This window comes from Arenimonas oryziterrae DSM 21050 = YC6267 (genome assembly GCF_000420545.1).
Classification (GTDB): Bacteria; Pseudomonadota; Gammaproteobacteria; order Xanthomonadales; family Xanthomonadaceae; genus Arenimonas; species Arenimonas oryziterrae.
In genome coordinates, this window is record NZ_ATVD01000005.1 from 53,745 (window position 1) to 111,415 (window position 57,671).

53 protein-coding genes and 1 tRNA gene (2 of these 54 cut by a window edge) are annotated in these 57,671 nt (G+C 65.8%); 21 read left to right on the top strand and 33 right to left on the bottom strand.

Going from position 1 to position 57,671, the window contains the following annotated elements:
* Window positions 1-1,623: the beginning of an ATP-dependent RNA helicase HrpA gene (gene hrpA, locus G467_RS16715; protein WP_022970041.1), read on the bottom strand. It extends 2,295 nt beyond the left edge of the window; 1,623 of the gene's 3,918 nt are visible here — the first part of the coding sequence; it begins with the start codon at window positions 1,621-1,623; the stop codon falls past the left edge of the window.
* Window positions 1,624-1,723: 100 nt separating this feature from the next.
* On the opposite strand from hrpA, the gene G467_RS0112305 reads away from it, so the two are divergent.
* The 3 genes from G467_RS0112305 (at window position 1,724) to G467_RS0112315 (ending at window position 5,263) form a co-directional block, all read left to right on the top strand.
* The gene (locus G467_RS0112305) at window positions 1,724-2,191 is read left to right on the top strand and encodes a Dps family protein (RefSeq protein WP_022970042.1); all 468 of its coding nucleotides are present in this window, start codon (window positions 1,724-1,726) and stop codon (window positions 2,189-2,191) included.
* An 80-nt stretch (window positions 2,192-2,271) separates the two neighbouring features.
* Entirely contained in the window at window positions 2,272-4,092 is a 1,821-nt protein-coding gene (gene recQ / locus G467_RS0112310; RefSeq protein ID WP_022970043.1) for a DNA helicase RecQ, read from the top strand.
* A 64-nt stretch (window positions 4,093-4,156) separates the two neighbouring features.
* Window positions 4,157-5,263 (top strand): acyltransferase family protein, encoded by a 1,107-nt coding sequence (locus G467_RS0112315; protein WP_022970044.1) that lies wholly within the window; start codon window positions 4,157-4,159, stop codon window positions 5,261-5,263.
* Between the two features lie 19 nt (window positions 5,264-5,282).
* On the opposite strand, the gene G467_RS17615 is transcribed toward G467_RS0112315, so the two are convergent.
* From G467_RS17615 to G467_RS0112415, 20 genes are all read right to left on the bottom strand, one after another.
* On the bottom strand, window positions 5,283-6,203 hold the full coding sequence (locus G467_RS17615) for a sterol desaturase family protein (protein ID WP_022970045.1): 921 nt from the start codon (window positions 6,201-6,203) through the stop codon (window positions 5,283-5,285).
* 37 nt (window positions 6,204-6,240) lie between these two features.
* Window positions 6,241-6,316 (bottom strand) — tRNA-Lys (locus tag G467_RS0112325).
* 60 nt (window positions 6,317-6,376) lie between these two features.
* On the bottom strand, window positions 6,377-7,072 hold the full coding sequence (queC, locus tag G467_RS0112330) for a 7-cyano-7-deazaguanine synthase QueC (protein WP_022970046.1): 696 nt from the start codon (window positions 7,070-7,072) through the stop codon (window positions 6,377-6,379).
* A gap of 17 nt (window positions 7,073-7,089) precedes the next feature.
* On the bottom strand, window positions 7,090-7,746 hold the full coding sequence (gene queE / locus G467_RS0112335; RefSeq protein WP_022970047.1) for a 7-carboxy-7-deazaguanine synthase QueE: 657 nt from the start codon (window positions 7,744-7,746) through the stop codon (window positions 7,090-7,092).
* A gap of 15 nt (window positions 7,747-7,761) precedes the next feature.
* The gene (ybgF, locus tag G467_RS0112340) at window positions 7,762-8,568 is read right to left on the bottom strand and encodes a tol-pal system protein YbgF (protein WP_022970048.1); all 807 of its coding nucleotides are present in this window, start codon (window positions 8,566-8,568) and stop codon (window positions 7,762-7,764) included.
* A gap of 6 nt (window positions 8,569-8,574) precedes the next feature.
* Window positions 8,575-9,087 (bottom strand): peptidoglycan-associated lipoprotein Pal, encoded by a 513-nt coding sequence (gene pal, locus G467_RS0112345; protein WP_022970049.1) that lies wholly within the window; start codon window positions 9,085-9,087, stop codon window positions 8,575-8,577.
* A 61-nt stretch (window positions 9,088-9,148) separates the two neighbouring features.
* Window positions 9,149-10,453, bottom strand: a complete 1,305-nt coding sequence (tolB, locus tag G467_RS0112350) for a Tol-Pal system beta propeller repeat protein TolB (protein WP_022970050.1) — start codon at window positions 10,451-10,453, stop codon at window positions 9,149-9,151.
* Window positions 10,450-11,370, bottom strand: a complete 921-nt coding sequence (locus G467_RS16725; RefSeq protein WP_022970051.1) for a membrane protein TolA — start codon at window positions 11,368-11,370, stop codon at window positions 10,450-10,452. The genes tolB and G467_RS16725 overlap by 4 nt, the downstream gene beginning before the upstream one ends.
* A gap of 8 nt (window positions 11,371-11,378) precedes the next feature.
* Window positions 11,379-11,813: a protein TolR gene (gene tolR / locus G467_RS0112360; RefSeq protein WP_022970052.1), complete on the bottom strand. Its 435-nt coding sequence runs from the start codon at window positions 11,811-11,813 to the stop codon at window positions 11,379-11,381.
* A 45-nt stretch (window positions 11,814-11,858) separates the two neighbouring features.
* The gene (gene tolQ / locus G467_RS0112365) at window positions 11,859-12,623 is read right to left on the bottom strand and encodes a protein TolQ (RefSeq protein WP_022970053.1); all 765 of its coding nucleotides are present in this window, start codon (window positions 12,621-12,623) and stop codon (window positions 11,859-11,861) included.
* The gene (gene ybgC, locus G467_RS0112370) at window positions 12,620-13,051 is read right to left on the bottom strand and encodes a tol-pal system-associated acyl-CoA thioesterase (protein WP_026802647.1); all 432 of its coding nucleotides are present in this window, start codon (window positions 13,049-13,051) and stop codon (window positions 12,620-12,622) included. Before ybgC ends, tolQ begins: the two co-directional genes overlap by 4 nt.
* On the bottom strand, window positions 13,029-14,060 hold the full coding sequence (gene ruvB, locus G467_RS0112375; RefSeq protein ID WP_022970055.1) for a Holliday junction branch migration DNA helicase RuvB: 1,032 nt from the start codon (window positions 14,058-14,060) through the stop codon (window positions 13,029-13,031). The genes ybgC and ruvB overlap by 23 nt, the downstream gene beginning before the upstream one ends.
* A 66-nt stretch (window positions 14,061-14,126) precedes the next feature.
* Window positions 14,127-16,013, bottom strand: coding sequence for a potassium transporter Kup (locus tag G467_RS0112380; RefSeq protein ID WP_155844899.1), 1,887 nt, complete (start codon window positions 16,011-16,013; stop codon window positions 14,127-14,129).
* A 23-nt stretch (window positions 16,014-16,036) separates the two neighbouring features.
* Window positions 16,037-16,630, bottom strand: a complete 594-nt coding sequence (ruvA, locus tag G467_RS0112385; protein ID WP_022970057.1) for a Holliday junction branch migration protein RuvA — start codon at window positions 16,628-16,630, stop codon at window positions 16,037-16,039.
* The gene (ruvC, locus tag G467_RS0112390; protein WP_022970058.1) at window positions 16,627-17,148 is read right to left on the bottom strand and encodes a crossover junction endodeoxyribonuclease RuvC; all 522 of its coding nucleotides are present in this window, start codon (window positions 17,146-17,148) and stop codon (window positions 16,627-16,629) included. The genes ruvA and ruvC overlap by 4 nt, the downstream gene beginning before the upstream one ends.
* Window positions 17,145-17,876: a YebC/PmpR family DNA-binding transcriptional regulator gene (locus G467_RS0112395; protein WP_022970059.1), complete on the bottom strand. Its 732-nt coding sequence runs from the start codon at window positions 17,874-17,876 to the stop codon at window positions 17,145-17,147. Before G467_RS0112395 ends, ruvC begins: the two co-directional genes overlap by 4 nt.
* 50 nt (window positions 17,877-17,926) lie before the next feature.
* Window positions 17,927-18,544, bottom strand: a complete 618-nt coding sequence (locus tag G467_RS0112400) for an alpha/beta fold hydrolase (protein ID WP_022970060.1) — start codon at window positions 18,542-18,544, stop codon at window positions 17,927-17,929.
* 87 nt (window positions 18,545-18,631) lie between these two features.
* Window positions 18,632-20,386, bottom strand: coding sequence for an aspartate--tRNA ligase (gene aspS, locus G467_RS0112405; protein ID WP_022970061.1), 1,755 nt, complete (start codon window positions 20,384-20,386; stop codon window positions 18,632-18,634).
* 248 nt (window positions 20,387-20,634) lie between these two features.
* A complete protein-coding gene (locus tag G467_RS0112410; RefSeq protein ID WP_022970062.1) occupies window positions 20,635-20,949 on the bottom strand; it encodes an FmdB family zinc ribbon protein in 315 nt (104 codons plus the stop codon).
* A 105-nt stretch (window positions 20,950-21,054) separates the two neighbouring features.
* Window positions 21,055-22,935, bottom strand: a complete 1,881-nt coding sequence (locus G467_RS0112415) for an ABC-F family ATP-binding cassette domain-containing protein (RefSeq protein ID WP_022970063.1) — start codon at window positions 22,933-22,935, stop codon at window positions 21,055-21,057.
* A gap of 100 nt (window positions 22,936-23,035) precedes the next feature.
* Here G467_RS0112415 and ybaL point away from each other — a divergent pair, with 100 nt between their 5' ends.
* A complete protein-coding gene (ybaL, locus tag G467_RS0112420) occupies window positions 23,036-24,727 on the top strand; it encodes a YbaL family putative K(+) efflux transporter (RefSeq protein ID WP_022970064.1) in 1,692 nt (563 codons plus the stop codon).
* Between the two features lie 7 nt (window positions 24,728-24,734).
* On the opposite strand, the gene clpB is transcribed toward ybaL, so the two are convergent.
* Complete coding sequence (gene clpB, locus G467_RS0112425; RefSeq protein ID WP_022970065.1) at window positions 24,735-27,341, bottom strand: ATP-dependent chaperone ClpB; 2,607 nt, start codon at window positions 27,339-27,341, stop codon at window positions 24,735-24,737.
* A gap of 196 nt (window positions 27,342-27,537) precedes the next feature.
* Between clpB and G467_RS16730 the strand changes: the two genes are divergently transcribed.
* A complete protein-coding gene (locus tag G467_RS16730) occupies window positions 27,538-29,187 on the top strand; it encodes a serine/threonine-protein kinase (RefSeq protein ID WP_022970066.1) in 1,650 nt (549 codons plus the stop codon).
* 18 nt (window positions 29,188-29,205) lie between these two features.
* Here the strand turns inward: G467_RS16730 and pgeF are convergent, their stop codons facing one another.
* Together pgeF and rluD are read right to left on the bottom strand one after the other, a co-directional pair.
* Window positions 29,206-29,988: a peptidoglycan editing factor PgeF gene (gene pgeF / locus G467_RS0112435; protein ID WP_211214069.1), complete on the bottom strand. Its 783-nt coding sequence runs from the start codon at window positions 29,986-29,988 to the stop codon at window positions 29,206-29,208.
* A complete protein-coding gene (gene rluD / locus G467_RS0112440; protein ID WP_022970068.1) occupies window positions 29,985-30,980 on the bottom strand; it encodes a 23S rRNA pseudouridine(1911/1915/1917) synthase RluD in 996 nt (331 codons plus the stop codon). Before rluD ends, pgeF begins: the two co-directional genes overlap by 4 nt.
* Window positions 30,981-31,105: 125 nt before the next feature.
* Here rluD and G467_RS16735 point away from each other — a divergent pair, with 125 nt between their 5' ends.
* Complete coding sequence (locus G467_RS16735; protein WP_022970069.1) at window positions 31,106-31,948, top strand: outer membrane protein assembly factor BamD; 843 nt, start codon at window positions 31,106-31,108, stop codon at window positions 31,946-31,948.
* A 44-nt stretch (window positions 31,949-31,992) separates the two neighbouring features.
* Here the strand turns inward: G467_RS16735 and G467_RS0112450 are convergent, their stop codons facing one another.
* The 3 genes from G467_RS0112450 to sucC all read right to left on the bottom strand — a co-directional run bounded on the left by G467_RS0112450 (window position 31,993) and on the right by sucC (window position 35,814).
* Entirely contained in the window at window positions 31,993-33,630 is a 1,638-nt protein-coding gene (locus G467_RS0112450; protein WP_022970070.1) for an NAD+ synthase, read from the bottom strand.
* A gap of 86 nt (window positions 33,631-33,716) precedes the next feature.
* On the bottom strand, window positions 33,717-34,592 hold the full coding sequence (sucD, locus tag G467_RS0112455; RefSeq protein ID WP_022970071.1) for a succinate--CoA ligase subunit alpha: 876 nt from the start codon (window positions 34,590-34,592) through the stop codon (window positions 33,717-33,719).
* Window positions 34,593-34,650: 58 nt separating this feature from the next.
* Complete coding sequence (gene sucC, locus G467_RS0112460; protein ID WP_022970072.1) at window positions 34,651-35,814, bottom strand: ADP-forming succinate--CoA ligase subunit beta; 1,164 nt, start codon at window positions 35,812-35,814, stop codon at window positions 34,651-34,653.
* 179 nt (window positions 35,815-35,993) lie between these two features.
* Between sucC and G467_RS0112465 the strand changes: the two genes are divergently transcribed.
* The 15 genes from G467_RS0112465 to G467_RS0112535 all read left to right on the top strand — a co-directional run bounded on the left by G467_RS0112465 (window position 35,994) and on the right by G467_RS0112535 (window position 52,142).
* Window positions 35,994-37,619 (top strand): sensor histidine kinase, encoded by a 1,626-nt coding sequence (locus G467_RS0112465; protein WP_022970073.1) that lies wholly within the window; start codon window positions 35,994-35,996, stop codon window positions 37,617-37,619.
* 67 nt (window positions 37,620-37,686) lie between these two features.
* The gene (locus G467_RS0112470; RefSeq protein ID WP_022970074.1) at window positions 37,687-39,063 is read left to right on the top strand and encodes a sigma-54-dependent transcriptional regulator; all 1,377 of its coding nucleotides are present in this window, start codon (window positions 37,687-37,689) and stop codon (window positions 39,061-39,063) included.
* A gap of 361 nt (window positions 39,064-39,424) precedes the next feature.
* Window positions 39,425-39,859: a pilin gene (locus G467_RS0112475; protein WP_022970075.1), complete on the top strand. Its 435-nt coding sequence runs from the start codon at window positions 39,425-39,427 to the stop codon at window positions 39,857-39,859.
* 148 nt (window positions 39,860-40,007) lie between these two features.
* Window positions 40,008-40,454: a pilin gene (locus G467_RS0112480; RefSeq protein ID WP_022970076.1), complete on the top strand. Its 447-nt coding sequence runs from the start codon at window positions 40,008-40,010 to the stop codon at window positions 40,452-40,454.
* Between the two features lie 54 nt (window positions 40,455-40,508).
* Window positions 40,509-42,443 (top strand): hypothetical protein, encoded by a 1,935-nt coding sequence (locus G467_RS17620; protein WP_022970077.1) that lies wholly within the window; start codon window positions 40,509-40,511, stop codon window positions 42,441-42,443.
* A gap of 82 nt (window positions 42,444-42,525) precedes the next feature.
* Entirely contained in the window at window positions 42,526-43,296 is a 771-nt protein-coding gene (gene rfbF / locus G467_RS0112490; protein WP_022970078.1) for a glucose-1-phosphate cytidylyltransferase, read from the top strand.
* A complete protein-coding gene (gene rfbG, locus G467_RS0112495; protein ID WP_022970079.1) occupies window positions 43,287-44,378 on the top strand; it encodes a CDP-glucose 4,6-dehydratase in 1,092 nt (363 codons plus the stop codon). Before rfbF ends, rfbG begins: the two co-directional genes overlap by 10 nt.
* On the top strand, window positions 44,375-44,926 hold the full coding sequence (rfbC, locus tag G467_RS0112500; protein ID WP_022970080.1) for a dTDP-4-dehydrorhamnose 3,5-epimerase: 552 nt from the start codon (window positions 44,375-44,377) through the stop codon (window positions 44,924-44,926). The genes rfbG and rfbC overlap by 4 nt, the downstream gene beginning before the upstream one ends.
* Complete coding sequence (locus G467_RS0112505; protein WP_022970081.1) at window positions 44,923-46,146, top strand: class I SAM-dependent methyltransferase; 1,224 nt, start codon at window positions 44,923-44,925, stop codon at window positions 46,144-46,146. Before rfbC ends, G467_RS0112505 begins: the two co-directional genes overlap by 4 nt.
* 2 nt (window positions 46,147-46,148) lie before the next feature.
* Window positions 46,149-46,991: an NAD-dependent epimerase/dehydratase family protein gene (locus tag G467_RS0112510; RefSeq protein ID WP_022970082.1), complete on the top strand. Its 843-nt coding sequence runs from the start codon at window positions 46,149-46,151 to the stop codon at window positions 46,989-46,991.
* Window positions 46,988-48,049, top strand: a complete 1,062-nt coding sequence (locus tag G467_RS0112515) for a class I SAM-dependent methyltransferase (RefSeq protein WP_022970083.1) — start codon at window positions 46,988-46,990, stop codon at window positions 48,047-48,049. Before G467_RS0112510 ends, G467_RS0112515 begins: the two co-directional genes overlap by 4 nt.
* Complete coding sequence (locus tag G467_RS0112520; RefSeq protein WP_022970084.1) at window positions 48,046-48,849, top strand: cephalosporin hydroxylase family protein; 804 nt, start codon at window positions 48,046-48,048, stop codon at window positions 48,847-48,849. The genes G467_RS0112515 and G467_RS0112520 overlap by 4 nt, the downstream gene beginning before the upstream one ends.
* 18 nt (window positions 48,850-48,867) lie before the next feature.
* Window positions 48,868-50,382, top strand: a complete 1,515-nt coding sequence (locus G467_RS16745; protein ID WP_022970085.1) for an oligosaccharide flippase family protein — start codon at window positions 48,868-48,870, stop codon at window positions 50,380-50,382.
* Between the two features lie 33 nt (window positions 50,383-50,415).
* Window positions 50,416-51,309: a hypothetical protein gene (locus G467_RS17190; protein WP_022970086.1), complete on the top strand. Its 894-nt coding sequence runs from the start codon at window positions 50,416-50,418 to the stop codon at window positions 51,307-51,309.
* Entirely contained in the window at window positions 51,306-52,142 is an 837-nt protein-coding gene (locus tag G467_RS0112535) for a TylF/MycF/NovP-related O-methyltransferase (protein WP_211214067.1), read from the top strand. The genes G467_RS17190 and G467_RS0112535 overlap by 4 nt, the downstream gene beginning before the upstream one ends.
* 22 nt (window positions 52,143-52,164) lie before the next feature.
* Here G467_RS0112535 and G467_RS0112540 read toward each other — a convergent pair whose 3' ends face one another.
* The 6 genes from G467_RS0112540 to G467_RS0112565 form a co-directional block, all read right to left on the bottom strand.
* A complete protein-coding gene (locus G467_RS0112540) occupies window positions 52,165-53,241 on the bottom strand; it encodes a glycosyltransferase family 2 protein (RefSeq protein WP_026802653.1) in 1,077 nt (358 codons plus the stop codon).
* Between the two features lie 32 nt (window positions 53,242-53,273).
* Window positions 53,274-54,029: a class I SAM-dependent methyltransferase gene (locus G467_RS16755; RefSeq protein ID WP_051130476.1), complete on the bottom strand. Its 756-nt coding sequence runs from the start codon at window positions 54,027-54,029 to the stop codon at window positions 53,274-53,276.
* 75 nt (window positions 54,030-54,104) lie between these two features.
* A complete protein-coding gene (gene wecB / locus G467_RS0112550; protein ID WP_026802654.1) occupies window positions 54,105-55,205 on the bottom strand; it encodes a non-hydrolyzing UDP-N-acetylglucosamine 2-epimerase in 1,101 nt (366 codons plus the stop codon).
* Between the two features lie 42 nt (window positions 55,206-55,247).
* Window positions 55,248-56,387, bottom strand: a complete 1,140-nt coding sequence (locus tag G467_RS0112555; protein WP_022970091.1) for a glycosyltransferase — start codon at window positions 56,385-56,387, stop codon at window positions 55,248-55,250.
* Entirely contained in the window at window positions 56,384-57,574 is a 1,191-nt protein-coding gene (locus tag G467_RS0112560) for a glycosyltransferase (RefSeq protein WP_022970092.1), read from the bottom strand. Before G467_RS0112560 ends, G467_RS0112555 begins: the two co-directional genes overlap by 4 nt.
* Before the next feature lie 7 nt (window positions 57,575-57,581).
* A protein-coding gene (locus tag G467_RS0112565; RefSeq protein ID WP_033397852.1) for a glycosyltransferase family 2 protein crosses the window boundary here: on the bottom strand, window positions 57,582-57,671 show its 3' portion. Its footprint extends 792 nt past the window's final position; the window shows 90 of its 882 coding nt (coding positions 793-882); the start codon falls outside the window, past its right edge; the stop codon is at window positions 57,582-57,584.

The window sequence follows — 57,671 nt, forward strand, 5'->3', positions numbered from 1 at the left end:
GTCGGCGGCCTCGCGCGCATCGGCGGGACGCTCGCGCGGATCCTGGATGCCCAGGAAGGCCGCGATCACGGTCATTTCGCGCAGACAGGCATGCGTCTTCGCCGCGATGAGCATGCGCGCCAGCTTTACGTCGACCGGCAGGCGCGCCATCTGGCGGCCGATATCGGTCAGGCGGCGCTCGTTCCCGCCCTCGCCGGCGCTGACGGCGCCCAGTTCGGTCAGCGTCTGCCAGCCGTCGGCCACCGCGCGCGGATCCGGAGCATCGATGAACGGAAAATCCTCGACGCGCCCCAGGCCCAGCGACAGCATGCGCAGGATCACGCCGGCGAGCGAGGCGCGCAGGATTTCCGGATCGGTGTAGCGCGGGCGCGACTGGAAATCGGCTTCCGAATACAAGCGATAGCAGATGCCGGCGGCGATGCGACCGCAGCGGCCCTTGCGCTGGTCGGCGCTGGCCTGGGCGATCGGCTCGATGTGCAGGCGGTCGAGTTTCTGGCGCGGCGAATAGCGCTTCACACGCGCCGCGCCGGGATCGATCACGTAGCGGATGCGCGGCACCGTCAGCGAAGTTTCGGCGACGTTCGTGGTCAGCACGATGCGCCGCTGCGGGCCGGGCTGGAACACGCGGTCCTGTTCCTTCGTCGACAGGCGCGCATACAGCGCCAGCAGTTCGGTCGAGCGGTATTTGCGCCGCGCGAGCGCGAGGTGGGCATCGCGGATCTCGCGCTCGCCGGGCAGGAAGACCAGGATGTCGCCGAGGGCGTCTTCGCGCGTGATCTCGTCGACGGCGCCGACAATGGCATCGGTCATCGTGCGCTGACCGCGCGACTCGCCAGCGGCCTCGCCCTCGCGGTCTTCCTCGATCGGGCGATAGCGCGTTTCCACCGGATAGCTGCGGCCTTCGACGCTGACGATCGGTGCGTCGCCGAAATGCCGCGCGAAGCGCGCGGTGTCGATCGTCGCCGAGGTGATGATCAGCTTGAGATCGCGACGCTTGTCGACCAGCTGGCGCAGGTAGCCGAGCAGGAAATCGATGTTGAGGCTGCGTTCGTGCGCCTCGTCCACGATGATCGTGTCGTAGCGCGACAGCCAACGGTCGGACTGGATCTCGGCGAGCAGGATGCCGTCGGTCATGAACTTGATGTAGGTCTGCTCGCCGACGTTTTCGGTGAAGCGGACCTGATAGCCGACCGCGCCGCCGACCGGCGTCTGCAATTCCTCGGCCACGCGGCGCGCGACCGCGCGTGCGGCGATGCGGCGCGGCTGCGTGCAGCCGATCATGCCGGCGATGCCGCGACCCGCAGCGAGGCACAGCTTGGGCAATTGCGTAGTCTTGCCCGAGCCGGTTTCACCGGCGACCACGACGACCTGATGCTTGCGGATCAGCTCGATGATCGTCTCGGCTTCGCGGCTGACGGGCAGGTCGTTGTCGAACTGCGGCTCCGGCGCCTGCTGCGCGCGTTGCGCATGCGCCGCCGTCGATACCGCCAGGGCCTGCTCGTAGGCCACGCGCAGCTCTGCCTTGTCCGGCGCCTTGCGGCTGGCCTGGAGCAGGCGATGCAGGCGCGCCTGGTCGCGGGTCAGGACCCCAGGCGTGCCGGAAGCGGTAGTCGGAGGGGACATGGGGATAGGCGGAATCAATGAGTGCGATGGCCAGAATCGAATTCACAGCCCTAGAATCGGGGCGCAGAGTCAATTGTCCCATCACCCCGGGAGTTTCGTCATGAAAATCGACATCGGCATCAGTGCCAAGGATCGCAAGCAGATCGCCCACGGGCTGTCGCTGCTGCTGGCCGACACCTACACCCTGTACCTGAAGACGCATGGTTTCCACTGGAATGTCACCGGGCCGATGTTCAACACCCTGCACACGATGTTCATGGCGCAATACAACGAACTGTGGCTGTCGCTGGACGAGATCGCCGAGCGCATCCGCGCCCTGGACCACGCCGCGCCGGCCTCCGGTGCGCAATACGCCAAGCTCAGCACGATCAAGGAAGAGACCGGCGTGCCGGACTGGAAAGGCATGGTGCAGCAGCTCGTCAGCGGCCACGAAACCTGCGCGCGGACTGCGCGCGAGGCGTTCAAGCTCGCCGATTCGGCCAACGACCAGCCGACCGCAGACCTGGCCACCACACGCATGCAGGCGCACGAAAAAACCGCGTGGATGCTGCGTTCGCTGCTGCAATGAGCGTCTGAGCGGGCGCTGTCGGGCAGGATTTCCCGGGGTTTCCTGACGGCCGGACCCCGGCAGTTTGTTACCCTGTGCCGATGACGTCTCCCGCCCACGACACCCTGCGCCGCGTCTTCGGCCATCCCGGCTTCCGCGGCGAACAGGAAGCGATCGTCGGGCATGTGATCGCCGGGCAGGACTGCCTGGTGCTCATGCCAACCGGCGCCGGCAAATCGCTGTGCTACCAGGTACCGGCGCTGATCCGTCCGGGCACGGCGATCGTGGTGTCGCCGCTGATCGCGCTGATGCAGGATCAGGTGGAAACGCTCGCCCAGTTGGGCGTGAATGCCGCCTTCCTCAATTCCTCGCTCAGCGGCGAAGCCGCGGCCGAGGTCGAACGCCGCCTGCTCGCGGGCGATCTGGACCTGCTGTACGTCGCGCCCGAACGCTTGCTGATGGCGCGGTTCCTGTCCCTGCTCGACCGCATTGAGATCGCCCTGTTCGCGATCGACGAGGCGCATTGCGTCTCGCAATGGGGCCACGACTTCCGCCCCGAATACCGCGAACTGAACCTGCTGCACGAGCGCTGGCCGCAGGTGCCGCGCATCGCGCTGACCGCGACGGCCGATGCCCCGACGCGCCGCGAAATCGTCGAACGCCTGGGCCTGGACGAAGCACGCCAGTTCATCAGTTCCTTCGACCGGCCCAATATCCGCTATCGCGTCGTGCAGAAAGACAATGCGCGACGGCAGCTGCTCGATTTCCTCAAGCCCCATCGCGGCGAGGCGGGCATCGTCTACTGCCTGTCGCGACGCAAGGTCGAAGAAACCGCCACCTTCCTCGCCGAGCAGGGCATCGCCGCCCTGCCCTATCACGCGGGCATGGACGCGGCCACGCGCGGCGCGAACCAGCGACGCTTCCTGCGCGAGGACGGCATCGTCATGGTCGCGACAATCGCGTTCGGCATGGGCATCGACAAACCCGATGTGCGTTTCGTCGCGCATCTGGACCTGCCCAAATCGCTCGAAGGCTACTACCAGGAAACCGGCCGTGCCGGCCGCGACGGCGATCCGGCCGAGGCCTGGCTCGCGTACGGGCTGGGCGACATGGTCCTGCTCAAGCAGATGATCGCGTCTTCGGACGCCGGCGAAGACCGCCAACGCCTGGAACGGCGCAAGCTCGACACCCTGCTCGCGTATTGCGAATCCACGCAATGCCGGCGGCAGACCCTGCTGGCGAATTTCGACGAGGTCTACGACCGGCCCTGCGGCAACTGCGACAACTGCCTGGAGCCGCCGCAGACCTGGGACGCGACGGTCGCGACGCAGAAGGCCCTGTCCTGCGTTTACCGCAGCGGTCAGCGTTTTGGCGCGATCCATCTCATCGACATCCTGCGCGGCGTCGCCAATGAGCGCATGACCCAGTTCGGCCACGACCAGCTCAGCACCTTTGGCATCGGAGCGGACATGGACGTGCGCCAGTGGCGCGGCGTGTTCCGGCAACTCGTCGCGATGGGCGTACTCGAGGTCGATGCCGAAGGGCATGGCAGCCTGCGTCTGACCGACGCGAGCCGGCCGATCCTGCGCGGCGAACAACGCGTCGCCCTGCGCCGTGAAGCCGAACGCACGCGCAGCCGGGACCGGGCGCGCACGGCCCGTCCGGGCGCCCCTGCGCCGGTCGCGATGTCGGCGGCGGACACGCCGGTGTTCGAAGCCCTGCGCACGCTGCGCGCGAATCTGGCGCGCGAACAGAACGTGCCCGCCTACGTGATCTTCCACGATGCGACCCTGCGCGCGATTGCGGCGCAGCGCCCGCGCGATCTCGACGAACTCGCGCTGATCAATGGCGTCGGCACCAGCAAGCTGGAACGCTATGGCGACAGTCTGCTGGCGGTTCTGCGCGAGGCGCGGGCCGCCTGATATCGACCGCAGCACGGGCGGGTCGCGGTATCCTGCGCCGATCGCGTATCGTGCAAGGGAACGGATGGACAGGACGGGATTCAGGCTGGCGCATCTGCCGCAACTCGATGGTCTGCGCGGCACCGCGATCCTGGCGGTAATGATCTTTCACGCCGAACCGCCGTTCCTCGCCGGCGCGTTCATCGGCGTCGACGTCTTCTTCGTTCTCAGCGGCTTCCTGATCACGTCCCTGCTCATCCACGAGTTCGATCGCACCGGCGCGATCTCCTTGCGTACGTTCTACGTGCGGCGATTGTTCCGCCTGGGCCCGGCCCTGGTGCTGATGCTGGCGGTGTTCTGTCTCGCCAGCCTGGTGTTGCTCGAACGCGAAGCCGCACAACGGAATCTGGTCGATGCCCTGATCTGCCTGGGCTACATGACCAACTGGGCGCGCGCCTTCGGCGTGCATGCGTCGGACTTCCTCGGACACACCTGGTCGCTGTCGATCGAGGAGCAGTTCTATGTTTTCTGGCCGCTCGTGCTGCTGGGGCTGCTGAAATTCACGCGCCACCGCGGCCAGGTCGCGCTGGCGGCGGCGGGACTGGCCGGGCTGTCGTGGTTCCTGCGCGCCGCGATGACCTGGCAGGGCGCGCCGATCGAACGCGTCTACAACGGCCTGGATACACGTCTGGATGCGCTCATGATCGGCTGTGCGGTGGCGGCGGCACTGTCGTCGGGACAGATGGGCGCGACCGTGTCCCGCTGGACGACCCGACTGGCGCCGGTGGCCCTGCTCGGGCTGCTCGCGTTCTGCGTTGTCGGCAACTGGATGCAGCCCTGGATCTACACCTGGGGCCTATTCGCGGTGGCAGTCGGCGCGGCAATCCTCATCGTCGACGTGGTCCTGCGTCCCGGCAGCCTGATCGGACGCGCGCTCGCGGCGCAGTGGCTCGCCTGGGTCGGCACGATTTCGTACGGACTGTACCTGTGGCACTACCCGATCTTCCGCAGCTTGTCGGTGATGGGCTACGGCTGGCCGGCGACGCTGGCGATCGGCACACTGGCGACATTCGCCGTGTCGATGGTTTCCTACCATCTCGTCGAAAGGCCGCTGCTGCGGCGTGCGCCGGTGTCGCGCTGGGGACAGGCCGTGCCGATCGCGGACACAACGCCGGCGCCCATCGCGCCCTGAACACACGCGGTGGCGACGGCTAGTCGCTTGCGGGTGAGTCCGATGTGGCGGCGACGTTGCGGTGCTTCGCGAACGGCATCCACAGGTACGCGACTATGCTCGCCGGCGGCGCCACGTCGCTCAGTCCGACTGCCGGCAGCGGCGCGGGCACCGGCGCATGGTAAGTGCCGAACAGCCGATCCCAGACTGGGAAAAACGCGGCGAAATTCTTGTGGAAATGCCGGTCGGTGTTCGAGTGATGAATGCGGTGATACGCGTTGTCGCCGAATAGATGATGCAGGCGCCCGAGGTGCACGGCGGTGTCCGAATGGATGTACTGCCCCCAGGCCGCGACGAAGGCGGACACGAGGAACAGCTGCGGCGTATCGATCTGCAGCAGCAGGGCCAGCGGCAGCGTGATCACCGGCAGGCGCAGGAATTCTTCCAGCACGTGATGGTAGGAGTTGATGCAGTTCAGGTGCACGATCGAATGGTGCACTTCATGGAAACGCCACAGCACGGCGAACCGATGCTGCGCGCGATGGAACCAGTAGTAGAGCGCGTCGAACAGGAAGACCGACAGCAGGGTCGCCGCTGCGATCACCCACACCGGCGCATCGCTGCCGACCTTCCACGCGTACAGAGGTTGCAGATGCCAGTAGCCGCTCAAGGCGGCGGCCAATCGCGCACTGGCATACGCGGCGATCAGGGCGAGCAGCCAGTACTTGCTGCCCGCGAGATAGCGGCGTGGATTGTCGCTGCCGGGCCAGAACCGCTCGGCCAGCACCAGCGGCAAAGTGAAAATCGCGAACGGCACGACGGCGCCGAGGAGTTCGCGCGCCAGATCCCACATGGGCACGGCGGCCAACAGACGCGAGGCCTGCTGCGTCCCCCAGGACGCCGCTTCGAAGAGCAGCAGCAGGGCGGCGACGAGCAGCCAGCGCCAGGCAGTGGCTAGCAAAGGGTGGCGGAGCGTAGAGGGAGGCATTTCTGGGGGATGGTGGGCCGTGATGGATTCGAACCATCGACCAAAAGATTAAAAGTCTTCTGCTCTACCAACTGAGCTAACGGCCCATCTGCCTGATTCGCAGCGGGATTCCGGCCTTGGCCGGGGTGCGCATTCTAACCAAAAACTCAGGCTTTTTGGCGATAGCGGGTCGGATCGGGGACGCCGGCGGCGGCGAAACCCTCGCTGCGCAGGCGGCAGGCGTCGCACAGGCCGCAGGCATTGCCCTGTGCATCGGCCTGGTAGCAGGACACGGTGCGCGAGAAATCCACGCCCAGGCGCTGGCCTTCGCGGACGATATCGGCCTTGCTCATCGCGATCAGGGGCGCGTGGATGCGCATGCCGCGGCCTTCGACGCCGGCCTGGGTCGCGAGACCGGCGAGCTTCTCGAACGCAGCGATGAATTCCGGTCGGCAATCGGGATAGCCCGAATAGTCGACGGCGTTGACGCCGCAGAAGATGTCGTCGGCGCCGAGCACCTCCGCCCATCCCAGTGCGATCGACAACATGATCGTGTTGCGTGCCGGCACATAGGTCACCGGGATGCCGTCGGCCGGGGTTTCGGGCACGGCGATGTCCGAGGTCAAGGCAGAACCGCCGATGCTGCGCAGGTCGACGCCGACGGTCTTGTGCTCGGCTGCGCCTTGCGTGCGCGCGAGTTCGTTCGCCGCATCGAGCTCGGCACTGTGACGCTGGCCGTAGCTCACGCTGAGGGCATGACAGGTGAAGCCGAGCTCGCGGGCGATCGCCAGGGTCACGGCGGAGTCCATGCCGCCCGAGACGAGGACGACGGCACGGCGGGGAGAGGAAGCAGGAGTAGTCATGGGGCTAAGTCGCTGGATTAGCGGCCTTTTTCCTCGCCCCAGAGCTGCTTGTGCAATTGCGTCTGGAAACGTACGGGCAGGCGGTCGGCAATGATCCACTCGGCCAGGTCGCGCGGCGCGACTTCGGTGAAGCTGGGCGAGAACAACACCTCGCATCGACTGTCGAGACGGTGCTCGACGAGCATGCCCTTGGCCCAGTCGTAGTCCTCGCGGCTGCAGATGACGAATTTCACCTGGTCGCGCGGCGTGAGCAGCGGGATGTTTTCCAGACGATTGCGATGCTGCTCGAGCGAGCCCGGCGTCTTCAGATCGACGACACGCACCACGCGCGGGTCGACGTCGGCGACGTCAATCGCACCGGAGGTCTCCAGCGACACCTCGTATCCCGCATCGCACAAGCGCTGCAACAGAACGAGACAGCGCTTCTGCGCGAGCGGCTCGCCGCCAGTGACGCAGACATGGCGAACGCCGTGGCGCGCGACTTCGGCAAGGATCGCATCGATCTCCCACCAGTCGCCGCCATGAAACGCATACGCGGTATCGCAGTACTGGCAACGCAGCGGGCAGCCGGTCAGGCGCACGAACACGGTCGGCCAACCGGCGCTGCGCGACTCGCCTTGCAAGGACAGGAATATTTCGGTCAGGCGCAGCCGATCCGCCACGGGGACTTGCATACGCGACCTGCGGACTCAGCGCGTCTCGAGGCTCAACGCACGCAGCCGGCTCTGGGCCAGTCGCGCGGCATCGCTGTCGGGATAGTCGTTGATGACGCGACTCAGGGTCTGCTGGCCGGCGTCGAACTGGCGCATCTCAAGCTGGCAATAGCCTTTCTTGAGCAGCGCATCCGGCGCCTTGCCCGAGTCCGGGAACTGGCTGAGCAGGGTTTCGAAGGATTGTTCGGCGATCGGATAGTTCTGCGTCACGTAGTAGCTTTCGCCAAGCCAGTACCAGGCATTCGGCGCCAGCGAGCCTTGCGGGAAACTGTCCAGATAGGCCTTGAAGCCACGCGCGGACTGCACGTAGTCGCCTTGCTTGAGGAATTCGAAAGCCGTGCCGTACAGCGCCTGCTCGTCGGCGGAGCTGGGCGTCGTCGCGGTGCCTCCCGCGCGCGGCACCACCGGCCGGCCGGCCGTCGAGCCCGCCGTCGGCGGAACGACCGCAGACGCACCGGGTCGCGATCCGGCCGCGGGTACTCCGCCGCCTTCGAGCTTCTGCAGACGCGTGTCGAGGTCGACGTACTGCGCGCGGCCGCTTTGCTTGAGTTGCTCGTTTTCGTTCTGCAGCTGCTCGACCAGGCCACGCAGGGACTGCACTTCCGCCTGCAACTGGGTCAGGCGGTTGAGCAGATCGACGTTCGCCTGCCCGGCGGTCTGGGTCTGACCGGCGGCCACCTGTTCGAGGTGGGTCACGCGGTCAGCCAGGCTTTGCCGCTGCGCCCAACTGGGCGCGGCCGCCACGAGGGCGACCGCACACAGGACGTATCGGGCGATGCGCATCGTCGCTTACTTCGCGGTGTAGTAGATTTCGACGCGGCGATTCTTCGACCAGCAATCCTCGGTCGAATCGGCGCAGACCGGACGCTCTTCGCCGTAGCTCACGACGTTGACCTGGCCGGCCGACCCGCCACTGGCCAGCAGCGCGCTGGACACGGCATTGCCACGGCGCTCGCCGAGGGCATGGTTGTATTCGCGGGTGCCGCGCTCGTCGGTGTTGCCGTCGAGGGTCATGCGCGATTCCGGACGGTCACGCAGGTACTTGGCGTGGCAGGCGATCGCGGCCTGGAACTCCGGCTTCAGCGTGTCCTGGTCGAAATCGAAGTACACCACGCGCTGGCGCAGGCAGGAATCGGTATCGAGGTCTTCCGGGCCGTACTTGCCGTCATCAGCGACGCCGCCGGTGGTGGCACCGGTATTGCCGCCATTGTCGGTCGGCGGGGTTTCCTTGACCTTCTTGCTGCAGGCGACCAGGGCGACGCACATGGCGGCGGCAATGAGGAGGCGGGTGGCGTTGTTCATGGGGATTTCCCTCTTCGGTATGGAAAACGGTCCATCGCTCGGAAGCTCTGGTTGATCGGACTCAGCGCTGGCGGTAGGGCGACCATGCCGGCTCGCGCACATCACCCTCGGCCAGTACCAAACGCTGTCTTACCCTGCCATCGGCCGAGACGGCGTAAAGAACGCCGCGACGGCCTTCCTTGGTCGCATACAACAACATGCTGGCATTGGGAGCGAAGGTCGGCGATTCGTCGAGGTTGCCCGGCGACAAGGTCTGCCAGCGTCCGCTGCCGCCAAAACTGCGATCCAGCACGGAGATACGATAGATGTTTCCGGAGCCTTGGGCCATAGCGATCTTCTTGCCGTCGTAGGCTACGGTGGCACGGGCATTGGAGCCGCCGCTGAAACTCAGGCGCGTAGGCTCGCCGCCGCTGGCAGCGACCTGATAGACCTGGGGCTTGCCGGCCCGGTCGGAGGTAAAGACCAGGGTCTGGCCGTCGGGCATCCACGCGGCCTCGGTATCGATGCCGAAATGATGGGTGATCTGGCTCAGGGACTTGCTGGCCAGGTCCATGACGTAGATCTCCGGATTGCCGGACTTGGACAGGGTCAGGGCCAGGCGGCGACCGTCGGGCGAGAAAGCCGGTGCGCCGTTGATGCCCTTGAAGCTGGCCACGACCTCGCGGGCACCGGTGGCGATTTCCTGGATGTAGATCGTCGAATTGCCGCGCTCGAAGCTGACATACGCGAGCTTGCGGCCATCCGGACTCCAGGCCGGCGACAGCAGGGGTTCGCGCGATTTCACCACCGTCTGCGGATTGAAGCCGTCGGAATCGGCGACCATCAAGGCGTACTGCGTGCCCTGCCCCAGACCATTGGCGGTGATGTAGGCAATGCGCGTCCAGAACGCGCCACGCACGCCAAGGATCTTTTCATAGATCTGATCGGCGATCTGGTGCGAGACATCGCGCATGCCCTTGACGCGACCACCGACGGCCAGTCCGAGCAGGCGCTCCTGCTTGGCGACATCCCACAATTCGTATTCCACGCGATAACCGCCGCCGGCTTCGTCGAGGACGCGTCCGACGACGACGAAATCCTGCTTGAGCAGGCGCCAGGTCGGGAACTTGATTTCGCTGCCGCGCGTGGGCTTCTCGATGACGCTGGCTTCGGGCAGCGAACGGAACTGGCCTGAGCGGTTGAGGTCGGCGCGGATGACGCCGGCGACATCGGTATCGGGCGCCAGATTGCTGCCCTGGTAGGGCATCGGCACCACGGTGATGGGCAGGGCCGATTCATTGCCGACGACGAGGCCGATGTCCAGACCCTGGGCATGCAGTCCGGTCAGCGGGAGGAGCAGCAGGAAAAGCGCGAACAGCCGTTTCATCGTTGGCAGGCCTCTTCGGGATAGCACATCGTCAGCGTGACTTTGGATTGGAAAACAGACTCGAAGCCGGAGTATGGCATCGGCGTCTTGCGCAGGGCGCGTTCGATCGACTCCCGGCCCTGGGCATCGTACTGGCACTCCGTGAACTCCACATTGATGACCTCGCCGCCGGGAATCTGCGAGAACCGCACGCTGCAGCGGATCAGCTGCGGCACGGCCGAGGTATTCCAGTTGGCGCGGGCCGTGGCATTGAGCGCGGCGATGTAGCGGGCGCGCAGGCCCTCGTCTTCGCCGCGATTGCCGGCGCGCGGCGTCGGCGCGGCGCGCGTGGGCGCCTGCGTGGGCAGGGGCTGCGCATCGGCAAGCTGCGCCAGGCGCTGCTCCTCCATGCGCGTGCGCCGCTCGGCGAGCTCGCGTTCGGCCTTGATCGCCTCGTATTGCTGACGCAGGCGCTGGCGGCGCTCCACCTCCTGCTGCCGGGCGACGTCTTCGGTCAGATCGACCTGGTCCTGCTTGATGCGTTCTTCCTGCTCGCGCGCTTCCTGCTCGGCCTTGAGCTGCGCGTTGCGATCGATCGCCTGCTGATTGACGGTGTCGGGCTGGTCGCGCGGCGCCTGTGCCACGGTTTGCAGGGGCATGTCGCTGGTCTGCGGATTCGGCGACGGCAGCGGTTGCGGCGGCGGCGTGGTTTCCTGCGGGGCCACCGGTGCGGGCTTGGGCGAATTCTGCACCGCCTGCTTGGCGCGACGCAGATCGGCGGCGGAAAACTGCAGGCTCGCCTGCATCGGCTCGCCGGCCGCACTGGCCTGGTTGTCGGGCAAGACGAACCAGGACGCGAGAATCATCGACAGCACCAGCCCCGCGTGCAGCAGCACGGTCAGGGCGATGGCGCGGAAATTGTCCTCGCGGGTTTCCATGCTCGGGCTCAGCGGCCTTCCGCCGGCTTGCTCATCAGACCCACCTTGGCGACACCGGCGGTCTGCAACAGCACCATCGCCTCATAGACCTTTTCGTAGTTGGCCTTGCCGTCGCCGGCGACGAACACCGCGACTTCCGGATTGCTGCGCACGATCGCGCCGACCTTTTCGACCAGCTGCGCGGCGCTGACGCTTTCCTTGCCCGAGTCCTGCAGCTTGAGCGTGTAGCCGCCTTCGGCGTCGACGCTCACGACAATCGGGTCCTTCTTGGTCTCGACCGAACGCGCGTTCGATTTCGGCAGATCGATGTCGACGCCGAGATTGAGCAGGGGCGCGGTGACCATGAAGATGATCAGCAGCACGAGCATCACGTCGATATAGGGAACGACGTTGATCTCGGACTTGAGCTTGCGTTTCTTGCGCAGGGAGAACGAGGCGGTCATGTCGGAATCCTCAACGCGTGGCGTCCGGAATCGGGGTCCGCACGATCAATGATCGTCATGCGACTGGCGCTGCAGGATCGACGAGAACTCCTCGGCGAAGCTCTCGTAGCGTACCGACAGGCGCTCGACGCGGGTGGCGTAGCGGTTGTAGGCCCAGACGGCAGGAATGGCCGCGAACAGACCCATCGCCGTGGCGATCAGGGCTTCGGAAATGCCCGGGGCGACCGAGGCGATCGTCGCCTGCTTGTTGTTGGCCAGGCCATGGAAGGAAATCATGATGCCGAACACCGTGCCGACCAGACCGACATACGGCGCCGTCGAACCGACGTTGGCGAGCAATTCGAGATTGTGCTCGAGCGCGTCGACCTCGCGCGCGAGGGTCGCGCGCATCGCGCGCTGCGCGCCCTCAAGCTGGGTGCGCGCGTCCATGACCTTCTTCTGCTGGCGCAAGCGGGTGAATTCGCGGAAGCCCGCTTCGAAGATCGCCTCGAGGCCGCTGACCACGCGATTGCGGTCGGTGGACGTGCGGTAGAGCTGGTTGAGGTCGGTGCCCGACCAGAAGCGGCCCTCGAAATCCTCGGCGTCGCGCGTCGCGCGGCTGAACACGCTGCTCTTGCGGAAGATGATGAACCAGCTCAGTACCGACGCCGCCAGCAACAGGACCATCACGATCTGCACCGGCCAACTGGCGTGCAGCACCAGCTGCAGGTAGTTCAGGCCGGCGCTCGCGGGCTCGGCGGCCGCGACGACGGCGGGCGCGGGCAACGCGGTGGCCGGGGCGGCGGCGAGCATCAGCAGGGCGGAATTCATCGGGTTTCTCCAGGGAGCGGGTCCGGCACCAGACCCTCGGGCAAGGCACGCGGACGAAATTGGCTGGCAGTCAGGCAGGCGATGCGCACCTCGGCACGCAGCAGACATTCCTCGCCACGAAACAGTTCCTGCGCGACCAGGAAACTCGCGGCACGACGTTCGGTGATCACCACGCTGGCGAGCAACTGTTCGTCCAGCCGCGCAGGCTTGAGGAAGTCGATGCGCATTTCGCGCACCACCAGCACCACATCTTCTTTTTCTTTGAGGTCCTGCTGGGCGACGCCCAGGCCGCGCAACCATTCGGTGCGGGCGCGCTCCAGAAACCGCAGGTAGCTGGCGTGATACACGACACCACCGGCATCGGTATCTTCCCAATACACCCTTATCGGAAAGCTGAACACGGGCTCAACCTTCAAAGAGGTCGACATCGGTGGCGCGCCGGGGCGGTTTCAGGCCCAGGTGCTGATAGGCCTTGTTGGTGGCCATGCGGCCGCGGGCGCTGCGTACGATGTAGCCCTGCTGGATCAGATAGGGCTCGATGACGTCTTCGAGCGTGCCGCGCTCTTCCGAGAGCGCCGCCGCCAGCGATTCCACGCCGACCGGGCCGCCGTCGAAATTTTCCATGATCATGCGCAGCATGCGCCGGTCGATGTCGTCGAAGCCGGCCGGATCGATCTTGAGCATGACCATCGCGGCATCGGCGACGTCCTTGCTGATCTCGCCGCCGGCGCGCACCTGGGCGAAATCGCGGGCGCGGCGCAGCAGACGGTTGGCGATGCGCGGCGTGCCGCGGGAACGCCGGGCGATCTCCGCCGCCCCGCCCGCATCGCAGGCGATGCCGAGGATGCCGGCCGAACGGCGCACGATGCGCGTGAGTTCTTCGGGCGTGTAGAACTCCAGCCGCTGGACGATGCCGAAACGATCGCGCAGCGGTCCAGTCAGCAGACCTGCGCGCGTGGTCGCACCGACCAGGGTGAACGGCGGCAGGTCGAGCTTGATCGAACGCGCCGCCGGCCCTTCGCCGATCATGATGTCGATCTGGAAATCTTCCATCGCCGGATACAGCACTTCCTCGACGACCGGGGACAGGCGGTGGATCTCATCGATGAACAGCACGTCGTGCGGCTGCAGATTGGTCAGCAAGGCCGCGAGATCGCCGGCCCGCTCGATTACCGGACCCGAGGTCTGGCGCAGGCTCACGCCCAGTTCGTTGGCGATGACGTGCGAGAGGGTGGTCTTGCCCAGGCCGGGCGGCCCGAAGATCAGCACGTGATCGAGGGCCTCGCGACGGCCCTTGGCCGCCTCGATGTAGATCTTGAGCTGCTCGCGGACCGCTTCCTGGCCCAGATACTCGTCAAGGGTCTTCGGGCGGATGCTGGCCTCGACGGCCTCATCCTCGCGCGTGACCGCATTGGCTATGACGCGGGCTTCTTCCATGCCCGCATTATGTCAGCTGGCGGCCACGAAGGCAGCCCGAAGGCGTCCGAAGCCCGCCAGATCGCCTCAGATGACGACCTGCGTGCCCAGTTCGACCAGCCGGTTGCCCGGGATCGAGAAGAATTCGGTCGCCGGCGTCGCGTTGCGCGACATGACAAGGAACAACTTGTCGCGCCACAGGGCCATGCCCTGATCGGCCTTGGCACTGAGCGCCTCGCGGCTGGCGAAGAAGGTGGTGTCCATCGGATCGAAGGCCGGGCCCGGAATCGACCAGCGCTTGAGCGCCTTGGGCACGTCCGGATCCTCCATGTAGCCGAAGCGCAGGGTCAGGCGGCTGAATCCGTGTCCGAGGTCGGTGTAGGCGACGCGCTCCAGCTCTTCGGCGCGCGGCACGCTGAGCGTCTCGATGCTGAGCAGCACATTGCGCTCGTGCAGCACCTTGTTGTGCTTGAGGTTGTGCAGCAGCGCCGGCGGCATGTATTCGTTCGACGGCGTCATGAACAAGGCCGTGCCCGAGACGCGCGCCGGCGGGTCGGTCATCACGCTCTGCACGAAATGCTCGATGCGCAGACTGTCCCGGTTGACCTGCTCGCGCACCAGATCGCGGCCGCGACGCCAGGTGCGCATGATCGTGAACACCACCATGCCGATCACCACCGGCACCCACGCGCCGTGGAAGAACTTGATCGCGTTCGCCGAGAACAGCGCACCGTCGATGATCAGATAGGCGATGCCGCCGATCGCGATCGCCCAGGACGGCCAGCGCCAACGCGAGGACGCGAGAATCATCAGCAACAAGGTGTCGATGAGCATCGCGCCGGTCACCGACACGCCGTAGGCCGAAGCCAGGTTGGTCGAGCTGCGGAAGGTCACTACCAGCAGCATCACCGCGACCAGCAGGATGCGATTGACCCACGGCAGGTAGACCTGGCCGATGGTTTCGTCGGAGGTGTGGATCAGCTTCAGGCGCGGCAGGTAACCGAGCTGGATCGCCTGGCGCGCCAGCGAGAAGGCCCCGGAAATCACTGCCTGCGACGCGATCACCGTGGCCAGCGTCGCCAGTACGATCATCGGGAACAACAACGGTGCCGGCACCAGATTGAAGAACGGGTTATGCACCGCTTCCGGATGCGCCAGCACGAGCGCGCCCTGCCCAAAATAGTTCAGCAGCAAGGCCGGCATCACGAAACCCATCCAGGCGTAGCGGATGGGCACGCGGCCGAAGTGGCCCATGTCCGCGTACAAGGCCTCGCCACCGGTCACCGCGAGCACGACCGCGCCCAGCGCCAGCCAGGCGGCCTTGCCGTGATGGATGAAGAATTCCAGCGCGTAGTACGGATTGAGCGCGTACAGCACATCGGTGTTCTTCGCGATCTGGATGGCGCCGAGCACGGCCAGACACAGGAACCACAACACCATGATCGGCCCGAAGACGCGGCCGACGCGTTCGGTGCCCTTGCGCTGCACCAGGAACAGCAACAGCAGCACGCCCAGGGTCACCGGCACCACGTACTGATGCAAGCGCGGCGCCGCGACCTCCAGGCCTTCGACGGCCGACAACACCGAGATCGCGGGCGTGATCACCGCATCGCCGAAAAACAGCGCGGTGCCGAGAATGCCGAGGATGCCCACCGTGTACGCCAGCGGCGACGCGATCGGCAGGCTGCGCTGCACGACGGCCATGAGGGCGAGAATGCCGCCTTCGCCGCGGTTGTCGGCACGCATGATCACGATGACGTACTTGATCGTGACGATCAGGGCCATCGCCCAGAACACCAGCGACAACACGCCGAGCACATTGCCTTCATCCGGATGCAGGCCGTACTGATGGCCGAAGGCTTCCTTCAGTGTGTACAGCGGACTGGTGCCGATGTCGCCGAAGACGACTCCGATCGCACCGAGCACCAGCGGCAAGACACGCTGGCTACCTCCCCCCTGGGCATGTTGGGACATGGCGATCTGGCTTCCTTACCGGTTCAGCCGTTGCGAAGAACGGATTTTAGCGCTTTTCGGATGATGTCTTCGGGACTGTCGCCCGGCGCCGCGTCCTTGACCATGCGGCTGATCTCGGCGGGCTTGTAGCCCAGCTGCTGCAGGGCGACGCTGGCCTCGGTGACCGGATCGGCGGGAACGCCCTTGCTGCCCAGCACAGCGCCGGCCCCGACGAAATCGGCGGCGCGATCGCGCAGTTCCACGACGATGCGTTCGGCGGTCTTTTTGCCGATGCCGGGAATGCGCGTCAACGCGGTGACGTCGCCCGACTGCACCAGGCGTGCGAACTCGTCGACGCTCGCGCCCGACAGGATCGCCAGCGCGATCTTCGCGCCGATGCCGGTGACTTTCTGGACATCGCGGAACAGCCGGCGCTCGGCCTCGTGGAAGAACCCGTACAACGCGACCGCGTCTTCCTTCTGCGCATAGTGCGTGAACAGCACGACTTCGCGGCCGACCTCGGGCAGGTCGTAGAAGGTGGACATCGGAGCTTCGAGTTCGTAGCCGACGCCGCCGACCTCGATCATCAGCCAGGGCGGCTGCTTGTGCACCAGCAGGCCTCGCAGTCGTCCGATCATTTGCGGCTCCAGACCTGTTTCGCGCTCACGCCGATGCGCGCCGCGGTCGCGCGCACGTGCGCATGGGTGATGGCCACGGCCAGCGCATCGGCGGCGTCGGCCTGAATTTTTCCGTGCAGGTTGAGCATCACGCCGATCATGTGCTGCACCTGCACCTTATCGGCGCCACCCTTGCCCACCGTGGCGAGCTTGATTTCCTTGGCGGCGTATTCGTGCACCGGCAGATCGCGCATGACCGCCGCGCACATCGCCGCGCCGCGTGCCTGGCCCAGTTTCAGGGCCGAGTCGGGATTGCGCGCCATGAACACCTTCTCGATCGCGACTTCATCGGGACGGTATTTCTCGATGATTTCGCCCAGTCCATCGAGCAGCAATTTCAGCCGCAGCGGGAAACTCTCGGCGTCGAGCAGCACCAGGGGCGTGTGGAAAACGTGCGTCGTGCGCCCGCCGGCATCGCAATCGATGATGCCCACGCCGGTGCGCTGGGAGCCGGGATCGATGCCGAGGATACGGGTCACTTGTAGGCGTCTTCGCCCAGCTCCGCGTTGTGGTACACGTTCTGCACGTCGTCGAGGTCCTCGAGCATGTCGATCATCTTCACGACCTGCTGCGCGGTTTCTCCGGCCACCGCGACGTCATTGTCGGCGCGATAGGTGACGGCCGCTTCGTCGGGGGCGAACCCGGCGGCGACCATCGCGGCCTTGACCGTCTCGAACGCGTCCGGAGACGTCAGCACATCGATCGCGCCGTCTTCGGGATAGACGACGATGTCGTCGGCGCCGGCGTCGATCGCCGCTTCCGTGATCGCATCTTCGTTGGCGCCGGCCGCGAAACCGAGCACGCCGCGCTTCTTGAACATGAAGGCGACCGAGCCGTCGGTGCCCAGGTTGCCGCCGCACTTGCTGAAGGCGTGACGCACATCAGCCACGGTGCGGACCTTGTTGTCGGTCATGCAGTCGACGATGACGGCGATGCCGCCGGGCGCGTAACCCTCGTAGCGGATTTCCTCGTAGCTCACGCCCTCGAGTTCGCCAGTGGCTTTCTTGACCGCACGTTCGATGACGTCCTTGGCCATGTTCACGCCCAGGGCGCGGTCCATCGCCAGGCGCAGACGCGGGTTGGTCTTCGGGTCGCCGCCGCCGGCACGCGCGGCCACGCTCAGTTCACGGATCAGTTTGGTGAAGATCTTGCCGCGTTTGGCGTCTTGCGCGTTCTTGCGGCCTTCGATGGCCATCAACCTGCCCATGCGTCACACCCGTCTGTCTGGAAGGCGCGAATTATATGCCGCCGCCAGCCTTACGGCCGGAAGTGCCCGGTTTCGAGGAAGTTGGCGGCCAGCTCGGCGGCCAGGGGCGAGAAGGCCAGGCCCGAATGGCTGGACGGAATCACCGCGTGGTCACCCAGCCCGGGCATGCGGGTCTCCCAGACGGCGACCGTGCCGTCGTTGAGGCCGTCGAAATGTCCGAAATACTTGCCCATGCCCAGGGATCGCGATCCGGCGATCGCACCGACCTGATGCTTTTCCGGCAACTGGATCAGTCCACCCCGCAGCAGCGGCCCGCTGCGACCGGACACGAAACCCAGGCCGCGGTCGAAGAGGCCGCGTGCGGCCGTGCTGCCCGCCAGGGGCGAGCCCAGGCACACCAGGCGTCCCGGCGGCAGCTGCTGGTAACGATTGAGCGTCTCCACTGCGACCAGGCCACCGAGACTGTGCGCGACCAGATGCACCGGCTGATCGCCATAGGCGTACAGGCGCATCGCCAGTTTCTCCATGGCCTTGGCTGGGTTCTGCCAGAGCGTGGAATACCCGAACAGACGCGGTTCGAATCCGCGACGACGAAGACGGCTCGCCAACGGCAGCATGGCCGGGCTGCGCATCATCAGGCCATGCAGGATCAGGACGGTTTCGGGCATAGAGCCATGTCTGGCCGGAAAGATGGCCCGATTATGCCCGTTGGGCCCGCCCCACGGTGAAGCGGGCCCAGACGCGTCGCGCGGCGATTATTTCTCTCGCACGCGCACGTGCAGTTCGGCCAGCTGCTTGTCGGGCACGGCCGACGGTGCCGAGGTCAGCAGGCACTGCGCCGACGCCGTCTTCGGGAAGGCGATCACGTCGCGGATCGATTCGGTGCCGGCCATGAGCGCGGCGATACGATCGATGCCGAAGGCGATGCCGCCGTGTGGCGGCGCGCCGTACTTGAGCGCCTCGAGCAGGAAGCCGAATTTGACCTGGGCTTCGTCCTTGCTGATGCCGAGCAGGTCGAACACCTGGCTCTGCATCTCGGAACGATGGATGCGCACGGAACCGCCGCCGATTTCATTGCCGTTGAGCACCATGTCGTAGCCGCGGCTGACGGCGGTCTTGGCATTCGCGACCAGATCGGCGACATCGTCGACCTTGGGCGCGGTGAACGGATGATGGAGGGCGACGAAGCGATTTTCCTCGGCGTCCCACTCGAACATCGGGAAATCGGTGACCCACAGCGGCTGCCAGCCTTCCTTGACCAGACCCGCATCCTTGGCGACCTTGATGCGCAGCGCGCCCATGAAATCGGTGACCGTTTTCCACGGACCCGCGCCGAACAGGATCAGGTCGCCGCTCTGCGCGCCCGTCGCCGACAACACAGCGGCGAGCGTGGCGTCGTCGAGGAACTTGGCGATCGGCGAGTTGACACCCTCGCGACCCTTGCCGAGATCTTCGACCTTCAGCCAGGCCAAGCCATTCGCGCCGTATTTCGCGGCATAGGCACCGTTGTCGTCGATCTGCTTACGGCTCATCGTCGCGCCGGCCGGCACGCGCAGGGCGGCGACGCGGCCGTCCTCGTTCGATGCCCAGTCGGTGAATACCTTGAATTCGCTGGATTTCACCAGCTCGGCGATGTCGGTCAGCTCCAGATCGATACGCAGATCGGGCTTGTCCGAGCCATAGCGGCGCATCGCCTCGGCATAAGTCATGCGCGGGAAGGGCTTGGCGAGCTCGACGCCCTGCACTTCCGAGAACACGTCACGGATCATCGCTTCGACGAAGTCCTGGATGTCGCGCTCGGTGATGAAGGCGAACTCCATGTCGAGCTGGGTGAATTCGGGCTGGCGATCGGCGCGCAGGTCTTCGTCGCGGAAGCAGCGGGCGATCTGATAGTAGCGATCGAAGCCGGCCATCATCAGCAACTGCTTGAACAGCTGCGGCGACTGCGGCAAGGCGAAGAACTGGCCGGGATGCACGCGGCTGGGCACGAGATAGTCGCGCGCGCCTTCGGGCGTGGCCTTGGTCAGGATCGGGGTTTCGATGTCCTGGAAACCGGACGCGTCGAGATGACGACGCAGCGCCTGCACGAGCGCAATGCGCTTGCGCATCGTCTTCTGCATTTCCGGACGGCGCAGGTCGAGGTAGCGATAGCGCAGACGGATGTCTTCGCCGGGATTTTCGTGGTTGTAGAACGGGAGCGCGCCGGACTTGTTGAGGATCTCGATGCTCTCGGCGAGGACTTCGACCTTCCCGGTCTTGATCTTGTCGTTGACGCTGTGGCGCGCACGGACGGTGCCGGTGATGCGCAGGCAGTATTCGTAGCCGACTTCGGCCGCGGTCGGATAGGCCGGATTGTCGGGCTCGGCGACGACCTGGACGATGCCTTCATGGTCGCGCAGGTCGATGAAGCAGATGCCGCCCAGATTGCGGGCGACGTCGGCCCAGCCGCACAGGGTGACGGTCTGGCCGATCATGGCCTCGTTGACGAGGCCGCAAAAATGGGTGCGCATGGAAGCTCCGGGAAAAGCGGTCCCAGCGCGCTCATGGCGCCGGAAAGCCTTGAATTTTAAGGCTTCGGAGGCTTTCGGAGCAAATCCCGGCACGCAGGAGCCAGCTTGCTGGCGACCTGCTACCCCTTCCCGCAGCGGGAGCCCCTGCACCGGAGCCTTTCGAGTCGCCGCACGTTACCGGCTTGGTCGAAAGGCGCCGGCGCAGGGACTCCCTCGAATCTGCTGCGGCTAGCCGCTGACTGCCGGCCTCACACCGATCCGCTGGTGGGAGCGGCCTTTGCCGGCTTGGCTTCCGTCGCCGCAGCCGGCTTGGCCTCGACCTTGGTTTCGGCCTTGGGCGTGGCTTCGGCTTTGTCGACCAGGTTGCGCTTCTTGTCGCCGTCTTTCTTGAAGTCGGTCTCGTACCAGCCGCCGCCGGCCAGGCGAAAGCTCGGCGCAGTCAGCTGCCGGCGGACCTGCGGTGCGCCGCAGTCGGGGCAGTCGGTCGGGTCGGGATCGGAAAGTTTCTGCAGGCGGTCGAAACGATGACCGCAACTGCCGCATTCGAAGGCATAGATCGGCATGGCGGAGGCTGGCTTGGGGGCTACGGCGGAGATGTGGATTCTACGCGGGCTTTCAAGCGTCCGCCGTGACGGCGGGCTCAGCGCGCGGCGGGTTCGAGACGGTATCTAGGAAGCCGCCGCCTCGACGTTCTCGTACAGCACCAGCCATTCGGCCTCGAGCGCTTCGCGTTCTTCCTGCAGGCGGGCCTGGCGCTGACCGAGTTGCGCGATCGTCGCACCGCCATCGCTGTTGTAGATCGCGGGATCGGCGAGCTCGTCCTCGATGTGCTTGGCTTCAGACTGCAGCGTGGCGATACGCGCTTCGACTTGCTTGAGGCGCTTGGCATCGGCATCGATCGCCTGCTTGGAGCGCGTCGGCTTGGGCGGCGCCGCGGCCGCGAATTTTTCCGCGGCTTTCGCCGCGCGCGATTCCGAGCCACCGCGCGAACGCAGCCAGGCCGCGTATTCGTCGAGATCGCCATTGAAGGCTTCGACCTTGCCGTCGGCGACGCGCCAGAAGGTTTCGCAGACCAGGCCAATGAGGTGGCGGTCATGCGAGACCAGCACGATCGCGCCGGGGAACACGCTCAGGGCCTCGGCCAGCGCTTCGCGCATGTCGAGATCGAGATGGTTGGTCGGTTCGTCGAGCAGCAGGACATTCGGCTGCTGGTACGCGATCAGCGCCAGCGCGAGACGCGCGCGTTCGCCGCCCGAGAATCCGTCAACGGACTCAAATGCGCGGTCGCCAACGAAATTCCATTGGCCGAGGAAGTTGCGCAACTGCTGCTCGCCCGCGTTCGGCGCCAGTTCCTTGAGATGCCACAACGGGCTCTGGCCCTCGTGCAGGCTCTCGACGGTGTGCTGTGCGAAGTAGCCGAGCTTGAGGTCGGGATGCGCGACGCGCTCGCCCGACAGCAGAGGCAGCTCGCCGACGAGCGTCTTGACCAGGGTCGACTTGCCCGCGCCGTTCGGGCCGAGCAGGCCGACGCGATCGCCCGCTTCCAGACCAAAGCCGACGTCGTGCAGGATTTTCGTCGTGCCGTAACCGGCATCGGTGTGGTTGAGCCGGATCAGCGAATGCGGCAGCTTCACCGGATCGGCGAAGTTGATGCTCATCGTGCGCTCGGCGCGTACCGCCTCGGTGCCGGCCAGCTTGGCCAGGCGCTTGACGCGCGACTGCGCCTGTTTGGCCTTGCTCGCCTGCGCCTTGAAGCGGTCGATGAAGCTCTGTAGATGCGCGCGCTCGGCCTGTTCCTTTTCGTGCGAAATCTGCTGCAGGCGCAGGTGTTCGGCGCGCTGGCGCTCGAAGCTGGTGTAGTCGCCGGTGTAGAGCTTGGCCTTGCCGTCGTGCAGGTGCAGCGTGTGCGTGGACACGCCGTCGAGGAACTCGCGGTCGTGCGAGATCAGCAACAGGGTGCCCGGATATTTGAGCAGCCATTGTTCGAGCCAGAGCACGGCGTCGAGGTCGAGATGGTTGGTCGGTTCGTCGAGCAGCAGCATGTCGGACGGCTTCATCAGCGCACGCGCCAGGTTCAGACGCACGCGCCAGCCACCGGAGAACGAGGACACGGGGCGCGAATGCGTTTCCGCCGGAAAGCCCAGGCCATGCAGCAGACGGCCGGCACGCGCGGTCGCGTCATAGCCGTTCATCTCGTCGAGCTTGTGATGGCATTCGGCGACGGCGTCGTAGTCTTCAGCGTCCATCGCGGCCGCCTCGGCCTTGATGACCTCGTAAACGGCCTCATCGCCGCCGAGCACGAAATCGATCGCCGGATCGGGCAAGGACGGTGTTTCCTGCGCGATGCACGCGATGCGCAGGCGCGTGGGCATGTCGAGATTACCCAGGTCCGATTCGATCTCGCCCAGGATGGTCGCGAACAGGCTGGATTTGCCGCAGCCGTTGCGACCGATCACGCCGACGCGCCAGCCGGCGTGTAGGGTGAGGTCGACATTGGACAGCAGCAGGCGTTCGCCGCGGCGAAGGGCGAAATTCTTGAAGGAAATCATAGGGCGGCGATTCTACCAGCCCGGCCGCGACCACGCGCCGGGTTTGATTCGCGGGCACCCTGCCCCCAGTATTGAAGGCATTAGTGACGCTGGAGCCGGGATGCCGCACGAAACGCCCCTGATCGCCACCATCGCCATGGGCCTGGTCCTCGCCTTCATCCTCGGATCGCTGGCGCATAGGCTCCGGCTGTCGCCGATCGTCGGCTATCTGCTGGCGGGCGTGCTCACGGGCCCGTTCACCCCCGGCTTCGTCGCCGATCCCGCGTTGGCCGGAGAACTGGCGGAAATCGGCGTGATCCTGCTGATGTTCGGCGTCGGCCTGCACTTCTCCCTCGAAGACCTGCTCGAAGTGCGCAAGACCGCCATTCCAGGCGCACTGGCAGGTATTGCGGCGGCGACGGGGCTGGGCTGGCTGCTGGCCTGGGCCTTGGGCTGGTCGCCGATGCAGGGCTTTGTTTTCGGTCTGGCTTTGTCGGTGGCCAGTACGGTCGTGCTGCTGCGCAGCCTCGAAGACCATCGCCTGCTCAGCACGATCCGCGGCAAGGTAGCCATCGGCTGGGTGATCGTCGAAGACCTGGTGATGGTGCTCGCCCTGGTGTTCCTGCCGGCGCTCTCGCATTCGATGACCGGCGCTGGCGGCGGGTTCGAAATCGGCAAATTGTTGGCCTCCCTCGGCGTCACGCTGGGCAAGCTGGCGATTTTCGTCACGCTGATGCTGCTGGTGGGACGGCGCGCGATTCCGTGGGTGCTCGAGCGCGTGGCCGGCATCGGTTCGCGCGAACTGTTCACGCTGTCCATCCTGGCGATCGCGCTGGGCGTGGCCTTCGGCTCGGCAAAACTGTTCGGCGTGTCCTTCGCGCTCGGCGCGTTCTTCGCCGGCATGCTGCTCAACGAGTCCGAACTCAGCCACAAGGCGGCCGCCGATTCGCTGCCGATGCGCGACGCGTTCGCGGTGCTGTTCTTCGTATCGGTCGGCATGCTGTTCGATCCGATGATCATCGTCGAGCAACCGCTGCCGGTGCTCGCGACCTTCCTGATCATCACTGTCGGCAAACCGACCGTCGCCTACCTCGTCGTGCGTCTGTTCGGGCATCCGAACACGACCGCGCTGACCATCTCGGCGAGCCTGGCGCAGATCGGCGAATTCAGTTTCATCCTCGCCGGTCTCGGCGTCGGTCTGAAATTGTTGCCAACCGAAGCGCGCGACCTGGTGCTTGCCGGTGCGCTGCTCTCCATCGTAGTCAATCCCATGCTGTTCGTGGCGCTGGTGCGCTGGCAGGCACGCCAGAAGACCGCGACCGACGCCGGCGCGGCCAAACCGCGCGAGCTGCCGCCAGGTCCGGCCCAGCCCGAAGGCGAACACACGATCTTGGTCGGCTACGGACGCGTGGGCCACCAGCTCGCCAGCCTGCTCAAGGCCCGCGGCGTGCCGCTGATCGTCATCGACAACGATCGCGAACTGGTTGAGCGCGCCCACGACGACGGAATCGCTGCCGTCCGCGGCAATGCCACCAGTGCTGGATTGCTCGACGAACTGACGCCGGCCACCGCGACGCACGCGCTGATCGCAATTCCCAACGCCTTCGAAGCCGGCGAGATCATCGCTCGCCTGCGCAAGGCCAACCCGGGCATGACGATTCTGGCGCGCGCACACAGCGAGGCCGAAGCGCGCCATCTGTTCGATCGCGGCGTCGACGGCGCCGTGCTCGCCGAACGCGAACTCGCGTTCAGCATGGCCGAGATGGTGCTCGCCGACCCGCGCCTGACCCAGGCCGCGACGCCGCCCGTGTAGTCGCGGATCAGGCTTTGCGGAACACCAGGGCACCGCCGTCGGCATCGACGGTCACCGTATCGCCCGCGCCGAATTCGCCCGACAGGATCTTGTTCGCAAGGGGATTCTCCAGCTCCTGCTGGATCGCCCGCTTGAGCGGTCGCGCACCGTAGACCGGATCGAAACCCGCGTTGCCCAGCAGCGCCAGCGCGGCATCGGTGATGTCCAGGCGAATCTGGCGCTCGAGCAGGCGCTTGGACAGATACGCGGTCTGGATGCGCGCGATCGCGCGGATCTGGCCATGGCCGAGCGGATGGAACACGACGATGTCGTCAAGCCGGTTGATGAATTCGGGCCGGAAATGTCCTTGCACCGAGGCCATCACGGCCGCTTTCATCTGCGTGTAGCGCTGCGAGGCGTCGGCGTCTTCCTCGGCCTCGCCGTTCTCGTAAACCTCCTGGATGTGCTGCGAGCCCAGGTTCGAGGTCATCACGATGACGGCATTGCGGAAATCCACCGTGCGGCCCTGGCCGTCGGTGAGGCGGCCGTCATCGAGTACCTGCAACAGCACGTTGAACACGTCCGGGTGCGCCTTCTCGACCTCGTCGAGCAGGATCACGCTGTACGGCCGACGACGCACGGCTTCGGTCAGGTAACCGCCTTCTTCGTAGCCGACATAGCCCGGGGGCGCACCGATCAGGCGCGCGACCGAGTGTTTTTCCATGAATTCGCTCATGTCGATGCGCACCAGCGCATCGCCGCTGTCGAACAGGAATTCCGCCAGCGCCTTGCACAGCTCGGTCTTGCCCACGCCGGTCGGGCCGAGGAACAGGAAGGAACCGTTCGGCCGGTCGGGATCGGACAGGCCGGCGCGCGAACGCCGGATCGCGTTGGCGACCGACTTGACCGCCTCGTCCTGGCCGACCACGCGCGCATGCAGCGCGTCTTCCATCTTCAGGAGTTTTTCGCGTTCGCCTTCGAGCATCTTCGACACCGGGATGCCGGTCCAGCGCGACACGACTTCGGCGATTTCCTCCGCCGTCACCTTGTCCTGCAGCAGCTTGAAGCCCTGGGTCTCGACCGCCTGCGCGGCGGCGAGCTGTTTTTCCAGCTCCGGCAGACGGCCGTACTGGATCTCGCTCATTTTCGCGATGTCCTGCTGGCGATGCGCGGCTTCGAGCTCCTGCTTGGCCTGCTCGATCTGCTCCTTGATGCGGGTCGCGCCGGTGAGCGTGGCCTTTTCCGCCTTCCAGATTTCTTCGAGATCGTTGAACTCGCGCTCGAGCCGGTCGATCTCGGTCTGCAGGTCGGCCAGGCGTTGGCGCGACTCGTTGTCCTTCTCCTTCTTCAGCGCCTCGCGCTGGATCTTGAGCTGGATCAGGCGCCGCTCCATGCGGTCCATTTCCTCGGGCTTGGAATCGATTTCCATGCGGATACGGCTCGCCGCCTCGTCCATCAGATCGATGGCCTTGTCGGGCAGCTGGCGGTCGGCGATGTAGCGGTGCGACAGGGTCGCCGCGGCGACGATCGCCGGGTCGGTGATCTCGACGCCGTGATGCACCGCATAGCGCTCCTTCAAGCCGCGCAGGATCGCGATGGTGTCCTCGACCGACGGCTCGCCGACGAAGACTTTCTGGAAGCGGCGCTCGAGTGCGGCGTCCTTTTCCACGTATTTGCGGTACTCATCCAGCGTGGTCGCGCCGATGCAATGCAATTCGCCGCGCGCGAGCGCGGGCTTGAGCATGTTGCCCGCATCCATCGCGCCCTCGGCCTTGCCGGCGCCGACCATCGTGTGCAGCTCGTCGATAAACAGGATGACATTGCCTTCCTGCTTGGCCAGGTCGTTGAGCACGGCCTTGAGCCGCTCCTCGAACTCGCCGCGGAACTTCGCGCCCGCGATCAAGGCGCCCATGTCCAGCGACAGCACGCGGCGGCCGCGCAGGCCTTCGGGCACTTCGCCATTGATGATGCGCTGCGCCAGGCCTTCGACGATTGCTGTTTTGCCGACACCGGGTTCGCCGATCAGCACGGGATTGTTCTTGGTGCGGCGCTGCAGGACCTGGATCGTGCGGCGGATTTCCTCGTCGCGACCGACCACCGGATCGAGCTTGCCGCTTTCGGCGCGCGCGGTCAGGTCGATGCAGTATTTCTCCAGCGACTGACGGTTTTCCTCGGCATTGGCGTCGTCGACCTTCTCGCCGCCGCGCAGGGCTTCGATGCCTTTTTCGACGCCGGCTTTGCTCGCGCCGGCCGCCTTCAGCGCCTGGCCGACGTCGCCCTTGTCCTCGAGCGCCGCGAGCACGAACAACTCGCTGGCGATGAACGCATCGCCGCGTTGCTGCGCCAGTTTGTCGGTGACGTTGAGCAGGCGACCGAGGTCGTTGCCGACGCTGAGATTGCCGTCCTGGCCGGTGACCTTGGGCAGCTTGTCGAGCGCCTCGCCCAGGCGCTGGCGCAAGGCGGTCACGTTGACGCCGGCCTGCGCGAGCAGCGGGCGCGTGCTGCCGCCCTGCTGGTCGATCAGGGCGACCATCAGATGCACGGGCTCGATGAGATTGTGGTCGCGCCCGACGGCGAGCGACTGGGCGTCGCTGAGCGCCTGCTGGAAGCGCGAGGTGAGTTTGTCCATGCGCATTGGAATTTCCCGGAAGTAAGGGCGGCCCTGGGCCGCGACCCCGATTCAATGCGGTCGCGACGACACGATTCAAGCCTACGCCTGCCTCGGCTTCATGCCTTGATCAGGCTCAAACGGCGGCGACCCCGCCCGGCTGGCCGGGCTCGTTCGCGGGCGCGTTTGGGTATGATGGCTGCGGGGACTGGGGAGCACGCACATGATTGCCGGTTACAAGATCCTGCATGAACTGGGACGCGGCGGCATGGCGACGGTCTACCGCGCCGTCCAGGAATCGCTGGGCCGCGAAGTCGCGCTGAAAGTCATGGCGCCGGAGCTGGCGCGCGATCCGGCCTACGCCGAGCGCTTCCTGCGCGAAGGCAAGGTCGTCGCCCGCCTGCGCCACCGCAACATCGTCACGGTCCACGACATCGGCGTGACCAACGAAGGCGCGCCGTACATGGCGATGGAGTTCGTGCCCGGCGGCTCGGTTGCCGCCCGCATCGGCAGCATCGACGCGGCGACGGCCCTGCGCTGCGTGCGCGAGATCGGCAGCGCGCTCGACCATGCCCACCGCAACGGCGTCGTACATCGCGACGTGAAGCCCGAAAACATCCTCTGCCACGAAGACGGCAGTTTCCTGCTCAGCGATTTCGGCGTCGCGCGCCTGTCCGAGGCGACCTCGTCGCTGACCGCCGAAGGCGCGACCCTGGGTACGCCGCAGTACATGAGCCCCGAACAATGGCGCGGCGAAGAACTCGACGGCCGCTCGGACCTGTATGCGCTCGGCGTGCTGTTCTACCAGTTGCTCACCGGTGCGGCCCCGTATTCGGGCACCGACGGCTGGGCGATCGGCATGCAGCACATGACCGCCGAGGTTCCGCGGCTGCCGGCCGACAAAGCGATGTTCCAGCCCTTGCTCGACAGCCTGCTGGCCAAGCAGCGGGAGAACCGGCCGATGGACGGGGCGGAGGTCGCGCGCCGCGCCGACCTGCTGCTGTCGCAACTTCGCTCGCTGCCTCCGCCACCACCGAATGTCGCCCCGGCCGGACTGACCACGCCCTTGCCGGCACGTCCGGCGCCGCCCCCGCGGCCAGCCACGCCGCCGCCCGCGCTGCCGCGCGCGACACCGGCACCGGTGCCGCCGCCGATGCACGCACATTCCCACAGCGGCACGGTGCAACGCGCGGTCGCCGTGCCTGCGCCGGCGTCCTCGTCGAAGCTCGGCCTGCTGCTGGCGATCGGTGCGGGCGGATTCTTGCTGCTGATCCTTCTGACGATCGGCGGCTATTTCATGTTCAAGGGCATCGCCGACAAGGTTCCGGACACGACGGCCGATGCGAGCGATGCGTCTTCCGGCCTCGATGCCGACACCGGCACCGGCACGGACACGCCCAGCACCGACACCGGCAGCCTAGACAAGGCCGACGACAGCAGCGATTCGGGCAGCAGCGCCGGCACGGCACCCGATCCGGTGGTGAAAGCCGAGCTCGACAGCCTCGGCGTCAGCTACGAGATCGACGAAGACGGCGACTTCAAGATCCTCCAGCGCATGGACGATGGTCGTACCCAGCAGAACTGGGTGCGCACGCCGGTCGAGGAGTACGGCACCCTGCGCGTGCGCGAGATCTGGAGCGTCGGTTACCGCGCCGAGGGCGAGGAGATTCCGCAGGACATCGCGCTGCAACTGTTGCGCGATACGCACGACAAGACGCTCGGTGGCTGGACCTCGCAGACCGGGACCGCGGTGTTCGTGGTCAAGATTCCCGCCGACGCCAGCGCCGATCAGCTCAAGGATGCGATCGACGCCGCCTCGAGCACGGCCGATGCGATGGAACTGGTGCTGACCGGCAGCAAGGACGAGTTCTAGTCCGGCGGCGCGCGGCGATCAAGCCTCGCGCCAGATCAGCGTAGCCATGCGACCGGTGCGCTGGTCGCGACGGTGCGAATAAAAGCGCTGCGGGTCGGAAATCGTGCAAAGACCACCGCCGAACACACGCGTGACGCCGGCGCGCGCCAGCCGCTGGCGCGCCAGCGCATACAGATCGACGCGCCAGTGATTTTCCCGCGTGGGCACGAAGGCCATGTCCGCGGCCGGATCGTCGGCCAGGAACGCGGCGCGGACTTCCTCGCCGATTTCATAGGCCTGCGGACCGGCGGCCGGGCCCAGCCAGGCGAGCAGTCGATCCGGCGACGACTGCATCGCCTGCACCGTTGCCTCCAGCACGCCACCCGCCAAGCCGCGCCAGCCTCCGTGGGCAGCGCCGAGTTCGCTGCCATCTTCGTGGCAGAGAAGCACCGGCAGACAATCGGCGGTCAGGATCGCCAGCACGATGCCGGCACTAGACGTGACACTGGCATCGGCGACGGGCTCGAAGGGATCGGACCCGTCGAGCGCCGGCGTGAATTCGGTCTCGCCGGCATCGAAGCGCACCACGTGCGGGCCATGCACCTGCTGCAACCAGCACGGTGGCGACGGCAGCGACAACACCTGTGCGAGCTGTGCGCGATTGCCGCGTGCGCTGGCCGGATCGTCGCCACAGCGCAGGCCGAGATTGAAGCGATCGAAGGGCGCGATCGACTGGCCGGGACCGCTGCGCAACGTGGTTAGGGCCCGCACCGTCGGCGGCGCGGGCCAATCAGCTGGCAGGAAGGAAGCGGCGGACATCAGCCCTTGAAGGCTGCCGTATCGGCGCGCAGATCGCGGATCAGGGTCTGCATGTCGGCGGGGATCGGCGCTTGTGTGCTGATCGTCAAGCCGCTGACCGGGTGCACGAATTCGAGCTTTTCCGCGTGCAAGGCCTGGCGGCGGAAGCTGCGCAGGGTTTCAGCGAGTTCGGCGGTTGCGCCCTTGGGCTGGCGATAGGAGCCGCCGTAGAGCGGATCGCCGACCAGCGGATGCCGCGCATGCGCCATATGCACGCGGATCTGGTGCGTGCGGCCGGTCTCCAGGCGACACTCGACCAGCGTGTGCGCGCGGAAGCGTTCGCGCACGCGGTAGTGCGTGATCGCCTCGCGACCCGCACCTTCCTTGACCACGGCCTGGCGGATGCGGTCGGACGGATGCCGGCCGATCGGTGCGTCGACGGTGCCGCCGGCTATCATCGGCCCGACCACCACGGCGACGTACTGGCGATGCACCTCGCGATTGGACAGCTGTTCGACCAGCAGCGAATGCGAGCGCAGCGAGCGCGCGATGACCATCAAGCCGGACGTGTCCTTGTCCAGCCGGTGCACGATGCCCGCGCGCGGCAATTCGGCCATGCGCGCGTCGAAATGCAGCAGGGCATTGACCATCGTGCCGCGCGGATTGCCCGCGCCCGGGTGCACGACCAGGCCCGCGGGCTTGTCGACCACCAGCACGTCCTCGTCCTGGTAGACCATGTCCAGTGCGATGTCCTCGGCCTCGGCCGTGGTCTCGATCTCGGTCTTCACGCTCAGGGTCACCGGCTCGCCGCCGCGGACCGGATCGCGCGGTTTCACCGACTGGCCGTCCAGCAGCGCGCTGCCGGCCTTGATCCATTCGGTCAGGCGGGACCGCGAAAATTCGGGGAACATCTCGGCCAAGGCCTGGTCGAAGCGCTTGCCGGCAAGCTCGACCGGCACCTGGGCCTCGAGCAGTTCGTAGTCGGCTTCGTCGTTGTCTGGTACGGCTGATTGCATGTTCGGGCCCGGAAATGGAGCCGCTGGCCCCGGAGTGTCCGCCCCGCCTTCATGGAGGCGGGCTGGAGCTTTCGGTTATTATCCCTCAATTGCTGCCCGCCAGCCCTCAGAAAAGCCCACTCCTGATGATCCGCCTCTCCGGTTTGCCGCGTTTTTTCCTTTTCCTCGCCCTCGCCCTGAGTCTGGGTGGCTGCAAGACCGTCAGTGGCTGGTTTGGCGACAAGCAGGCCGAAACCGAGACCTTGCCGGTCGATCAGCTTTACGCGCAGGGCAAGATGCTGCGTGAGAAAGGCGACTACGAGCGCGCCTCCAAGTACTTCCAGCGCCTCGTCGCCCGCTTTCCCTACGGCCCCTACAGCGAGCAGGCGCAGCTGGAACTGGCCTACGCCCAGTACAAGACCGGCAAGCCCGAAGACGCGACGCCCGCGATCGACCGCTTCATCCGTACCTATCCGCGCCACCAGTACATCGACTACGCGTACTACCTGAAGGCGCTGATCAACTTCGACCGCGACGTCGGCTTCGTCTCGCGGATTGCCGGACGCGATCCGTCCGCGCGCGATCTCGCCGGTCCGATCCAGAGCTACAACGACTTCAACGAAGTCCTGCGCCGCTTCCCCAACAGCCGCTATGCGCCCGATGCGCGCCAGCGCATGGTGCACCTGCGCAATGAGCTGGCCCGCTACGAAATGATCGTGGGCCTGTACTACCTGCGTCGCGGCGCCTATGTGTCGGCAGCCAATCGCGGCAAGTACCTCATCGAGACCTACCCGCAGAGCCAGTACGACGGCGATGCGGTCGCGCTGATGGCAGCCTCGTACGGCGCGCTCGGCGAGAAGCAGCTGTCCGATGACGCCCGCCGCGTCCTCGAGAAGAACTACCCGCAGCATCCCTACCTCAGCGGCGACTGGCCCAAGAAGAAGGGCGCCTGGCGCCAGCTCAATCCCTTCCAGGGCGAGCTGAAGTAAGAAAGAGAACCCCGCCTTGGCGGGGTTTTTTTTGGGCGATCTTCTTATCCGGAATAACCTGACGTGATCGGATAACGCCGCTCGCGACCGAAGGCCCGCCGCGACAGCTTCGGTCCCGGCGCCGCCTGTCGGCGCTTCCACTCGCTGTTCTTCACCAGCCGCACAATGCGGCGCACCGTGTCGGCGTCGAAGCCCTCGGCGATGATCTCGTCCGCGGATTTTTCCTGGTCGATGTGACGCAGCAGGATCGCGTCGAGCAAAGCATAGGGCGGCAGCGAATCCTGGTCGGTCTGGTTTTCGCGCAGCTCCGCCGAGGGTGCGCGCTCGATCACGGCGACCGGGATCACTTCCGCGCCGTCGACGGCCTGGGCATTGCGCCAGCGGCACAGGTCGTAGACCTCGGTTTTGTACAGGTCCTTGATCGGCGCAAATCCGCCGCACATGTCGCCGTAGATCGTCGCGTAACCGACCGCGTACTCGCTCTTGTTGCCCGTGGTCAGCAGCAGACCGCCGAACTTGTTCGACAAGGCCATCAGGATGGCGCCGCGGCTGCGCGACTGCAGGTTCTCCTCGGCCACGTCCGGCGCGCGCCCGGCAAACATCGGCGCCAGTGCCTGCAGGAAGCCCTCGAACGGCGCTTCGATGGCCACCGTCTCGATGCGTACACCCAGCGCCTGCGCTTGGTCGGCCGCGAGGTCGTTGCTCATATCCGAGGTGTAGCGCGAAGGCAGTCGCACCGCGGTGACATTCTCCGCGCCCAAGGCATCGACCGCGAGCGCGAGCACGAGCGCGGAATCCACGCCGCCCGACAGCCCCAGCCACGCCGTCTTGAAACCGTTCTTCCCGCAATAGTCACGGATGCCACGCACGATCGCGCGGTAGGCGAGGGATTCGACGCTCTCGTCGGTTTCCTGCGGCCACTGCACGCGCGAGAACTTGCCGGTCGCCGGATCGAGATCGGCAAGCAGCAGATGCTCCTCGAACGCGCGCGCGGCCGGATGCACACTGCCGTCGGCATCAGCCAGATCGGACGCGCCGTCGAACACCAGCTCGTCCTGGCCGCCGACGACATTGAGATAGGCCAGCGCCACCTGCGACTCGCGCACGCGCTGGGTCAACAGTTCGTCGCGCTGCAGGGACTTGCCGCGATCGAACGGCGACGCGTTCGGCACCACGACCAGGCGCGCGCCGAGGGCCACGGTATCGGCCAGCGGTTCGGCGAACCAGAGGTCTTCGCAGATCACCAGTCCGACCATCGTACCGTTGACGTCAAACACGCAGGCTTCGTTGTCGCTGGCGAAATAGCGGCGTTCGTCGAACACCGCGTAGTTGGGCAATTCGCGCTTGTGGTAGGTCGTTTCGACGCCGCCGTCGCGCAACACGCTTGCGGCGTTGAACACCACCGGTCCCACCGCCTGCGGCCAGCCGACGACCGCGACGATGCCATGCACGCCTGCGGCAATCGCGTCGATCGCTCGTTGGCAATCGGCGAGAAAAGCCGGGCGCAGCAGCAGGTCTTCCGGCGGGTAGCCGCTGAGCGCCAGTTCCGGGAAAAACACCAGATCGGCGTGGTGCGCGTCGCGGGCTTCGGCGATCAGCGCCGCGATACGCGCGGCATTGGCCTCGATCGCCCCGACCGGGAAATCGAACTGGGCAAGGGCGACGCGGAGCGGCTTGGACATCGGTTCAGTTCACCCTGGTAGGAGCCAGCTTGCTGGCGACAAGCGCAGATCCGGTCGCCAGCAAGCTGGCTCCTACCGAGCCCGACTCAGGCCTTCATGCGCTCGGCAATGGCCTTGCCCAGATCGCCCGGCGAACGGACGGTGGTCACGCCGGCTTTTTCCAGCGCGGCGAACTTGCCCGCGGCGGTGCCCTTGCCACCCGAGGCGATCGCACCGGCATGGCCCATGCGCTTGCCTTCCGGCGCGCTGGCGCCGGCGATGAAGCCGACGACGGGCTTGGTCACGTACTCGGCGATGAATTCGGCCGCCTCTTCCTCGGCGCTGCCGCCGATTTCGCCGACCATGATGATGCCTTCGGTCTGCGGATCGTCCTGGAACAGGCGCAGGCAGTCGATGAAGTTCATGCCCTGCATCGGATCGCCGCCGATGCCGATGCAGGTCGACTGACCGAGCTTGGCGTCGGTGGTCTGCTTGACCGCTTCATAGGTCAGCGTGCCCGAGCGCGACACGATGCCGACCTTGCCGGGCATATGGATGTGGCCGGGCATGATGCCGATCTTGCATTCGCCCGGGGTGATGATGCCGGGGCAGTTCGGGCCGATCAGCACGACGTCCTCGTAACCCTTGAGCGTGTTCTTCACGCGCAGCATGTCGAGCACCGGAATGCCTTCGGTGATGCAGACGATCACACGGATGCCGGCATCGGCCGCCTCGAGGATCGCGTCGGCCGCGAACGGCGGCGGCACGTAGATCACGGACGCATCGGCGCCGGTTTCGTTGACCGCGTCAGCGACCGTGTTGAACACCGGCAGGCCGATATGGGTGGTGCCACCCTTGCCCGGGGTCACGCCGCCGACGACCTTGGTGCCGTAGTCGAGCATCTGCTCGGCATGGAAGGTGCCCTGGGTGCCGGTGAAGCCCTGCACGATGACCTTCGTGTTCTTGTTGACGAGAACGCTCATGTAATTCAGTTCCTTGGATGGTGTCTCCCTCTCCCGCAAGCGGGAGAGGAAATTTGGCTTAGCCCTTGGCGGCAGCGACGACCTTCTTCGCGCCATCATTGATGTCGTCGGCCGCCGTGATGGCGAGGCCGCTGTTCTTGAGCAATTCCTTGCCCTTCTCGACATTGGTGCCTTCCAGGCGCACCACGACCGGAACCTTGACGTCGACTTCCTTGACGGCGGCGATGATGCCTTCGGCGATCATGTCGCAGCGGACGATGCCACCGAAAATGTTGACGAAGATCGCCTTCACGCTGGACGACTTGAGGATGAGCTTGAACGCCTCGGTCACGCGCTCCTTGGTGGCGCCGCCGCCGACGTCGAGGAAGTTCGCCGGCGAACCGCCGTTGAGCGAAATGACGTCCATCGTCGCCATCGCCAGACCGGCGCCGTTGACCATGCAGCCAATGTTGCCGTCCATGGTGACGTAGTTGAGGTCGTGCTGGCTGGCGAGCACTTCGGTCTCGTCTTCCTGGCGGATGTCGCGCATCGCGGCCAGATCCGGATGACGGAAGGTCGCGTTGTCGTCGGAATTGATCTTGCCGTCGAGCACGGCGAGGTCCCCGCTCTTGAGGATGGCGAGCGGGTTGAGCTCGACCAGAGCGAGATCCTTGTCGTTGAACAGCTTGTACAGGCCCAGCATGATCTTGGTCAGCTGGCCGACCTGCTTGGCGTTCAGGCCCAGTGAGAAGCCCATCTCGCGGCACTGGTAGGGCTGCAGGCCCTGGACGTAGTTCACGTGCAGGCTCTTGATCGCGTCCGGATTGTCGTGCGCGGTCTTCTCGATCTCCACGCCGCCTTCGGCCGAGGCGATGAAGGTGATGGTCTTGCTGCTGCGGTCGGTCAGGACCGACAGGTAGAGCTCGTTGGCGATGTCGGTGCCTTCGCAGATCAGCACGGTGTCGATCGGCAGCGCCACGCCGGCGGACTGGTAGGTCTCCATGCGGGTACCGAGCATCGCGGCCGCGTACTGCTTCACTTCGTCATAGGACTTGGCGAGCTTGACGCCGCCGGCCTTGCCGCGGCCGCCGGCGTGAATCTGCGCCTTGACCACCCACAGGGTGCCGGGGATCGCCTTGGCGGCGGCTACGGCTTCTTCCGGGTTGCGCGCGACGCGCCCGGCGGGGACGGCAATGCCGTAGTCGGCAAACAGCTGCTTTGCCTGATACTCGTGAAAATTCATGCGACACCTTCGAAAGGATCGGCGAGACGCCGGGTACTGGCTACATCGGGGGCCGGCAAGGTCTGGAACGCCGCCGACCCGAAAGGGGCCGTATTGTCGCCGACCCCCCCGGCAAAGGCAAAGCGGCCATCACGCTTATACTCAAGGCCTCCGCGCCTTCCCGAGCTCGCCGTCCCACGATGTCGCTGCCCCAGACCGCCCCCGCTGCCACCGCCGTTCCGCAGCGTCGCGAGCTGTATTTCTTCAACCTTTTCCGGACATTGGAAGCGGGCATCCTGGCCCTGGTGGCCTTCACGCCGCTCGGCCAGATGACGGTCGAGATCCTGCAGCTGCCGATCCTGCAGGCGACGGCCGTGATCTATGTCGGCGCCGCCATCGGCCTGCTCTTCGCGACCCGCCGCATCGGCCGGCGCATTCGACGACTGACCGCGATCGGCCTGCTGTTCGACATTTTCGCCACCGGCGTCGCGCTGTTGGCGATGAACGGCGGCGAGAGCGGCATCGCGATGTTCATGGTCTTCAACATCGGCGCCGGCGCCCTGATCCTCACGCCGACGGCCAGCCTGGGCTTCGCGCTGACGGCCGCATCGACCCTCATCATCGAATACCTGTTCAATCAGTTGCTGTTCCCGGGTTATGCCCGCACGGCGGCCGAAGCGATGATGTTCTCGGTCACCTACATCGGCATGGCCATCATGGGCCAGCAGTTGCGCCGGCAGATGAGCGAAAGCCAGGCCCTGGCCGACAAGCGCGGCGAGGAACTGGCCAACCTGTCCGAACTCAACGAGCTGGTGATCCGCCGCATGCGCACCGGCGTGCTGGTCGTCGACGGCGGCCACCACATCCGGCTGTCCAATGAGGCGGCCTGGGCCCTCATGGGCAACCCCTCGCCCGACCGTCGCGATCTCGCGGAGGTGGCTCCCAGCCTGCACCAAAGCCTCTGGCAATGGCGCCAGGGCCGCGGCGAAGTGCCCAAGGCCATGACCTTCGCCGAGGGCTCGCCGGAAGTGCTGCCGCGCTTCGTCGCGCTGAGCCTGACCGACAAGCTGTTCCTGATTTTCCTCGACGACAGCCGCATCTATTCCGATCGCGCCGAGGAGCTGACCCTGTCCACGCTCGGCCGCCTGTCGGCGAGCATCGCGCACGAGATCCGCAATCCGCTCGCGGCGATCAGCTATTCCACGCAGTTGCTCGAAGAATCGACGTCGATGCCCGACACCGACCGGCGCCTGCTGGAGATCATCCATTCGCAATGCCAGCGCATGAACGGCATCGTGCAGAACATCCTGGGCCTGGCGCGGCGCGAACGTTCGCAGACCGAAAGCCTCGAGCTGTCGGGCTTCATTCGCCGCTTCGTCGAGGAATACCGCACCAATCATCCGCTGGAAACCGACGTACTGCAGGCGGTGAACCCCAGCCGGCCGCTGGTGGCGATGGTGGATCCGCAGCATCTGCATCAGGTCCTGACGGTGCTCGTGCACAACGCCCTGACCTACGGCCGCGAACCCGGCAAGCCCGCGCAGGTGAGCCTGGGCGCACGCACCGACGGCCCGAACGGGCCACCGCTGATCGAAGTGCTCGATCGCGGTCCGGGCATTCCGGCCCGGGTCGCCGAACAGATCTTCGCGCCCTTCTTTACCACCAGCGAGCACGGCACGGGCCTGGGTCTGTATATCGCCAAGCAACTATGCGAGGCCAATCTGTGCACCTTGAGCTACCAATCGGTGCCCGGTGGCGGCAGTTGTTTCCGTATCACCTTGCCGGCATCGCAAAGCCTCATCCAAACTGAGACCGCGCACGGCTAACATACGCGAGTTGGTCGAGTCCCCCGACTCGGCTATGTTGTAGCGGCAACCATCCCCCCAGGTACCGATGACCACACCCCGAAGCGCTCTGGTCGTAGATGACGAACGCGATATCCGCGAATTGCTGGTGCTGACCCTCGGTCGCATGGGCATTCGCGTGGATACGGCCGCCGATCTGGCCTCCGCCAAGGCGCAGCTGACTGCCGAAAAATACGATCTTTGCCTGACCGACATGCGTCTTCCCGACGGCACCGGCCTGGACCTGATCACGCACATGAGTCAACGCTACCCGGAAACGCCGGTCGCGATGATCACCGCCTACGGCAACGTCGAAGCCGCGGTCAACGCGCTCAAGGCCGGCGCGTTCGATTTCGTGACCAAGCCCGTCGATCTCGCCGTGCTGCGCCGGCTCGTGCAAAACGCCCTGGACCTCGGCGAACAGCGTCGTTCGCAGCAACCAGCGTCCAACCGCCTGATCGGCGATTCTGTGGCGATGCAGCAATTGCGCGCGACGATCGGCAAGGTCGCGCGCAGCCAGGCGCCGGTCTACATCAGCGGCGAATCGGGCGTGGGCAAGGAACTCGTCGCCCGCCTGATTCACGAGCAAGGTTCGCGCAACGATCGCCCGTTCGTGCCGGTGAACTGCGGCGCGATCCCGTCCGAACTCATGGAAAGCGAACTGTTCGGGCACAAGAAGGGCAGTTTCACCGGCGCGCACGTCGACAAGGACGGCCTGTTCCAGGTCGCCAATGGCGGCACCTTGTTCCTCGACGAGGTCGCCGAACTGCCGCTGCACATGCAGGTCAAGCTGCTGCGCGTGATCCAGGAAAAAACCGTGCGCCCGGTCGGCGCGCCGGCGGAACTGCCCGTCGACGTGCGCATCCTCTCGGCCACGCACAAGAACCTGGTCAAGCTCGTGGAGGACGGCAAGTTCCGCCACGATCTGTACTACCGCATCAATGTCATCGAATTGCCGGTGCCGCCGCTGCGCGAACGCCGCGACGATATTCCGCTGATCGCGCAGGCCGTGCTGCAACGGCTGTCGGCCGAGCTCGGCGAAGCGGTGCCGCCGCTGTCGCCGGCCGCGAGCGAGGCGCTGCGCCGGCATCCGTTCCCGGGCAACGTGCGCGAACTCGAAAACATCCTCGAACGTGCGGTCGCCCTGTGCGACGACCAGCAAATCGACGTCGCCGACCTGGGCTTGCCTGCGGCAGGCGCCCCGGCCGCGTCCCCGGCCGATCCGGGTGCTGCTTTCGCGCCGGCACCGACGATGCCATTGCCGAACGGCGATTCCGCCCTGCCCGACGCGCTCGAGCAGATCGAGCGTGAAGCCATCCAGAAAGCGCTCGAAGCCTGTCGCTACAACAAGACCAAGGCGGCCGCGCATCTGGGCATCACCTTCCGCGCCCTGCGCTACAAGTTGAAAAAACTGGGCATGGAATAGGCAGGGGGTGCGGACCGGGCCCAAGCGGCCGACCGCCGACTTCCTTCTTCTTATAGGTAGGCCGCCTGCGCGTCGCAGATTGCGCGCGCTTGGGCAGATTTGGCCCCGTCGCCTTCTAGTGCCGTGCCGGGTCACTTTGTGACACAGCGCAAGATTCCGCACATTGAGGGTCACAGATTGCCGAATCGGGGCGTGTTTTCCGTACACTAACCGTGACCCGCTTCACACCCACCCGGCTAGCTTTGTTGGCACGGATGATGCAAGGTCATACAGGCACGTATATTGCGTCCGTCAACCAAGGACGGGAAACGCGGATGACGGTGCACGTGAGCTACAAATCCATAACCCTAGGGGATACACCATGAAGAACCAGAAAGGCTTTACCCTGATCGAACTGATGATCGTTGTCGCCATCATCGCGATCCTGGCCGCCATCGCCATCAGCCAGTACCAGGACTACGTCGCCAAGTCGCAGTTCTCGGAAGCTCCGTCGATCGTTGACGGCCTGAAGACCAAGGTTGTCGAGTCCTACACCCAGACCGGTCAGTGCCCGACCAACGCCACCGCTGGCTTCTCGCCGGCCGCCAGCTACGCTGGTCGCTATGTGCTGACGGGCACCATCGCTGGTACCGCCCCGGCCTGCACGATCACCGTGCGCTTCAAGGCTGCCGGTTCGGTCGCCACCCCGCTGGTGTCGCAGGACGTCGTGTTCACCGGTGCTGACACCGGCGGCACGTTCATCTGGCGCTGCACCTCGGCCATTGCTGCCAAGTACAAGCCGCAGGCTTGCCAGTAATAGCTTAGTAGTCGCAAGAAAAGGCCCCGCTTCGGCGGGGCTTTTTTTTTGCCCGGTCGGCGCGACGGCCTTCACGCGCTTGGCCCGAAACTTGCATGCATTTTTGTGGGGAATGCTGTCCGGCAAATCAAATTTCGGGGAAGCAACAATGAAATCGCATCGGGGATTCACGCTGATCGAACTCATGATCGTCGTCGCCATCATCGCCATTCTGGCCGCGATCGCCATCAGCCAATACCAGGACTACGTGGCCAAAGCGCAGTTGGCAGAAGCCTTCAGCATCGCCGACGGCCTCAAGACCAAGGTCACCGAGGCCTTCACCCAGAACGCGACCTGCCCCGCCAATAACGCGACCGGCATTCCGCCTGCGGCCAGCATCAGCGGTCGTTATGTCGCCCAGACCGTGGCTGGCGGCACCGCGACGGCCAGCGGCGGTTGCACCTTGGTGATGACCTTCAAGGCGACAGGCAGCGTGTCGAACGCCCTGGCCGGTCGAAACATCACCTTTACGTTGACGGGCGTTGATTCCGGTCCGTCCCGCTGGCTGTGCAGCACAGCGATTGCCGCGCGCTATCTGCCGCAGACCTGTCAGTAATCCTCGACCATTCGGGTAAGCTGCCCTCTCTTCGGTGACGGGCAGCCCTTCCTCATGCAAGACCCCACGCAGACGGCGCGCCACACCATCGCGCCGTATCTCCTGCTCGGCATCGTCGCCCTCTACCTGTTTCTCGCCTGGCCCGCCTTGCGCGGTCCTTTCATTTTCGACGACTTCCCCAATCTGGGCGTGCTCTCGAAATTCGGCGACATCGACAGCTGGCGCAAGCTGGGCCAGTTCCTGGCCGAGGCCCGCGGATTCCCGGGGCGGCCGCTGGCCATGCTCAGCTTCCTGCCCCAGCAGGCCGATTGGCCGGACAACCCGTTTCCGTTCAAGCTGGTCAATCTCGCACTGCATTTGATCAATGCGGGCCTGATCTTCGTGCTGCTCCGTCGCGTGGCGCGCATCGCCCTGCCCGACCACGCGAAAGCCGCCGCCATCATCGCGGGTCTGTCGGCCACGCTGTGGCTGGTGCATCCGATGCAGATCTCCACGGTCATGCTGGTCGTGCAGCGCATGACCTTGCTCTCCACCCTGTTCGTGCTGCTCGGCCTGCTGGCGTACGTGCATGGGCTCACCAGCCAATACTTGTCCGCGGGACGTCGCGCCGCATGGCTGACCGGCGGCATCGTGCTCGGCACGGGGCTGTCGGTGCTGTGCAAGGAAAACGGCGTTCTGCTTCCGCTGTATGCCTGGGTGCTCGACGCGACGCTGCTGCGCGCGGACGTTGCGAACCTGCCGGCACGATTGCGCCAGCTGCGCCGCCTGCTGCTGTTTCCCGCGCTGGCCTTGCTCGCCGCGTATTTCGCGTACCTGATGCGCGATCCGTTCGCGGCCTTGCCGACGCGCGACTTTACCCTCGCCGAACGCCTGATGACGCAGCCGCGCATGATCTTCGACTATCTGACGGACATCGTGCTGCCGCGTTACGCGCAATACGGCATCTATCACGATGACCTCGTCGCTTCGCGCGGCCTGCTGCAACCCTGGACGACGCTCGCGGCGATCGTCGGCCTTGTTGCCGCACTTGCGCTGGCATTCTGGCAGCGCCAACGCCGTCCGCTGCTCGCGTTCGCGATTCTTTGGTATCTCGGCGGGCATGCGCTGGAAGCAGGACCGATTCCGCTCGAGCTGTATTTCGAACACCGTAATTACCTGCCGCTGATCGGGCCGCTTTTTGCGATCGTCGCGGGACTGGCGTCGCTGCCCATGGACACGCCGCGTCGCGCCGGCAGCCTGGTGCTGGGCCTGTGGCTGCTCGCGAGCCTGTTCGCAAGTGCGCTGTACGCGCAGGTCTGGTCCAACGAAGACAAGCTCACCTATTTCTGGGCGAGCCGGCATCCCGCCTCGGTGCGCTCGCAGGCTGCGTTCGCCTCGCGGCTGTTCGACACCGGCATGATGGATGGCGCCCGGCAGATCCTCGCCGACGCAAGCAAACTCCGGCCCAAAGAAGTCGGCCTGGACCTGAGTTCGGCGATGGTCAGCTGCCGCATGCGCACGCTGACGGCGAAGGATGTCGATGCCCTGCGCCTGCGCCTGAGCCAGGCGACCTGGAGCCATTTCGCCGTCGAAACGATGTCGTCCCTGCGCACCCAGGCCAGTGCCGGCGAATGCGCGCCGGTGCTCGGCGAGACGCAGTGGCTGGGCCTGTCCGAGGCCCTGCTGGGTAATCCCGCGTTCCAGGCCGATGGCTACGCCCTGGGCCAGTTGCACTACCAGCGGCACACGCTGGCGGCCAGTCACGGCGACCTGGACACCGCGCTGAAGGAACTTGACGAGGTCGCCAAGTACGATCCCGATCCCGAAATCCCGAGGCTGAAAGCGAAATACCTCGTCGAGGCGGGGGTGCCGGAAATGGCGATCGAGACCTTGCGCGACTACGACGCATCGCGACGACCGTTGCTGCGCCGCCTGCTGGTCGACGATGCCGCCATCAATCGCGAGGCCATCGCGGCGATCAACGCCCGCGCCGCGACACCAGCGAAATAGCGCCCCGCCAGGGGCGCCGGGTTAAAGGACGTCGCCTTCTGCGATAGGATGGGGCGGCGCCCATCAAGAGCTCTCCCAACCTATGAAAGCCGTCATTCTGGCCGGTGGCCTGGGCACCCGCATCAGCGAGGAAACCGCCGTTCGCCCCAAGCCGATGATCGATATTGGCGGCATGCCGATCCTGTGGCACATCCTGAAAATCTATTCGCATCACGGCATCAACGATTTCGTGATCTGCCTGGGCTACAAGGGCTACCTGATCAAGGAGTTCTTCGCCAACTATTTCCTGCACCGCTCCGACGTCACCATCGATCTGCGCTCCAACAGCATGGACGTGCATCACAAGCACGCCGAGCCCTGGCGGATCACCTTGGTCGATACCGGCATGGACACGCAGACCGGCGGCCGCCTCAAGCGCGTCGCGCAATACCTCGACGACCAAACCTTCTGCTTTACCTACGGCGATGGCGTTTCCGATGTCGACATCGGCGCCCTGGTGCAATTCCACCGCAGCAAGGGAACGCAGGCCACCGTGACGGCCGTGCAGCCGCCCGGCCGCTTCGGCGCATTGAACATCAAGGATGGGCGCATCACCCGTTTCGAGGAAAAACCCTCGGGCGACGGATCGTGGGTCAACGGCGGCTTTTTCGTGCTCGAACCGCGCGTGATCGACCGTATCGCCGACGACGCGACGATCTGGGAACGCGACCCGCTCGAATCGCTGGCCAGCGAGGGCCAACTGTCCGCCTATGCCCATCACGGTTACTGGCAGCCGATGGATACCTTGCGCGACAAGATCAAGCTTGAGGAATTGTGGGACAGCGGCAAGGCACCCTGGAAGGTATGGCCCTGAACTATCTCTTCGGCGGCGCCTACGACGGCACACGCGTGCTGGTCACCGGACATACCGGTTTCAAAGGGTCGTGGCTGTGCCTTTGGCTGCAGGCCATGGGGGCGGAGGTCACCGGCTTGGCGCTGGCGCCCGACACCGAGCCCGCGCATTGGCCCCTGCTGCAACTCGCGACCGTGCGCGACCAGCGTGCCGATGTGCGCGATATCGACGCGGTGCGCGCAGTGGTGGCAGAGGCAAAGCCGCAGGTGGTGTTCCATCTCGCCGCGCAGCCGTTGGTGCGACGCAGTTACAAGGAACCGATCGCGACCTTCGAAACCAATGTGATGGGCCTGGTGAACGTGTTCGAGGCCCTGCGCGATTGTGCGTCGCTGCGCGCAGTGGTGAATGCCACCACCGACAAGGTCTATCTGGAACAACCCTCGGAAGGCGGCTACCGCGAGGACCAGCCGCTGGGCGGGCATGATCCCTACAGCACGTCCAAAGCCTGTGCGGAGCTGGTCTCGGAGTGCTATCGCAAGAGTTTCTTCAGCGGCGCCGACGCACCGGCAGCCGCCCTGGCGACGGCGCGCGCCGGCAACGTGATCGGTGGCGGCGACTGGTCCGAGGATCGTCTGGCGCCCGATCTCGTTCGAGCGGCGGTCGCGGGTTCGCCCCTGCGGCTGCGCAATCCGGACGCAATCCGGCCCTGGCAGCACGTGCTCGAACCGCTGTCGGGCTATCTGCGCCTCGGACAAGCCCTGCTCGCCGGCGAACGCGTCGAAGGGCCCTGGAATTTCGGCCCGGCCGGCGACGCGACCCTGTCCGTGGCGGACCTGGTGGCCGCGATGCGCGCGCAGTGGCCCGGCGTGCACGAGCAAGCCAGTCCCGGCCCGCATCCGCACGAAGCACCGACGCTGCGCCTGGATTGCAGCAAAGCCGCACGCGAGCTCGGTTGGCGCCCCGTGTGGAATGCCGAGACGACCATCACCCGCACCATCGCCTGGTATCGCGCCTTCCACGAACGCGGCGCCCTGCTCAGCCGCGACGATTTGCACGACTACCTCGCCGATGCGCGCGCCGCCGGGCTGGGCTGGGCCGCATGAAATGGCACGGCACGCCGCTGTCGGGACTGACGGTGATCGAGACCGACACCGTTGCTGACGCGCGCGGCCGTTTCGTTCGCGTTTTCTGCGATGCCGAACTCGCCGCATTGCGTCCGGGTTTGCATTTCCCGCAGATCAACCTGTCCACGACCTTCGCGCGCGGCAGCGTGCGCGGCCTACATTTCCAGCGGCCACCGGCCGCCGAAGCCAAGCTCATCCGTTGCCTGTCCGGTCGCGTGCTCGATGTCGCAGTCGATCTGCGCCGGGGCTCGCCGACGTATCTGCGCTGGCATGGCGTGGAACTGTCGGCCGAGCAACCCCGGCAGGTTTTCATTCCCGAAGGTTTTGCGCACGGCTTTCAGGCCCTCACCGACGACGTGCAACTGCTGTACCTGCACACCGCGGCCTGGAATCGCGATTACGAAAACCGACTGCGCTACGACGATCCGCGCCTGGCGATCGACTGGCCGTTGCCGGTGACGCAGGTGTCGGAACTGGATCGCCATGCGCCCTTGCTCGACGATCAATTCGAAGGAGTCGAGGCATGAAGTGCCGCTTCTGCGCCACGCCTCTGGTGGATGTGTTCCTCGACCTGGGCAGTGCGCCGCCGTCGAACGCGTTCCTCGCGCCTGAGGCGCTCGATGCGCCGGAAACCTATTTCCCGCTGAAACTGTTCACCTGCTCCGCCTGCCGGCTGGTGCAGGTCGACGAACCGCATTCGCATACGGCGCTGTTCGCGCCCGACTACGTGTATTTCTCGTCCTTCTCCCGCTCGTGGCTGCAGCATGCTGAGCGCTATGTCGAGCAGGCGAGCGCGCGCCTCGGTCTCGACGGCAACAGCCTGGTCATGGAAATCGCGTCCAACGACGGCTACCTGCTGCAGTACGTCGCGGCACGCGGCATTCCCTGCGTGGGCATCGAACCGACGGCCGGCACCGCGCAGGCCGCCCGCGCCAAAGGCATCGAATCGATCGAGCGGTTTTTCGGGCGTGACTTCGCTGAACAATTCGTGCGCGAACGCCGGCCCTGCGATCTCATCGTCGCCAACAACGTGCTCGCGCATGTGCCCGATCTCAACGATTTCGTCGCCGGCCTGGCGCGCGCGCTGGCCGCGACGGGCACGATCACGGTGGAATTTCCGCATCTGCTGGAACTGGTCGCGCAGCGGCAGTTCGACACGGTGTACCACGAACACTTTTCGTATTTTTCGCTGCATACCGTGTGTGCGGTGTTCGCGGCACACGGACTGACCGTCTGGGATGTCGAGGCATTGCCGACGCATGGCGGATCGCTGCGGCTGTGGGCGGCGCATGCCGACAGCGCGTGCACGCAGACACCGGCGGTCACCGCCTTGCTGGCGCGCGAGACAGCGGCAGGCATGCGCGACCTCGCCTACTACCAGGGTTTCCAGACCCAGGCCGATGCGGTGAAAAACGGGTTCCTCGAATTCCTGCTCGCGCAACGACGCGACGGCCGGAAAGTCGCGGCCTACGGCGCCGCGGCCAAGGGCAATACCTTGCTCAACTATGCTGGCGTCAGGCCCGACCTGTTGCCGTACGTGGTCGATGCCTCGCCGCACAAGCAGGGACGCTATCTGCCCGGCTCGCGCATTCCGGTCGTCGCCGAGGAGCGTCTGCGGCGTGACCGGCCGGACTTCGTGATCATCCTGCCGTGGAACCTGAGGCAGGAAATCACCGAGCAGCTCGCCTACATCCGCGAATGGGGCGGTCGGTTCGTGACGGCCGTTCCCGTGCTGCACGTGGATTAGGCGTGCGGATCGCGATCACCGGCGCGAGTGGATTCGTGGGGCGCCATGTCCTGCAGGCCTTGCACGAACGCGAACAGGACGTCGTCGTCGTGGCGCGCACCGCCGCGCGCGCCGCGTCGATCCCCGGCCCTCATGCGTCGGTCGTGCTCGACGTCGCCGACGGCGGAGAGGATCCGTTCGCCGCGATGGGCAAGCCCGATGTGCTGATTCATCTGGCCTGGGACGGGCTGCCGAACTACCAGTCCACGCGTCATGTGGAGACCGAACTGCCCGCGCAAATCCGCTTTCTTGCGGCCTGCGTGCGCGGCGGGTTGAAACGCCTCGTGGTCACGGGCACCTGTTTCGAATACGGCCTCGCCGCCGGCGAACTCACTGAGCAGACGCCGACGCAACCGTGCACGCAATACGGCCGCGCCAAGGACCGGCTGCGCCAGGAGCTGCAAGCCTGGCAGGCCGACGCCGACTTCGAACTGGCCTGGCTCCGGCTGTTCTATCTGTTCGGCGAAGGACAATCGGAGAAATCGCTGTACCCACTGTTCCAGGCGGCGTTGCAGCGCGGCGACGCCGGCTTCGACATGTCCGGCGGCGACCAGGTCCGCGATTTCCTGCCGGTGCGCGAGGCCGCCCGCCTGCTCGTCGACGTCGCCCTCCTGCGCGGCGACACCGGCGTGGTCAACCTGTGCAGCGGCAGGCCGATCACCGTCCGTCGCCTCGTGCAGTCGTGGATCGACGCTGCCGGCGCCGACATCGCGATGAACCTGGGCCGCCTTCCGTATTCCGAGATCGAACCCATGGCATTCTGGGGCAGCCGCGCCAGGCTCAACGCTTTGCTGGGGGTTTCGTGACAACGCGCGAATTGTTCCGCATCGACGGCGTGCCCGCCTATCAGAACAAGATGTTCGACAGCGCGGCCGACGCGCGCGGGTGCCCCTTGGGCGACGTCGTGCTCGTCCAGGACCGGGCGAGCGGCCTGGTGTTCAACGCCGCCTACGACCCGGACAAACTGCGCTACGACGAGACCTACCAGAACGAGCAGGGCTTTTCGCCGGCGTTCCAGAAACACATGGACGAAGTCCTGGACAAGATCGACCGGCATTTCCGCGGTGACCGGATTCTGGAAGTAGGCTGCGGAAAAGGCGGTTTCCTCGACCTGATGCGCCAACGCGGCCACGACGCGTCCGGCATCGATCCCGCGTACGAAGGCGACGCACCGTATATCCACAAGCAACACTTCGATGCTTCGCTGGGGCTGCGCGCCGATGCCATCGTGCTGCGCCATGTCCTCGAGCACATTCCCGATCCGCAGCAGTTCCTGCGCGCGATCGCGGCGGCAAACGGCGGCAGCGGCCGGATCTACATCGAGGTCCCCTGTCTGGACTGGATCATGCGCAAGCGCGCCTGGTTCGATGTTTTCTACGAGCACGTCAACTACTTCCGGCTGCCGGATTTCCTGCGCCTGTTCACGACGGTGCACGAGGCCGGACATCTGTTCGGCGGCCAGTACCTGTACGCCGTGGCCGAGCTTGCTTCGCTGCGCGACGCCGCGCAGGGCAGCGCGCCCGAGGCCGTGGCGTTCCCGGACGATTTCCTGCGCGAACTGCATCGCCACGGCGCCGCATCGCCGGCCGCCCATCGTGCGATCTGGGGCGCGGCGGCGAAGGGCGTGATGTTCTCCCATCATCTGGCAGCCCAGGGCATCGCTCTGGATTTCGCGATCGACATCAACCCGGCCAAGCAGGGAAAATTCCTCGCCGGCACGGGCTTGCCGGTGCTGTCGCCCGCGCAGGGCCTTGCGCGCCTGCAGGACGGCGACGACGTCTTCGTCATGAACTCCAACTACATCGCCGAAATCCGCGCGCTCGGCGGAGACCGACTCAACTACATCCCGGTGGACGGACAATGACCGATTTCAGCAAGGAAGTGGCCGCGCGCATTCAGGCCAACCGCAACGACGCGGACCTGACCGCCGCCGCGCAGAGTTTCATGCAGGCGTCGATCGGTGCGATGTATTCGTACAATTTTTCCGCGCTCGGGCGACCGGTCATCCAGTACCCGCAGGACATCGTCGCCCTGCAGGAACTGATCTGGCAGGTCCGCCCCGACCTGATCATCGAGGCTGGCATCGCCCATGGCGGGTCGCTGATCCTGAGCGCCTCCATGCTCGCCCTGCTCGACTACTGCGACGCGGTAACCGAGGGCCGGACGCTGGATCCGAAAGCCACGCGCCGGCGCGTGCTCGGCGTCGACATCGACATCCGCGCGCACAACCATGCCGCCATTCTCGCGCACCCGCTGTCGCATCGCATCGACATGATCCAGGGCTCGTCGATCGCGCCCGACATCGTCGCGCGCATCCATGCGGCGGCGAGCGGTTACCAAAAGATCATGGTGATCCTCGATTCCAACCACACCCACGCGCACGTGCTCGCGGAACTGGAGGCGTACGCGCCGCTGACCAGCCAAGGAAGCTATTGCATCGTCTTCGACACCGTGGTCGAAGACCTGCCCGACGCACTCACGCCCGACCGTCCCTGGGGCAAGGGCGACAATCCGAAAACAGCGGTCTGGCAGTACCTGCGCATCCTGGGCGAGGAGGGTCGCGTTGCTGCCGACGGCGCGCCACTGCGGTTGGAGATCGACCGCAGCGTCGAGGACAAGCTGCTCATCACCGTCGCACCCGACGGCTTCCTGCGTCGTGTCTGATCGCCGGCGCGCAGGCCCGTGAACCGACTGCGCAACAATCTGGTCGCCAACTTCGGCGGACAGATCTGGACGATGGCGATGGGCGTCGCCTTCATTCCCGTCTATATCCATGTTCTCGGCATTGAAGCCTACGGACTGATCGGCTTCTTCCTCAGCCTGCAGGCGTTCTTCCTGATCCTCGACATGGGCCTGTCGGCGACCTTGAACCGCGAGCTCGCCCGCTACACGCACTCGGGCGCCAGCGCCCGCGAAAAACGCGATCTCGTACGCACGCTCGAATGCCTGTACTGGCCGGTCGGCATCGTCATCGCCCTCGCGGTGATCGCCGGCAGCGAACGCATCGCGACCGGCCTGCTCAACCCGGTGTCGCTGTCGTCGGCGCGCACGGCCCACGCGATCGCATTGATGGGTCTGGCCGCCGCGCTGCAGTGGCCCTGCGGGCTGTATGCCGGCGGTCTGCGCGGCCTGGAACGGCAAGTGGCACTCAATGCGCTCAATGCCGTGTTCGCGACCTTGCGCGGCGCTGGTTCAGCCCTGGTCATCGCTTTTGTTTCGCCGACGATCGAAGCATTCCTGTGGTGGCAGGTCCTGGTCGCCTCGCTGCATACGCTGACCTCGGCCTTCCTGCTCTGGCGCCTGCTGCCGACCGATGCGCACCGACCGACGTTCCGGGCCGAACGTCTGCGGCAACTGCGCGGATTTGCGCTGGGCATGGCCGGCACCGTCGCGCTGTCGTTTTTCCTGATGCAGTCCGATCGCGTGGTATTGGCGAAGCTGCTGCCGCTCAACGAGTTCGGCTACTACGTCGTCGCGGCCACCGTGGCCTCGGCGCTGACCGGCATCGTGCAGCCGTTTTTCGCAGCGCTGTTCCCGCGCTTCACCGGGCTGGTTACTGCCGGAAAACACGACCTGCTGGTGAAGCTGTATCACCAGAGCAACCAGATTCTGGCCGTGTTCGTCATGGCCGTCGCGGCGATGATGGTGCTGTTCGCAGGCGATCTGCTGCTGCTCTGGACGAACGATGCCGTGCTCGCGGCAAAAGCCGGCCCCGTGCTGTCCCTGCTGGTGATCGGCACCGCGCTGAACGGTCTGATGTACCTGCCTTTTGCGCTGCAATTGGCCAATGGCTGGACGCGCCTGTCGATGCTGCAGAACCTCGTGGCGGTCGTGGTGTTCGTGCCGCTGGTCTGGCTGCTGTCCCAGCGCTTCGGCGGCCGCGGCGCGGCGACGGCGTGGATCGCGCTCAATGTCGGCTACCTGTGCATCAGCGTGCCGCTCATGCATCGCGTGCTGATGAAGGGCGAAATGCGTGCCTGGTATCTGCAGGACATGCTGCCGCCGGCGATCGCCGCGATTCTGACCGCCCTGCTCATGCGCCTGCTGGTCCCCCAGGTCCCATCCGGCCTGTCGGGGGCCGTTGCCCTGATCGCGACGGGCCTGCCGGTGCTGGCCGTCGCCGGCCTGGTGTCGCCGGCGGTGCGCGAGGTGATCTCGCAACACTGGACAGGGCTCACCCGTCGCAGCCCACAATAGCCGTCGACGCCGGAACCCCAGGGAGCACGATTCATGGTGGGCATCATCCTCAATCACGATCTCGACTGCGCGCAGCGACGGCAGCGCCTGTTCGAGGGTGCGCTGCTGGTCCACACGCCCCGCGACGCCACGGCGGCCCTGGCCGACCATGCGATCGCACTGATCACGGAGATGCTCTCGGCCGAGGATCCCGAACGCGCGCAATTCGCGCTGCCGGTCGATCAGTTCATCGCCAAGGTCGGTCCGTTGAAGTCGCGCTTCACCAATGACCTGCAGACCAAGAAGCTTGTGCGCGAGGTGCTCATCGCGTTCGGATGCGATCTGGAAACGACGTACTTCGACGTGCCGCGCCTGCGCGTGGTGCCGCACGGCGGCTATCTGTCCTCCGGCGTCAGCTACGCCTACAAGGCGCATCGCGACATCTGGTACGCCAGCCCGACGGCGCAGGTGAACTGGTGGATGCCGGTGTTCGAGGTCACGGCCGAACGCGCCATGTCCTTCTTCCCGGAGTATTGGGACCGGCCGGTCGAGAACAGTTCTGCGGATTTCGACTACGGCGAGTGGTGTCGCGTCGGTCGCACGATGGCCAGCAGCCAGGTCACCGAAGACACGCGCAAGCATCCTTTGCCGCTGGCGCCGGTGGAGACGCGCAGCGAACTGCGCATCGCCGGCACCAAGGGCGATGCCATCCTGTTCTCGGCGGCGCACCTGCATTCGACCGCGCCCAACCAGTCGGGCCTGACGCGTTTCAGCATCGATTTCCGCACCGTGAACCTCGCCGACCTCGAGGCCGGCCGCGGCGCGGCCAACATCGACAGCCGTGCCACCGGCACCACCCTGGGCGATTTCCTGCGCGCCTCGGATTTCGAACCCCTCGACGCCGGTCGCTGGGCCTCTCCCCATCAGACAGCAGGCAGCCGACCGTGAAATCCAAGACCCCCGCTCCCTCGAAGCCGGCCTTGCGCCCGACCGGCGCCAAGCGCGAAACCTCGCCGACGATGCACGACCCGCGTACGCAGTCGACCTTCGATTATTCCTCGCGCGAGGCGCTGGAGGACTATTTCAACAACAGCCCGGGTTCGTCGACGGAGAAGCTGGAGAATTTCGCCAAATACGTACCGCGGCAGAATCTCGCGCGTTTTCTCGCGCGCTACGAGATCTTCAAGCTGATCAAGGATATCCAGGGCTCGATCGTCGAATGCGGCGTGCTCTTCGGCGGCGGCCTGCTCAGCTTCGCCAAACTCAGCACGATACTCGAGCCGTACAATTTCCAGCGCCGCATCATCGGCTTCGACACGTTCACCGGCTTCCCGTCCATCGACAAGGCCGACCTCAAGGGCCGTCCCGAGCGCAAATCGGCGCACCTCAAGGAACACGGATTCGCAGCCGAGGGCGCCTACGAGGACATCCTCAAGGCAATCGAGATCTACGACATCAGCCGCTATCTCAATCACTTTCCCAAGGTGCAGGTGGTCAAGGGCGATTTCGCCGTCACCGCCAAGCAGTTCCTCAAGGACTACCCGCATCTGGTGATCAGCTGCCTGTATCTGGATTTCGATATCTACCAGCCGACCAAGATCGCGCTCGAGCAGTTCCTGCCGCGCATGCCGAAGGGATCGGTCCTGGTGTTCGACGAACTCAACGAGGAAGCCTTCCCCGGCGAGACGATCGCGGTCATGGAAATGCTCGACCTGAAATCGATCCGCGTGCGCCGCTTCGATTTCGAACCGCGCATTTCCTACGCGATCATCGGCGACTGAGCGCAGCGAGCGCGGCTGGCGACTACAGCGGGCGGGTGTAGTCGCCGTAGCGTTCTTGCAGGCCGCTGCGCGACTTGATCAGGCGCCGCTCCAGCGCGGCGTAGGCGCCCGAATAGAGTTTCTGCAGCCAACCAACCCGCGAGCATAGTCCGGTCAGCGAGGACAGCAGGGCGCCGCGCAGACGTTCGCGATAGTGTTGGCGCAGCACGTCCGCCGACTGCCGGACGAAGGGGTAATTGCGTTTGGCCAGCGCGCCGGCCGCACGCCGGAACAACATGCGCCGCGCGTCGCTATGGAGAATCTGCTGCACGCGCTCGCGCGCCGGACCGGGCAGTTCGGCGATGGCCTGGGTGTTGTCGATCAGCTTCAGCCATCCCGGCCAGAAGGCGGCGAACGGTGCGGTTTCGCTGAAAGATTGCTGGCTCAGCAGGAACACGGCCGCGGGCTTCTTGGAAATCACATAGGACCGGCGCGCGGTGACCCGCAACAAGTAGTCCAGATCGGCCGGACCGCCGACCTGCATGTCGAGCAAGCCGACCTCGTCGAGCACCTCGCGTCGGAACAAGATGCTGGTCCAGCACAGCGGATTGCCGCGCAGCATTTCGAACATGCCCTCGGGCGGCAGAAACAGGCCTTCCCGCGGCCAGTTTTCCAGGCTCGCCGCGACGACGGTGCCCTCGCCTGTCTGCCGGATCGTCAATCCCGCCCAGAACACAGCCTCGGGATGCGCTTCCAGCCCTTGGATGCCGGCCTCGAAGAATCCCGACAACAGGAAATCATCGTCGGACAGCGTGGAGAAATACGGCGTGGTGATGCGCGCCAGGGCGTGCTGGAAATTCTCGAACGGACCGATGTTGTGATCGTGGCAGTAGTACTTGACGCGCGCATCGACCGCCGCGAGCTCCGCGACGACGGCGGCGGTTTCATCGCCCGAGGCGTTGTCGTAGACGCAGACCTGGAAGGACGGCCCCTCCTGCGCCAGCACGCTGAGAATCGCCCGCCGCAGCAGCGCGGGCCGCCTAAAAGTCGGAATGACCGTGGTGATCTGTATTGGCGCGGACGCTTCGCCCGCACCGTGGCCGGCGCGGTCCACGATCATGCCGTTCCGGTCAGCGCGGCTTTCATGCGCCATCACTCAGCGTCCGCCTTCCTTGCATAGATCATCGCGCCCTGGAAACCGAACGCGTCGTAGAGATCCAGGTGCACGGCGGGAATGCCGGCCGCCTTGAACACGTCGATCAGGGCGTCGAGGTCGTAACAGTGCAGCTGCATCGTCGGCTCGCGCAGCGGTCGGCCGCTGACCAGGTTGCGCAGGGTATTGAGAAAGGGAAAGCGATAGCGCAGCTTGACCAGGGCGCGCACCAGCTTCGGCGCGTCGCAGCGATAGAAGAACTGCAAGGCCACGACGCCGCCGGGCGCGAGATGGCCCAGCAGTTGCGCCACCAGTTTCAGCCCGCGCTCCGGCGCGATGTGCTGGAACACGATGACCGAATGCATGAAATCGTAGTCGCCCGTCAACCGCGACAGCGTGTCGTCGGACTTCACCCAGCGGGCATTGGTGATGCCCTGCGCGGCGCAGTTGGCCTGCGCTTCGGCCAGCATCGAATCGGCAACGTCGATGCCGGTGACTTCCGCGCAGCGCCTGGCCAGAGGAATGACCAGCCGACCGACGCCGCAGCCGAAATCGATGCTGCGCGCGGGCTTGAAATCGCTGTCGAGGTGTCGGCGAATCTTGGCGAAGACCGCCTCCACGTGTTCGTCGCCCGAACGGAAGAATTCGGCGCGATTTTCTTCCGTCAGATTCGACTTGCGGAAGCTCTGGGAACTGAGGACGCCAAAATACGGATCCTGTTCGCCCCATGCCTGCCAATCCTTGTCGGTGCCCACGTCGTCCGTTCTCCTGCGAGGCGCTGCGCGCATCATCCGGCATTCGCGACGGCGAGGCAAAACCGCAGGGCGAATTCAGGACGGGAGATCGGCGTCGGGAAACAGCAGGGCCCGCACCGCCGCGACGATCCGGCCGGCCGCGTGCCCGTCGCCATACGGCGAAACACCGCGCGCCATGTCGGCATAGGCCTGCGGATCGTCGAGCAGCCGCCCCGCGGCGGCCACGATCAGGGCGCGATCGTGACCGACCAGGCGCACTACGCCGGCGTCCACCGCTTCCGGACGCTCAGTCTGCTCGCGCAGCACCAAGACCGGCTTGCCCAAGGCGGGCGCTTCTTCCTGCACGCCGCCCGAATCGGTGAGGATCAAATGGCAGCGCTGCATCGCCGCGACGAAATGCCGGTAGTCGAGCGCGTCGACGAGCACGATGCGCTCGACGTCCGCCAGGCGCTCCCGCACCCGACCGCCCGAATTCGGATTCGGATGCACCGGGAACAGCACTTCGATATCCGGATGCCCTTGCACGAGCTCGCGCAAAGCGGCACAGATTTCTTCCAGCGGCGCACCGAAACTCTCGCGGCGATGCGCCGTCACCAGCACCGTGCGCAAGCCGGGCGTCAGCGGCAAGACCACGTCTTCGCTTCGTGCCACCTGGTAGTGCAGCGCATCGATGACGGTGTTGCCGGTGAGATGGATGGTCTGTTCTGCCACGCCTTCGGCCAACAGATGCCGGCGCGCCGCCTCGGTCGGCGCGAAATGCAGCGTGGCTAGGTACGAGGCGAATACCCGGTTCATTTCTTCCGGGAACGGCAGACGCCGCTGATGCGTGCGTAGTCCCGCCTCGACATGACCGAAGGGAATGTCGCGATAGAAACAGCACAGCCCGGTCGCGAACACCGTGGTCGTGTCGCCCTGCGCGAATACGAAATCCGGCGCTTCGTCTGCGAGCACCTGGTCCAGGCGCGCAATCAGGCGCGAGGTGAGGCCGGCCAGGGTCTGGTTTTCCTGCATGAGGTCCAGATCGAGGTCGGGCACGATGCCGAAATCGGCCAGGGCCTGGTCGAGCAGGCCGCGATGCTGCGCTGTGGCGATGACGCGCACCTGCGCCCAGTTGCTGCCCTGCAGGGCGAGGATGACCGGCGCCATCTTGATGACTTCGGGTCGGGTACCGACCACGCAGAGGATTCGAGCCTTGTTCGCCATGGGTTGCCGGTCTGCCTAGGAGGATCGTGCACGCGCGTCGGGCGCGGGCGGTGTGGAAAGAAAGGCCAGGGCCTGCTGCGCAATCGTCGTCCAGGTCATGTCTTCGGGCACCGAAGGAACGAGACGATGCTGCAACTGGTGGGAAATCGCGCGTGCCAGATCATCGCTGTCGCCGGCGGTGCTGACGCCCTCGCCCAGCTCATCGGCTTGGCGCGGGAAATTACCGACGAAATTGGGCGTGCGGGTACTCACGATTGGCCGCCGGCACATCAGGTATTCGGCGATCTTGCACGAAGCGCCCATGTCCATGAACGGCGAACTGCGATACGGCAGGGCCAGCACATCGCAGGCATTGAGGTAGGCCGGCATGTCGGCATGCGCGACCAGGCCGCGATAGTCGATCCATTCCCGGGTCAGCGGCGTGGCGGGGTCCTGACGTCCGCAGACGAGCAGACGGATCGGCTCGCCGGCCTCGCGCAGTCGCGCCACGGCTGCGATCAGATCGTTCACGCCGCGATCGGCTTCCATGCTGCCGAAATAGCCAATGATCTTCGCGTCCTGAGGCAAGCCCAGACGCGCACGGCAATCGGCCATCGGCAAAGGACGGAACACGTTTTCATCGACGCCATTGGCTACGACCAGATCATGCGCTTCGCTCTGCGCGGTGCGATAGAACGTCGCCAGCGGCGTCGACGGATACAGTCGCCAGTCGGCATGCCGGCGCAGGAATCCGAACAGGTCCCAGCCCAGCGGTCGCACGTAGCCGGCGAACTCGTCGTACTTGTCATAGACATCGAACACGAAACGCGCACCCGACAGGCGGGCGAGCAGCCAGCCGAGCCCGCCGATGTAGCAATCACCACTGGCGACCACGACCGCGGGCCGGAAGCGCAGCGCCCGCGCGGCGCGCACGAACAGGCCCAGGCTCAGCGGCGGACACGAACTCACGGCCAGATCCCCGTCCGTGGCCTCGACGATCTCGCGACCGTGGTAGTCGATCAGCCACAGCCGCACCTCGTGGCCGGCGCGCGCCCACTGCGCGGGCAGACGATAGATTCGGCCGAAGCGTTCGGTCCACGCATCCTTGTTCGTGTAGTGGCGCTTGCCCAGGAACAGGATCTTCTGCCGCGGCGCGGACGAATCGACGCCGCTCATGCGCGGGTCTCCGTCAACGTCGAGAGGATGGCCGCGTAACGCTCGCTTGCTGCCGCCCAGCCGAATGCTTGCGAGGCCCGACTCGCCAAGGCCTGCGCCCGACGCGTGGCTTCTTCGGGCGCCGACAGGGTCGCGATAAGCGCCGTCGCGAGGGCGGCGACATCGTCGGCGGCAACGACTCGCCCGTCGTCACCGATGAACGAGGCCAACGGCGTCCAGGGCGTAGTGACGATCGGACAGGCGCAACCCATGGCTTCCACCAGCACCAGACCGAAGCCTTCGGCGCGATCGAAGGGAGCCGCGAGCACGGCGACGCGCCGATAGTGTTCAGGCAAGACCTCTTGCGGGCAGGGGCCGAGGAAGCGGACGTGTGCCGCGAGTCCCAGCGCCTCAACCTGTTGTTCCAGACCGGCGCGCAAAGGACCGTCGCCGATGAGGTCGAGTCGGGCCTCGGGGATCGCGGCCCGGATCGCCGGCAGGGCGCGGACCAGGGACCCCAGCCCTTTGCCTTCGACCAGACGTCCGACGAAGAGAATCCTCGCGGGGTCGCGTACGCTATCGACGGACGGAACGAAACGCGATTGCAGATCCACCCCCATGGGCGCCACTTGCACGGCGGCTGCGGACAGTCCGGCCTCGAGCAGCGATTGGCGCATCGCGTCGCTCACGACCGTGACCTGGGCGGCACCGGCGAACACCCAACGGCGCAGGCGCGCGGCGAAACCGCCGGTCAGGCGATACAGATCCGAGCCATGCAGCGTCACCAGCAATGGCGGCCGGACGCGAAACGGCAGCAGCGCCAACCGGGCCAGCAAGCCCTGCGGCAACACCCAATGCGCATGCACGGAGGCCGGTCGCCAGCGCCACAGGCTCGCGGTCACCGCGCACCACTGCGCCAGCACGAAACCGGGCAACAGCAGGGTGCGCAGTGGATGCATGCGCAGGTTCTGCAGGATGCCGCCGTCGTAGGCGAGCATTTCCAGGGCGGCGGGTGCATAGCGAAAACGACGGATTTCGACGCCGTCCATGTGCTCGTACGTCGCGGCGCCAGGCGCATGCGGTGCCAGCACGCGCACCTCGAACCGTTCGGCGAGACGCCGGGCGAGTTCGTGCACGAAGGCCGGCCCGGGGTCACCGGGCCAACGCGGATAGGTCGATGTGGTGACCAGCAGCCGGGGTTTGGCCACGGCCGACTCAGTCGCTCTTCGGGCCAGCCTGCTCAGGCGCCCGCGCGGCCAGATAGGTCAGGCCGGTGATCTGTTCGGAGATGAGCCCGATGAGGAA

Bases quoted from the DNA above. Each gene is read 5' to 3' on its own strand.
- sucC (WP_022970072.1), bottom strand. From the start codon at position 35,814: ATGAATTTTCACGAGTATCAGGCAAAGCAGCTGTTTGCCGACTACGGC.
- rfbC (WP_022970080.1), top strand. From the start codon at position 44,375: ATGAAATGGCACGGCACGCCGCTGTCGGGACTGACGGTGATCGAGACC.
- G467_RS0112450 (WP_022970070.1), bottom strand. From the start codon at position 33,630: ATGTCCAAGCCGCTCCGCGTCGCCCTTGCCCAGTTCGATTTCCCGGTC.
- G467_RS0112505 (WP_022970081.1), top strand. From the start codon at position 44,923: ATGAAGTGCCGCTTCTGCGCCACGCCTCTGGTGGATGTGTTCCTCGAC.
- queC (WP_022970046.1), bottom strand. From the start codon at position 7,072: ATGACTACTCCTGCTTCCTCTCCCCGCCGTGCCGTCGTCCTCGTCTCG.
- G467_RS0112315 (WP_022970044.1), top strand. From the start codon at position 4,157: ATGGACAGGACGGGATTCAGGCTGGCGCATCTGCCGCAACTCGATGGT.
- recQ (WP_022970043.1), top strand. From the start codon at position 2,272: ATGACGTCTCCCGCCCACGACACCCTGCGCCGCGTCTTCGGCCATCCC.
- G467_RS0112480 (WP_022970076.1), top strand. From the start codon at position 40,008: ATGAAATCGCATCGGGGATTCACGCTGATCGAACTCATGATCGTCGTC.
- pal (WP_022970049.1), bottom strand. From the start codon at position 9,087: ATGAACAACGCCACCCGCCTCCTCATTGCCGCCGCCATGTGCGTCGCC.
- G467_RS17190 (WP_022970086.1), top strand. From the start codon at position 50,416: ATGGTGGGCATCATCCTCAATCACGATCTCGACTGCGCGCAGCGACGG.
- sucD (WP_022970071.1), bottom strand. From the start codon at position 34,592: ATGAGCGTTCTCGTCAACAAGAACACGAAGGTCATCGTGCAGGGCTTC.
- rluD (WP_022970068.1), bottom strand. From the start codon at position 30,980: ATGCAATCAGCCGTACCAGACAACGACGAAGCCGACTACGAACTGCTC.
- ybgF (WP_022970048.1), bottom strand. From the start codon at position 8,568: ATGCGCATCGCCCGATACGTCCTGTGTGCGGTCGCCCTCGTGGCGGCC.
- tolR (WP_022970052.1), bottom strand. From the start codon at position 11,813: ATGACCGCCTCGTTCTCCCTGCGCAAGAAACGCAAGCTCAAGTCCGAG.
- tolQ (WP_022970053.1), bottom strand. From the start codon at position 12,623: ATGAATTCCGCCCTGCTGATGCTCGCCGCCGCCCCGGCCACCGCGTTG.
- G467_RS0112410 (WP_022970062.1), bottom strand. From the start codon at position 20,949: ATGCCGATCTATGCCTTCGAATGCGGCAGTTGCGGTCATCGTTTCGAC.
- tolB (WP_022970050.1), bottom strand. From the start codon at position 10,453: ATGAAACGGCTGTTCGCGCTTTTCCTGCTGCTCCTCCCGCTGACCGGA.
- G467_RS0112380 (WP_155844899.1), bottom strand. From the start codon at position 16,013: ATGTCCCAACATGCCCAGGGGGGAGGTAGCCAGCGTGTCTTGCCGCTG.
- ruvA (WP_022970057.1), bottom strand. From the start codon at position 16,630: ATGATCGGACGACTGCGAGGCCTGCTGGTGCACAAGCAGCCGCCCTGG.
- rfbG (WP_022970079.1), top strand. From the start codon at position 43,287: ATGGCCCTGAACTATCTCTTCGGCGGCGCCTACGACGGCACACGCGTG.
- G467_RS0112470 (WP_022970074.1), top strand. From the start codon at position 37,687: ATGACCACACCCCGAAGCGCTCTGGTCGTAGATGACGAACGCGATATC.
- G467_RS17620 (WP_022970077.1), top strand. From the start codon at position 40,509: ATGCAAGACCCCACGCAGACGGCGCGCCACACCATCGCGCCGTATCTC.
- G467_RS0112465 (WP_022970073.1), top strand. From the start codon at position 35,994: ATGTCGCTGCCCCAGACCGCCCCCGCTGCCACCGCCGTTCCGCAGCGT.
- clpB (WP_022970065.1), bottom strand. From the start codon at position 27,341: ATGCGCATGGACAAACTCACCTCGCGCTTCCAGCAGGCGCTCAGCGAC.
- G467_RS16725 (WP_022970051.1), bottom strand. From the start codon at position 11,370: ATGGAAACCCGCGAGGACAATTTCCGCGCCATCGCCCTGACCGTGCTG.
- ruvB (WP_022970055.1), bottom strand. From the start codon at position 14,060: ATGGAAGAAGCCCGCGTCATAGCCAATGCGGTCACGCGCGAGGATGAG.
- G467_RS16735 (WP_022970069.1), top strand. From the start codon at position 31,106: ATGATCCGCCTCTCCGGTTTGCCGCGTTTTTTCCTTTTCCTCGCCCTC.
- queE (WP_022970047.1), bottom strand. From the start codon at position 7,746: ATGCAAGTCCCCGTGGCGGATCGGCTGCGCCTGACCGAAATATTCCTG.
- G467_RS0112555 (WP_022970091.1), bottom strand. From the start codon at position 56,387: ATGAGCGGCGTCGATTCGTCCGCGCCGCGGCAGAAGATCCTGTTCCTG.
- ybgC (WP_026802647.1), bottom strand. From the start codon at position 13,051: ATGTCGACCTCTTTGAAGGTTGAGCCCGTGTTCAGCTTTCCGATAAGG.
- G467_RS0112305 (WP_022970042.1), top strand. From the start codon at position 1,724: ATGAAAATCGACATCGGCATCAGTGCCAAGGATCGCAAGCAGATCGCC.
- aspS (WP_022970061.1), bottom strand. From the start codon at position 20,386: ATGCGCACCCATTTTTGCGGCCTCGTCAACGAGGCCATGATCGGCCAG.
- rfbF (WP_022970078.1), top strand. From the start codon at position 42,526: ATGAAAGCCGTCATTCTGGCCGGTGGCCTGGGCACCCGCATCAGCGAG.
- G467_RS16730 (WP_022970066.1), top strand. From the start codon at position 27,538: ATGATTGCCGGTTACAAGATCCTGCATGAACTGGGACGCGGCGGCATG.
- G467_RS0112540 (WP_026802653.1), bottom strand. From the start codon at position 53,241: ATGATCGTGGACCGCGCCGGCCACGGTGCGGGCGAAGCGTCCGCGCCA.
- G467_RS0112400 (WP_022970060.1), bottom strand. From the start codon at position 18,544: ATGCCCGAAACCGTCCTGATCCTGCATGGCCTGATGATGCGCAGCCCG.
- ybaL (WP_022970064.1), top strand. From the start codon at position 23,036: ATGCCGCACGAAACGCCCCTGATCGCCACCATCGCCATGGGCCTGGTC.
- G467_RS0112475 (WP_022970075.1), top strand. From the start codon at position 39,425: ATGAAGAACCAGAAAGGCTTTACCCTGATCGAACTGATGATCGTTGTC.
- G467_RS0112520 (WP_022970084.1), top strand. From the start codon at position 48,046: ATGACCGATTTCAGCAAGGAAGTGGCCGCGCGCATTCAGGCCAACCGC.
- G467_RS0112395 (WP_022970059.1), bottom strand. From the start codon at position 17,876: ATGGGCAGGTTGATGGCCATCGAAGGCCGCAAGAACGCGCAAGACGCC.
- G467_RS0112415 (WP_022970063.1), bottom strand. From the start codon at position 22,935: ATGATTTCCTTCAAGAATTTCGCCCTTCGCCGCGGCGAACGCCTGCTG.